At 64.7% G+C, this 43245-nt stretch carries 39 protein-coding genes and 1 pseudogene; 27 read left to right on the forward strand and 13 right to left on the reverse strand.

Annotated elements, in window-relative coordinates:
- Positions 1 to 290 precede the first annotated feature (290 nt).
- Positions 291 to 899, reverse strand: a complete 609-nt coding sequence (locus CA2_RS13345) for an isochorismatase family protein (RefSeq protein WP_042418156.1) — start codon at positions 897 to 899, stop codon at positions 291 to 293.
- Between the two features lie 196 nt (positions 900 to 1095).
- On the opposite strand from CA2_RS13345, the gene CA2_RS13350 reads away from it, so the two are divergent.
- The 5 genes from CA2_RS13350 to CA2_RS13375 all read left to right on the forward strand — a co-directional run bounded on the left by CA2_RS13350 (position 1096) and on the right by CA2_RS13375 (position 5967).
- Positions 1096 to 1671, forward strand: coding sequence for a C40 family peptidase (locus tag CA2_RS13350; protein ID WP_081889008.1), 576 nt, complete (start codon positions 1096 to 1098; stop codon positions 1669 to 1671).
- Between the two features lie 72 nt (positions 1672 to 1743).
- Positions 1744 to 2013: a hypothetical protein gene (locus tag CA2_RS13355; RefSeq protein WP_042418159.1), complete on the forward strand. Its 270-nt coding sequence runs from the start codon at positions 1744 to 1746 to the stop codon at positions 2011 to 2013.
- A 104-nt stretch (positions 2014 to 2117) separates the two neighbouring features.
- Complete coding sequence (dusA, locus tag CA2_RS13360; protein ID WP_081889009.1) at positions 2118 to 3131, forward strand: tRNA dihydrouridine(20/20a) synthase DusA; 1014 nt, start codon at positions 2118 to 2120, stop codon at positions 3129 to 3131.
- Between the two features lie 767 nt (positions 3132 to 3898).
- On the forward strand, positions 3899 to 5314 hold the full coding sequence (locus tag CA2_RS13370) for a polyhydroxyalkanoate depolymerase (protein WP_081889013.1): 1416 nt from the start codon (positions 3899 to 3901) through the stop codon (positions 5312 to 5314).
- A gap of 5 nt (positions 5315 to 5319) precedes the next feature.
- Entirely contained in the window at positions 5320 to 5967 is a 648-nt protein-coding gene (locus CA2_RS13375) for an RnfABCDGE type electron transport complex subunit B (RefSeq protein WP_042418166.1), read from the forward strand.
- Positions 5968 to 6180: 213 nt separating this feature from the next.
- On the opposite strand, the gene CA2_RS13380 is transcribed toward CA2_RS13375, so the two are convergent.
- Positions 6181 to 7677, reverse strand: a complete 1497-nt coding sequence (locus tag CA2_RS13380) for a methyl-accepting chemotaxis protein (RefSeq protein WP_052369942.1) — start codon at positions 7675 to 7677, stop codon at positions 6181 to 6183.
- A 201-nt stretch (positions 7678 to 7878) separates the two neighbouring features.
- Here CA2_RS13380 and dapC point away from each other — a divergent pair, with 201 nt between their 5' ends.
- The 6 genes from dapC to CA2_RS13410 all read left to right on the forward strand — a co-directional run bounded on the left by dapC (position 7879) and on the right by CA2_RS13410 (position 15507).
- Entirely contained in the window at positions 7879 to 9084 is a 1206-nt protein-coding gene (gene dapC / locus CA2_RS13385) for a succinyldiaminopimelate transaminase (RefSeq protein ID WP_042418169.1), read from the forward strand.
- Positions 9085 to 9093: 9 nt separating this feature from the next.
- Positions 9094 to 9927 carry a 2,3,4,5-tetrahydropyridine-2,6-dicarboxylate N-succinyltransferase gene (gene dapD, locus CA2_RS13390; RefSeq protein ID WP_042418172.1) on the forward strand — a complete coding sequence of 278 codons (834 nt, stop codon included), beginning with the start codon at positions 9094 to 9096 and terminating at the stop codon, positions 9925 to 9927.
- A gap of 104 nt (positions 9928 to 10031) precedes the next feature.
- Positions 10032 to 11207: a PilT/PilU family type 4a pilus ATPase gene (locus CA2_RS13395; RefSeq protein WP_042418175.1), complete on the forward strand. Its 1176-nt coding sequence runs from the start codon at positions 10032 to 10034 to the stop codon at positions 11205 to 11207.
- A gap of 61 nt (positions 11208 to 11268) precedes the next feature.
- Positions 11269 to 12456 carry a succinyl-diaminopimelate desuccinylase gene (gene dapE, locus CA2_RS13400; RefSeq protein ID WP_042418178.1) on the forward strand — a complete coding sequence of 396 codons (1188 nt, stop codon included), beginning with the start codon at positions 11269 to 11271 and terminating at the stop codon, positions 12454 to 12456.
- Positions 12453 to 13382, forward strand: a complete 930-nt coding sequence (gene prmB, locus CA2_RS13405; protein ID WP_042418181.1) for a 50S ribosomal protein L3 N(5)-glutamine methyltransferase — start codon at positions 12453 to 12455, stop codon at positions 13380 to 13382. The genes dapE and prmB overlap by 4 nt, the downstream gene beginning before the upstream one ends.
- Positions 13383 to 13518: 136 nt before the next feature.
- Positions 13519 to 15507, forward strand: coding sequence for an ABC-F family ATP-binding cassette domain-containing protein (locus CA2_RS13410; protein WP_042418183.1), 1989 nt, complete (start codon positions 13519 to 13521; stop codon positions 15505 to 15507).
- A 204-nt stretch (positions 15508 to 15711) separates the two neighbouring features.
- On the opposite strand, the gene CA2_RS13415 is transcribed toward CA2_RS13410, so the two are convergent.
- The 4 genes from CA2_RS13415 to CA2_RS13430 all read right to left on the reverse strand — a co-directional run bounded on the left by CA2_RS13415 (position 15712) and on the right by CA2_RS13430 (position 21037).
- Entirely contained in the window at positions 15712 to 16368 is a 657-nt protein-coding gene (locus CA2_RS13415) for a LysE family translocator (protein WP_042418187.1), read from the reverse strand.
- Positions 16369 to 17174: 806 nt separating this feature from the next.
- Positions 17175 to 17912: an acetoacetyl-CoA reductase gene (gene phbB / locus CA2_RS13420; RefSeq protein ID WP_042418188.1), complete on the reverse strand. Its 738-nt coding sequence runs from the start codon at positions 17910 to 17912 to the stop codon at positions 17175 to 17177.
- Positions 17913 to 18052: 140 nt separating this feature from the next.
- Positions 18053 to 19231 (reverse strand): acetyl-CoA C-acetyltransferase, encoded by a 1179-nt coding sequence (locus CA2_RS13425; RefSeq protein WP_042418192.1) that lies wholly within the window; start codon positions 19229 to 19231, stop codon positions 18053 to 18055.
- A 111-nt stretch (positions 19232 to 19342) separates the two neighbouring features.
- Positions 19343 to 21037 (reverse strand): PHA/PHB synthase family protein, encoded by a 1695-nt coding sequence (locus tag CA2_RS13430; protein WP_042418195.1) that lies wholly within the window; start codon positions 21035 to 21037, stop codon positions 19343 to 19345.
- Between the two features lie 178 nt (positions 21038 to 21215).
- Between CA2_RS13430 and CA2_RS13435 the strand changes: the two genes are divergently transcribed.
- Positions 21216 to 21533 carry a hypothetical protein gene (locus CA2_RS13435; protein ID WP_042418200.1) on the forward strand — a complete coding sequence of 106 codons (318 nt, stop codon included), beginning with the start codon at positions 21216 to 21218 and terminating at the stop codon, positions 21531 to 21533.
- Here CA2_RS13435 and pgeF read toward each other — a convergent pair.
- On the reverse strand, positions 21450 to 22289 hold the full coding sequence (gene pgeF, locus CA2_RS13440; RefSeq protein WP_042418265.1) for a peptidoglycan editing factor PgeF: 840 nt from the start codon (positions 22287 to 22289) through the stop codon (positions 21450 to 21452). The two genes, CA2_RS13435 and pgeF, sit on opposite strands and share 84 nt — an antisense overlap.
- A 77-nt stretch (positions 22290 to 22366) precedes the next feature.
- Between pgeF and CA2_RS13445 the strand changes: the two genes are divergently transcribed.
- The 3 genes from CA2_RS13445 (at position 22367) to CA2_RS13455 (ending at position 26503) form a co-directional block, all read left to right on the forward strand.
- A complete protein-coding gene (locus tag CA2_RS13445; RefSeq protein ID WP_042418203.1) occupies positions 22367 to 23065 on the forward strand; it encodes a fumarylacetoacetate hydrolase family protein in 699 nt (232 codons plus the stop codon).
- A gap of 8 nt (positions 23066 to 23073) precedes the next feature.
- Positions 23074 to 23625, forward strand: a complete 552-nt coding sequence (locus CA2_RS13450) for an NUDIX hydrolase (RefSeq protein WP_042418206.1) — start codon at positions 23074 to 23076, stop codon at positions 23623 to 23625.
- Between the two features lie 304 nt (positions 23626 to 23929).
- On the forward strand, positions 23930 to 26503 hold the full coding sequence (locus CA2_RS13455; protein WP_042418210.1) for a chemotaxis protein CheW: 2574 nt from the start codon (positions 23930 to 23932) through the stop codon (positions 26501 to 26503).
- A gap of 6 nt (positions 26504 to 26509) precedes the next feature.
- Here the strand turns inward: CA2_RS13455 and CA2_RS13460 are convergent, their stop codons facing one another.
- Complete coding sequence (locus tag CA2_RS13460) at positions 26510 to 27940, reverse strand: MFS transporter (RefSeq protein ID WP_245620962.1); 1431 nt, start codon at positions 27938 to 27940, stop codon at positions 26510 to 26512.
- Between the two features lie 102 nt (positions 27941 to 28042).
- Entirely contained in the window at positions 28043 to 29302 is a 1260-nt protein-coding gene (icd, locus tag CA2_RS13465) for an NADP-dependent isocitrate dehydrogenase (RefSeq protein ID WP_042418216.1), read from the reverse strand.
- A 111-nt stretch (positions 29303 to 29413) separates the two neighbouring features.
- Here icd and CA2_RS13470 point away from each other — a divergent pair, with 111 nt between their 5' ends.
- Positions 29414 to 29905, forward strand: a complete 492-nt coding sequence (locus CA2_RS13470; RefSeq protein ID WP_081889011.1) for a DUF192 domain-containing protein — start codon at positions 29414 to 29416, stop codon at positions 29903 to 29905.
- 154 nt (positions 29906 to 30059) lie between these two features.
- Here the strand turns inward: CA2_RS13470 and CA2_RS13475 are convergent, their stop codons facing one another.
- The 3 genes from CA2_RS13475 to xseA all read right to left on the reverse strand — a co-directional run bounded on the left by CA2_RS13475 (position 30060) and on the right by xseA (position 34802).
- Positions 30060 to 32294 carry an NADP-dependent isocitrate dehydrogenase gene (locus tag CA2_RS13475; protein WP_042418222.1) on the reverse strand — a complete coding sequence of 745 codons (2235 nt, stop codon included), beginning with the start codon at positions 32292 to 32294 and terminating at the stop codon, positions 30060 to 30062.
- A 343-nt stretch (positions 32295 to 32637) separates the two neighbouring features.
- Positions 32638 to 33222 carry a superoxide dismutase gene (locus CA2_RS13480; protein WP_042418225.1) on the reverse strand — a complete coding sequence of 195 codons (585 nt, stop codon included), beginning with the start codon at positions 33220 to 33222 and terminating at the stop codon, positions 32638 to 32640.
- Between the two features lie 260 nt (positions 33223 to 33482).
- The gene (gene xseA, locus CA2_RS13485; protein WP_042418268.1) at positions 33483 to 34802 is read right to left on the reverse strand and encodes an exodeoxyribonuclease VII large subunit; all 1320 of its coding nucleotides are present in this window, start codon (positions 34800 to 34802) and stop codon (positions 33483 to 33485) included.
- Between the two features lie 170 nt (positions 34803 to 34972).
- Here xseA and CA2_RS13490 point away from each other — a divergent pair, with 170 nt between their 5' ends.
- From CA2_RS13490 to adk, 6 genes are all read left to right on the forward strand, one after another.
- Positions 34973 to 35605, forward strand: a complete 633-nt coding sequence (locus tag CA2_RS13490) for a MotA/TolQ/ExbB proton channel family protein (protein WP_042418227.1) — start codon at positions 34973 to 34975, stop codon at positions 35603 to 35605.
- Positions 35606 to 35624: 19 nt separating this feature from the next.
- The gene (locus tag CA2_RS13495) at positions 35625 to 36047 is read left to right on the forward strand and encodes an ExbD/TolR family protein (protein ID WP_042418270.1); all 423 of its coding nucleotides are present in this window, start codon (positions 35625 to 35627) and stop codon (positions 36045 to 36047) included.
- A 14-nt stretch (positions 36048 to 36061) separates the two neighbouring features.
- On the forward strand, positions 36062 to 37099 hold the full coding sequence (gene lpxK, locus CA2_RS13500; RefSeq protein ID WP_042418230.1) for a tetraacyldisaccharide 4'-kinase: 1038 nt from the start codon (positions 36062 to 36064) through the stop codon (positions 37097 to 37099).
- A 7-nt stretch (positions 37100 to 37106) separates the two neighbouring features.
- Positions 37107 to 37289 carry a Trm112 family protein gene (locus CA2_RS13505; RefSeq protein WP_042418233.1) on the forward strand — a complete coding sequence of 61 codons (183 nt, stop codon included), beginning with the start codon at positions 37107 to 37109 and terminating at the stop codon, positions 37287 to 37289.
- Positions 37290 to 37294: 5 nt separating this feature from the next.
- Positions 37295 to 38056 (forward strand): 3-deoxy-manno-octulosonate cytidylyltransferase, encoded by a 762-nt coding sequence (gene kdsB / locus CA2_RS13510; protein ID WP_174435619.1) that lies wholly within the window; start codon positions 37295 to 37297, stop codon positions 38054 to 38056.
- A gap of 404 nt (positions 38057 to 38460) precedes the next feature.
- On the forward strand, positions 38461 to 39117 hold the full coding sequence (adk, locus tag CA2_RS13515; protein WP_042418237.1) for an adenylate kinase: 657 nt from the start codon (positions 38461 to 38463) through the stop codon (positions 39115 to 39117).
- 153 nt (positions 39118 to 39270) lie between these two features.
- Here adk and CA2_RS13520 read toward each other — a convergent pair whose 3' ends face one another.
- A complete protein-coding gene (locus CA2_RS13520; RefSeq protein WP_042418240.1) occupies positions 39271 to 40227 on the reverse strand; it encodes an asparaginase in 957 nt (318 codons plus the stop codon).
- Positions 40228 to 40299: 72 nt separating this feature from the next.
- Here CA2_RS13520 and lexA point away from each other — a divergent pair, with 72 nt between their 5' ends.
- From lexA to CA2_RS13545, 5 genes and pseudogenes are all read left to right on the forward strand, one after another.
- Positions 40300 to 40971, forward strand: a complete 672-nt coding sequence (gene lexA, locus CA2_RS13525) for a transcriptional repressor LexA (RefSeq protein ID WP_042418243.1) — start codon at positions 40300 to 40302, stop codon at positions 40969 to 40971.
- Between the two features lie 105 nt (positions 40972 to 41076).
- Positions 41077 to 41340 carry a hypothetical protein gene (locus CA2_RS13530; RefSeq protein WP_156106060.1) on the forward strand — a complete coding sequence of 88 codons (264 nt, stop codon included), beginning with the start codon at positions 41077 to 41079 and terminating at the stop codon, positions 41338 to 41340.
- A gap of 155 nt (positions 41341 to 41495) precedes the next feature.
- Positions 41496 to 41675, forward strand: a complete 180-nt coding sequence (locus CA2_RS13535; protein WP_042418249.1) for a hypothetical protein — start codon at positions 41496 to 41498, stop codon at positions 41673 to 41675.
- 364 nt (positions 41676 to 42039) lie between these two features.
- On the forward strand, positions 42040 to 42507 hold the full coding sequence (locus tag CA2_RS13540; RefSeq protein WP_042418252.1) for a universal stress protein: 468 nt from the start codon (positions 42040 to 42042) through the stop codon (positions 42505 to 42507).
- Positions 42508 to 42773: 266 nt separating this feature from the next.
- Positions 42774 to 43238, forward strand: a pseudogene (locus CA2_RS13545) (IS5 family transposase); the annotation flags it as partial.
- Positions 43239 to 43245 lie beyond the last annotated feature (7 nt).

Genomic DNA, 43245 nt, shown 5'->3' on the forward strand with positions numbered 1-43245 from the left:
TTCTTGAAACCCGGGGCGATTCACCAAGACCCTAGGCTTCATTGGAAAATTGAGCAGGCTGCCTTTGTTGAGCTAGGACTTCAACACCCCTTAGCACTGAAGCTATTGTTTTTGCTCCGATAGTAGCTCACTTTTTTAAGCTATTTTAGCGATGGTTGGAATGAGCGCAACACTTAACCAACGTCCCAAGTATGTGAATAGGTTGCCGGATATCTCAATGTAAGCTGTATTCAATAACTAAATAAAAAAGCGCTGACCTCCCGATCAGCGCGGGCTCGAATCTGCGTGGCTTACTTGACCAGTTCCAGCATCTGCTTGAAGGCAGGGTGCTCGCAGCTGCGGATCCATTCGAAAGCCACCATCTCGGTCGTGACCAGCTCGGCCCCAGCGCTAGCCAGACGGTCGAACGCCGCATCACGGTTGCGCTCACTGCGCGAACTGCAGGCATCCGTCACCACCCACACTTCCATCTCCTCTTCCAGCAGTTGCAAGGCGGTCTGCAGCAGACAGACATGGGCCTCACAGCCGGCAATGATGATGGAAGGACGCTCGGGCTCTGCCGGTGCGGCCGGCTTTTGCAGGTGCTTGGGCAGGCTGCGCGCATTACCGCCCTGCTGCTTGCGCACAGGCGGGCGCAGCAGATTGATCAGGCCATCCTCGGCCGCGCTGAAGCTCATCTTGGCCAATGTCTGGTCGCACAGTGCGCGCAACTCGGCCGCGTTCGGACCCAGGCGGGAAGGGTTTTGCTCCGTGCCCCACACCGGCACCTGCATCAGGTTCGCCAGCTTGGCCAGCTTGACCGCATTGGCCAGAACCTGCGGTCCTTCAAAAATCGCGGGCAACAGCTTTTCTTGGTAGTCGATCAACACCAGTTGCGAGTCATCGGCGTCCAGCAGCATGTAATTCTTCCTTCAGAGGTTCTTCAAAGCCACATTGTCGCAGTGAAGCCTGCAAGCGGGCACACAAAATGCATGTCCAGAAACTCTGTCATATATCAATTACGACATAACCAACCCGTACAAATCGGCAATTAGATGCACTTTGTGCGCCAATTTCCGCCCACAATGTCAGACAAGCGTGATAACCTCTGTGCCCATGACTTGCAAATGGCTATTGTTTATCGCCCTCGGCTGTGGAAGCGTGCAAGCCGCTCCCACCAACAGCGAACCGTTGACCCAGGAACGTCTGGCAGACATCGTGCATGAGCGCGGCCTCGGCGCGAACCTGCAGAGCATGGGCCATTCCGTGGCCAGCAACACGTCCAGCCTGATCAACACGGCCATGGGCATGATCGGCATCCCCTACCGTTTTGGCGGTACCAGCGCTGAAACCGGCTTTGATTGCAGCGGTTTCGTGCGTGCCATCTACCAGGATACCGTCGGCCATTTGCTGCCACGCCGTGCCGACGAGCAGGCCAAGGCCACCCAGAAGATTGACAAGAAAGAACTGCGTCCCGGTGACTTGGTGTTCTTCAACACCATGCGCCGCACCTTCAGCCATGTGGGCATCTACGTGGGCGAAGGCAAGTTCATCCACTCCCCCCGCAAGGGCAAGAGCGTGCGCGTGGAAAGCATGAACGACAGCTACTGGGCCAAGCGTTTCAACGGCGCTCGCCGCGTGGATGTGGCGGATGCACAGCCTGCGTTGCTGGAAGCCTCCACCGCTCCTTGACACTGATCAACTCCCACCAAGGCCTGCTTTCATGCAGGCCTTGTCTTTTGTCACTCACCCATTGGTTTTGCTATGCCCGACCAAGCCACTCCCAAACCCAAACTGGTTCGCTGGATCATCGGCCTGCCGGTGGCGATGTTTGCCATCCTCATGCTGATCAGCCAGCTGTTGTTCAACGCCTCGCCCGACAAGGAAACGCAATGGGTGGAGCGCGAAACCATCCGCCTGTGCTGGAAGGAACGCGAAAAGGGCCCGAAGGAAGGCACACCGGCGCAGTTCGCCGAAGGACAGTGCGAGAAGCTGGAATTCGACTTCAAGACCCGCTGGGGCATGAACCCCTGAGCCAGCGGCACAAAGCCTTGCGCCTGAAGCGATTGCACAGGCTGGGCACAATAGCGCCCCGGATTGGCCTGCACGCTGGCAGGCACCGTGCCTGCATTGTTTGAATGAATACTTCGCCCCCTACCTCGCCTGCCACGTTCAACCCCTGGCGCATGTCCGTGGCCCCGATGCTCGACTGGACGGACCGGCACTGCCGCTACCTGCACCGCCTGCTGAGCCGCCACACCCTGCTCTACACCGAGATGATCACCACCGGTGCCTTGCTGCACGGGGATGTGCCGCGCCACCTGCGCTTCAACGCCGAGGAACACCCCGTGGCCCTGCAGCTGGGCGGCAGCGAACCGGGTGATCTGGCCAAGGCCGCCAAGATTGGCCAGGACTGGGGCTATGACGAGATCAACCTCAATTGCGGCTGCCCCAGCGAACGGGTGCAGCGTGGCGCCTTTGGCGCCTGCCTGATGAACGAGGCCAGTCTGGTGGCCGAGGGCGTCAAGGCCATGCGCGATGTGGTGGACATTCCCGTCACCGTCAAGCACCGCATCGGCATCGACAAGATCGAGAGCTATGACTTTGTGCGCGACTTTGTCGGCACCGTGGCCGAGGCCGGCTGCGAGGTCTTCATCGTCCATGCCCGCAACGCCTGGCTGCAAGGCCTGTCGCCCAAGGAAAACCGCGACATTCCGCCGCTGCGCTACGAGATCGTGGCCCAGCTCAAGCGCGAATTCCCGCACCTGACGATTGCCATCAATGGCGGCATCAAGACCGACGCGGTGGTGCAGGAGCAGCTGCAGCTGGTCGATGGCGTGATGGTGGGCCGCGAGGCCTACCACAACCCCTGGTGGATGGCCCGCTGGGACGAGCTGTACTTCGGCGCGCCTGCGTCCACATTGACCCACCTGGACATCGAGCAGGCCATGGTCGCGTACATGGAACGCGAAGCGCGCGAGCACGACACCCACTGGTACGCGATTGCCCGCCACATGCTGGGTCTGCGCCACGGCCTGCCGGGCGCGCGCCGCTGGCGCCAGGTGTGGAGCGACCACCGCCTCAAGCACCTGCCGGCCCGCGAAGTCTCGGCGATTGCCAACACCCGACCGGACGGTTCCCAGCCCGAATAAACCCCGTATGGGCGACGGCGCCATGCAGGAGCGGGCGTGCGACGAGCATGTTTGCTCCTGCATGACAGATATCTGCCAGCGCCACCAGCGTGCAGGCCTCGCCATCCCCTACAGGCCCCGCACCGGTCGGTTGGAGGGAGTTCCGTTCTGCCGTCCCGCACCACAGCCCTGGGCCCAACCTCACCAGAGCTCTATCCGGGCCTGCCGCATGCCTGCACCGTGGCCACCGCCCTGGGGTCCCATCGCCACGAACTGCAGACCGCGCGATTCTGTAGGTGCCAGCGCATTTGATTGGTCTAGGCTACAGACCCGCAGCGCGCCTATGGCTATGGCTATGGCTATGGCTATGGCTATGGCTATGGCTATGGCTATGGCTATGGCTATGGCTATGGCTATGGCTATGGCTATGGCTATGGCTATGGCTATGGCTATGGCTATGGCTATGGCTATGGCTGTGGCTGTGGCTGTGGCTGGATGAAAATCAAAAAAACGTAGCTGCTGGCGCTTGCACAGCTTGATTTTTGAATGATTTATCCTTTAACCCCCCGCTCGCACGAGCGCTGAGCGCTATGCTTTCCTGCAAGGCCCTTTCGCCATCCAGGGCTTGTGCAAGGCCGCCGGGGAGGCCACCTATTTCAATTCTTGCAGCACGCGGACGGGCTGGCGCACGCTTGTCGCCTGCGCGACGCCCTCCCCTGGATAGTGCCATTCCGCGCCGACGTCGCATGCTGTTATATTGCACTGCAACATAACGAGGTATGCCCGCCATGCTCTACCAGCTCTACGAAACCCAACGCGCCCTGCTGGCACCCTTTGCCGACTTTGCGCAAGCCACCTCCAAGCTGTACACCAATCCGCTGCTGCCCATGGCACAGTGGCCCTTCGCCCAACGCATCTCGGCCGGTTTTGACCTGTTCTACCGCCTGGGCAAAGGCTATGAAAAGCCCGAATTCGGCATCCAGTCCGTGCCCGTGCATGGCGTCAAGGTCACCATCCTGGAGCGTGTCGAGATCGACAAGCCATTTTGCGAGCTGCGCCGCTTCAAGCGTTTCTCGGACGATCCCGAGACGCTGGACACCCTGCTCACCCAGCCCCCGGTGCTGGTCGTCGCCCCGCTGTCGGGCCACTACGCCACCTTGCTGCGTGACACGGTCAAAAGCCTGCTGAGCGACCACAAGGTCTTCATCACCGACTGGAAGAACGCCCGCCTGGTGCCCCTGGAAAACGGCGAGTTCCACCTGGACGACTACATCAACTACGTGCAGGAATTCATCCGCTACCTGCAACAGCAGTACGGCAACTGCCACGTCATCAGCGTCTGCCAGCCCACGGTGCCAGTGCTGGCCGCCGTGTCGCTGATGGCCAGTCGCGGCGAGACCACGCCGCTGACCATGACCATGATGGGTGGCCCGATTGATGCGCGCCGCACCCCCACGGCCGTCAACAACCTGGCCGTGCAGCGCAGCTTCGAGTGGTTCGAGAACAATGTCATCTACCGCGTGCCGGACAACTACCCGGGCGCCGGCCGCCGCGTCTACCCTGGCTTCTTGCAGTACTCCGGCTTTGTGGCCATGAACCCCGACCGCCACGCCAACAGCCATTACGACTACTTCAAGAACCTGGTCAAGGGCGATGACGCCAGCGTCGAGCAGCACCGCAAGTTCTACGACGAGTACAACGCCGTGCTGGACATGGACGCCGATTACTACCTGGAAACCATCCAGACCGTGTTCCAGGACTTCAAGCTGGTCAACGGCACCTGGGACGTGCGCGCGCCGGACGGCACGCTGGAGCGCGTGAAGCCCCAGGACATCACCAGCACCGCGCTGTTCACCATCGAAGGCGAGCTGGACGACATCTCCGGCTCCGGCCAGACCCGCGCCGCGCAGGAGCTGTGCGCCAACATTCCTGCCACCATGCGCCTGCACTACGACGTCATGGGGGCCGGCCACTACGGCATCTTCAGCGGCCGCCGCTGGCGCGACATGGTCTATCCCAAGGTGCGCGGCTTCATCTACGCCCACCAACCCGCCCCGGCCGCCGACAGCGCACCGGTCAATGACGGGGAATTGGTGCACGCCGAAGACGCCGCCCCCCAAGTTGCGCCACACTCTGCCCCCAGGACACCGACCACCGCCAAGCCGGCCCCCGCGTCCAGGGCGCGCCGGCGCGGCACCCGCTAGACTGCATGCCTGAAATTCAGCCCAAGCCAGTCCTCACCGGACTGGCTTTTTCCATTGATGCCGCCCTGCCGCAAACGCAATGCACCCGTTGCGGCTACCCCGACTGCGCCCGCTACGCCCAGGCGATTGCCGAGGAAGGCGCGCCGATCAACCAGTGCCCGCCCGGGGGCACGGAAGGCATTGCGCGGCTGGCGGCCCTGACCGGCCAACCCGTGCAGCCGCTGAACCCGCAGTTCGGCATCGAAGGACCGCTGACGCTGGCACGCATTGACGAAGACTGGTGCATCGGCTGCACCCTGTGCCTGAAAGCCTGCCCCACCGACGCCATCCTGGGCGCCAACAAGCAGATGCACACGGTGATCCCGGCACACTGCACCGGCTGCGAGCTGTGCATCCCCGTCTGCCCGGTGGACTGTATCGAGCTGGAGGTCGTCAGCGGCGCGCGCACCGGCTGGGAGGCGTGGACGCCCGCACAGGCGCAACACGCCAAGCAGCGCTACCACGCGCGCCAGCAGCGGCTGCAGGCCCAGGGGCTGACGGACAGCATCAACGCCAATGCCCAGGCCACGGCCCCCGTGCCCGAGGTGGTGCCCGACAAGAAAGCGGCGGTTGCCGCCGCCCTGGCCAAAGCCCGCGGCCTGCGCGGCCACTGAGTCCGTCCGATTGCCGAAGGTCCTGTATTGATAGCTGCAGGCGCACGATCCATCAGCGCTGCAGGCCATTTTGAGGCCCAGTGCGACATGCCTGTACACCCGATATTGGTGGCGTTACCCGCGTGTCACGGCATGCGCTGCCTGCATGCCTGCCTGCCGTAGCGGCCCCTTGCGCCCCTGCCACCAGGGCCACGCCAAGGGCATCAAGGGCACTCAGCCCGCAAAGCTCTTGTAGACGCCGCAGCCCAGGTACACGCCATCCTGCTTGCAGACATAGGACATCTTGGCCTGCACCTTGCCCGACACGGGGTTGGTGAAGTCGTACTCGACCCAACCCGGCCCCTGCTCGGCCTGGGCAATAATGGCGCGCAGCAGGGCATCGCCATCCACACCCTTGACATCCTGCACCCGGGTGCCGCGCTTGCCCGGGTTACCACCGAACGCCAGGTACTGCCCACCGGCATCCAGCACAAAGACATACATGTCGCGGTCGTGAAAGGGTTGCTGCGGGTCCGTCAGCGCTTGCCAGTACTGCTGCTGCGCCATGCCCATGCGGCGCAGCGCCACGGCCCGCTCCACCAGGGCAACGGCCTCGACCGCCGTGCCCTGCTGCAGCCGAAAACGCTCCACCGCCTCCGACAGCGTGGCCGCGCGCTGCTCCAGCGCCTGCGCTTCCTGCACCACATGGCGCACCATCAGCGCGTTCTCTTGGGTGACCTGGTCGATCTGGTGCACCGCCTGGTGGATCTGCTGCAGCCCGGTGCCCTGGCTGTTGCCGGACTCCGAAATCGCCTCCACATGCCCGGCCACGCTACGCACGCCCTGCGCCACCTGGTGCATGCCCTGGCCCGCCTGGCGGATCAGCTGCGTGCTGCTGGCCACCTGCCGCACGGAGTCCTCGATCAGCAGGCGGATCTCCTTGGAGGCCTCGGCGGAGCGCTGCGCCAGGCTGCGCACCTCGGAAGCCACCACAGCAAAGCCACGCCCCTGCTCGCCCGCGCGCGCCGCCTCGACGGCGGCATTCAGCGCCAGGATGTTGGTCTGAAAGGCAATCCCGTCGATCACGGCAATGATCTCGGACATGCGTCCAGCGCTGCGCTCGATCGCCTCGACCGACTGCACGGCCTGCTCCATCACGCCGCTGCCCTGCTCCACCGCCTGGCGCACCTGGGCCGTGCAGCGGTCGGCGGCCACGGCCGTTTCGGCATTGTTCTGCACCACGGCCGTGACCTGTTCCACGCTGACCACGGTTTGCGCCACGTTCGAGGCCTGCAGCTCGGTGCGCGCCGCCAGGGCCTGGTTGTCATGGGTGAGCGTATGCCCGGCCTGCGTGACCAGGGCTGCGTTGCTGCGGATTTCGGCCACCATGCTGGACAGGGCCACCACCATGCTGTCCAGCAGGCGGGCCATCTGCGCCAGTTCATCGGCCCCGTGCGCCGTGATGCGGTGGGCCAGATTGCCCTGGGCCGCGTGCTCCATGGCCGTCAGCAGGCGCGCCACCTCATGGGCCAGGCTGCTGTAGACGCTGTACAGCACATACAAGAACCACAGGCCTGCCGCCACCGGCAGGCCCACCTGCAGCCCAGGCGCCCAGCCCTGGCCCGCAGCCAGCCATGCGGCCAGCATGGCCAACCCGCCGCTGACGCCGATCAGCGCCAGCTTTCCGCCCAGCTTGCAGTGCCTGAGCACCCAACGCATTGGCTTGTGCATGCTCCCCCTCCCCGCGTTCGCACACGATGAAATTCGTTACAAAGGGTTGTAACTCCGGGAAGCGGTGCCAGCCTTGGGGGTTTTCCCAGCTAGCCTTGTTCGTTTTTCGCTGCACCACCCGCACGCCTGCGGCCTGCAGCCCCCCGGCATCACGCATCAAGCACAAAGCGGGCGACATTCTGACCCCATAATATTTGGACCATGAATCCCCTGCTCCAACACCTTCAGCCCTATCCCTTCGAGCGGCTGCGCCAACTTTTTGCGGGGGTGACACCACCCGCCGATCTGCGCCCCATCAGCCTGGGGATTGGCGAGCCACGGCACGACACGCCGGAATTCATCAAGACCAGCCTGTGCGGCAACCTGGCGGGTCTGGCCAACTACCCCGCCACCGCCGGCGACCTGCGCCTGCGCCAGGCCTGCAGCGACTGGATGCAGCGCCGCTATGGCATCGCAGTGGACGCGGCCACCCAGATCCTGCCCGTCAACGGCTCGCGCGAAGCCCTGTTTTCCTTCGCACAAACCATCATCGACCCCACGCAGCCCGGCGCCACGGTGCTGTGCCCCAATCCCTTCTACCAAATCTACGAAGGCGCCACGCTGCTGGCCGGCGCGCTGCCCTACTTCGTGCCCAGCGATCCCGCGCGCAACTTCGCCGTGGACTGGGACAGCGTGCCGGACGAGGTCTGGGCCCGGACCCAACTGATCTACGTCTGCTCGCCCGGCAACCCCACGGGCGCGGTCATGCCCTTGTCGGAATGGGAGAAGCTGTTCACGCTGTCGGACCGCCACGGCTTCGTGATTGCCTCGGACGAGTGCTACAGCGAAATCTATTTCCGCGAAGAAGCGCCCCTGGGCGGCCTGGAAGCCGCCGTGCAACTGGGCCGCAGCGACTACCGCAACCTGGTGGCCTTCACCAGCCTGTCCAAGCGCAGCAATGTGCCGGGTCTGCGCAGCGGTTTTGTGGCCGGCGACGCCAAGCTGCTCAAATCCTTCCTGCTGTACCGCACCTACCACGGTGGCGCCATGGGCCTGCCGATCCAGCACGCCAGCATCGCCGCCTGGTCGGACGAGGCCCATGTGGACCACAACCGCCAGCTCTACCGCGACAAGTTCGCCGCCGTCATGCCCATCCTGGAGCCCGTGATGGACGTGCGCCTGCCGGATGCCGGTTTTTACCTCTGGCCCCGCATTCCCGATGCTTTGGGCATGACGGACACCGAGTTTGCACAGGCCTTGTACGCGCAAAACCATGTTACTGTCCTGCCCGGCAGCTACCTGGCCCGCGATGCACGCGGCCACAACCCGGGGGCCCAGCGTGTGCGCCTGGCCCTGGTGGCAGAAACCTCCGAATGCGTGGAAGCCGCTCAGCGCATCGCCGATTTCATCCAAAAACATTTGAAGTAATTTGTTCCTATGACACAGCAACTCCAACAGATCATCGAAACCGCTTGGGACAACCGCGCCGAGCTGTCCGCAGCCTCTGCCCCCAAGGAAGTCGTAGAAGCCGTCGAATTCGCCCTGCAGCAGCTGGACAACGGCACGCTGCGCGTGGCCACCCGTGAAGGCGTCGGCCAATGGACCGTGCACCAGTGGCTCAAGAAGGCCGTGCTGCTGTCCTTCCGCCTGAACGACAACAAGCTGATGTCCGCCGGCGCCCTGAACTTCTTCGACAAGGTGCCCACCAAGTACGAAGGCATGAGTGAAGCCGACATCGCCGCCACCGGCGTGCGCGTGGTGCCGCCTGCCGTGGCGCGCCGCGGCTCCTTCATCGCCAAGGGCGCCATCCTGATGCCTTCCTACGTGAACATCGGCGCCTACGTGGACTCCGGCACCATGGTCGACACCTGGGCCACCGTCGGTTCCTGCGCCCAAGTGGGCAAGAACGTCCATCTGTCGGGCGGCGTGGGCCTGGGCGGCGTGCTGGAACCCCTGCAGGCCAACCCCACCATCATTGAAGACAACTGCTTCATCGGCGCACGCTCCGAGGTGGTCGAGGGCGTGATCGTGGAAGAGAACTCCGTGATCTCCATGGGCGTGTACATCGGCCAGTCCACCCCCATCTTCAACCGCGAAACCGGTGAAATCACCTACGGCCGCGTGCCTGCGGGCTCCGTGGTGGTCTCGGGCAACCTGCCCAAGAAGACCAAGGACGGCAAGGACTACTCCATGTATGCGGCCATCATCGTGAAGACCGTGGACGCCAAGACCCGCTCCACCACCAGCCTGAACGACCTGTTGCGCGATTGATGCGCATCAAGCATTTAGACAAGCTCTAAATCGCAAACTGGGGGTTTTGCTGCAGACTACAGGCCTGCAACAAAGCCCCCAGTTTTTTAATCAGAGGTTTCGGCATGAGCATGATGGAACGCATCCTGCGCCTGATGGCGGAAAAGCACGCCTCGGACGTTTACCTGTCCGCCAATTCCCCCGCGCTCATCAAGATCGACGGGGTCTGCGTGCCCATCAACAACCAGCTCCTGCCGCCGGACGCGCCGCGCGCCCTGCTGGCCGAAGTGGTGTCTCCGCACGACATGGAGGTGCTGCAGGACACGGGCGAACTCAACATGGCCGTCCCCCTCAAGGGCGTGGGCCGCTTTCGCGTCAGCGCCATGCGCCAGCGGGGTTCGGTGGCCGTCGTGGTGCGCTTCATCGCCCAGCAGATCCCCAAGCTGGAAGAACTCAAGCTGCCGCCCATCCTGAACCAGCTGATTCTGGAAAAGCGCGGCCTGCTGCTGGTGGTCGGTGCCACCGGCTCCGGCAAGAGCACCACCCTGGCGGCCATGATCGACAGCCGCAACGAGCAGCGCTCGGGCCACATCCTGACCATCGAGGACCCGATCGAATTCCAGTTCCGCAACAAGCGCTCCATCGTCAACCAGCGCGAAGTGGGTTCCGACACCCAGTCGCTGCAGGTGGCACTGAAAAACGCGCTGCGCCAGGCGCCGGATGTGATCCTGATCGGCGAGATCCGCGACCGCGAAACCATGTCCGCCGCAATCGCCTACGCGCAATCGGGCCACCTGGTGCTGGCCACGCTGCACGGTAACAACAGCTACCACGCCCTGAACCGCATCCTGAGCTTCTACCCCGTGGAGGTGCGCGCCACCATGCTGGGCGACCTGTCCTCGTCGCTCAAGGCCGTGGTCACCCAGCGCCTGCTGCGCACGCCGGCGGGCAAGCGCGTACCGGCCGTGGAAGTGCTGCTCAACACCAAGCTGGTGTCCGAGCTGATCGAAAAGGGCGACTTTTCCGGCGTGCGCGACAACATGGAGCAGTCCATGGCCGAAGGTTCGCAAACCTTCGAAGAAGACCTGGCGCGCCTCATCACCAGTGGCACAATTGACCGCAGTGAAGGCTTGGCCAATGCCGACTCGCCCACCAACTTGATGTGGCGCCTGCAAAATGCGCCCCAAAAAGCCGCTCCGGCCAGCAGTCCCCTGGAAGCGCTGGCCCCTGCGGTGGAGCAGAACGTCCCGGCCCTGCCCGAGTTTGGCGACTTGTTGCTGAACACCGGTCTTAAAACATAAGCCCCCGTGCAGACTGGGGGCCAGGTTGCCCGCAAGGTGCAGCCCATTTTGGATTTCTCGCATGTCCCGCACCCTGCAACTGGCTGAGCAACTGATCAGCCGCCCCTCCATCACCCCCGAAGATGCCGGCTGCCTGGAAATGCTGGCCGACCGCCTGGCCCCCCTGGGCTTTGCCTGCGAGCGCATGGACGGCGGCCCCGACAGCTTCCGCGTGCACAACCTCTGGGCCGTGCGCCGCAGCGGCCACCCCGCGGCCAAGACGCTGATCTTCGCTGGCCATACCGACGTGGTGCCCACCGGCCCGGTGGAGCAGTGGGGCAGCCCGCCGTTCACCCCCTCCTACCGAGATGGCAAGCTGTTCGGCCGCGGTGCCAGCGACATGAAGACCTCCATCGCCGCCTTTGTCGTGGCCGTCGAGGAATTCCTGGCCCAGCAGACCGACACACCCCTGGACATTGCCTTCCTGCTGACCAGCGACGAGGAAGGCCCCGGCCATGACGGCACCAAGATCGTCTGCCAGGCCCTGCACGCCCGCGGCGAGCCCATGGACTGGTGCATCGTGGGCGAGCCCACGGCCGTGCAGCAGACCGGCGACATGATCAAGAACGGCCGCCGTGGCTCGCTCAGCGGACGCCTGACCGTGGAAGGCATCCAGGGCCACATCGCCTACCCCCAGCTGGCGCGCAACCCCATCCACCAGGCCCTGCCGGCACTGGCCGAGCTGGCCAGCATCGAATGGGACCAGGGCAACGCCTTCTTCCCCGCCACCAGCTGGCAGATCAGCAACATGCATGGCGGCACGGGCGCGTCCAACGTGATCCCCGGTGAGGTCGTGATCGACTTCAACTTCCGCTACAGCACCGAGAACACGGCCGAAAGCCTGAAGCAGCGCGTCAAGTCCGTGCTGGACCGCCACGCGCTGGAGTACGACCTGACCTGGAGCCTGTCGGGCGAGCCCTTCCTGACCACGCCCGGCGACCTGGTCCACGCCACGCAGCAGGCCATCCGCGCCGAAACCGGGCTGGAGACCGAGCTGTCCACCAGTGGCGGCACCAGCGACGGTCGCTTCATCGCCAAGGTCTGCCCCCAGGTGATCGAGCTGGGCCCGCCCAACGCCACCATCCACAAGATCGATGAGCACATCGTCGTGGCCGATGTGGAGCCGCTGAAGAACATCTACCGCCGCGTGCTGGAAAACCTGCATGCGCAGCTGCAGTCCGCCGCCGCCGTGCAAGGGGCCGCCGCATGAGCCACACGTACACCCTGCCCCACGGCACCACCGTCGGCGCCCTGATAGCCTCCGGCGCGCAATGCCTGACCCAGGCTGGCGTGGGCTTTGGCCACGGCACGGCGAACGCCGAGGAAGAAGCCATCTGGCTGGTGCTGTGGCAACTGGGCCTGCCGATTGACGCCCCGCTGGGCGACGACGAAGATTCGGTGGAAAATCAGCCCGTCACGCCCGAGCAGCAAGCGCTGGTAGCTACTCTTTTCAAAGAACGCATCGCCAGCCGCAAACCCGCCGCCTACCTGACGCGCGAGGCCTGGCTGATGGGCGTGCCCTTCTACGTGGACGAGCGCGCCATCGTGCCGCGCAGCTTCATTGCCGAGCTGCTGGCCGACGGCAGCATCGACCATTTCCTCTCGGACAAGACCCGCCAGGTGCTGGACCTGTGCACCGGCAATGGCTCGCTGGCCTGCCTGGCCGCCATGGCCTGGCCCGAGGTGGCAGTGACCGGCGCCGACATCAGCACCGACGCCCTGGCCGTGGCCCGCATCAACGTCGACAAGCACGGCCTGCAGGAGCGCGTGACCCTGGTCGAGACCGATGGCCTGCGCCAGGTGCCCGGCCCCTGGGACCTGATCCTGTGCAACCCGCCCTACGTCAACGCCGACAGCATGGCCAAGCTACCCGCCGAATACCTGGCCGAGCCCGAGCTGGCCCTGGCCGGCGGCACGGATGGCATGGACTTCATCCGCCAGTTGTTGGCCGATGCGCCCGCCTGCATGACCGACGACGCCGTGCTGGTGCTGGAAATCGGCAACGAGCGCCCCTTCTTCGAGGCCGCCTTCCCCGAGCTGCTGGTCTACTGGCTGGACACCAGCGTGGGCGAAGACGCCGTGCTGCTGGTCACCCGCCAGGAACTCGTCGCCCAGGCCCAGCGCACGGCACAATAGGCGCCGTGCCACCGGGCTTGAAGTTTCAAGCCTTTTTGGCCTCTAGCGCTTATCCGGCTTGTGCCAAGCGCTATTTATTTTTTCAACACCCGCACGATGGACCCCGTCTGCGGGTGCGCTTTTTTTCTCGCTGCAGATGATCACCCTGAAAAACGTCACCCTGCGCCGCGGCACCAAAGTGGTGCTCGACAGCGTCAACGCCACCATCAACCCCGGTGAACACGTGGGTCTGGTCGGCCGCAACGGTGCCGGCAAATCCTCGCTGTTCGCCCTGCTGAGCGGCACGCTGCACGAAGACGGCGGCGACTTCTTCATCCCGACGCAGTGGCGCATGGGCCAGGTGGCCCAGCACATGCCCGAGACGGAGGACTCCGCCACCCAGTTCGTGCTGGACGGCGACACCCGCCTGATGGAAGTGCAGGCGCGCCTGCAGGCCGCCGAACGGGCGGGCGACGGCATGGCCATCGCCCAGGCCCATGCCGACCTGCAGGACGCTGGCGCCCACGACGCCACGGCACGCGCCCAGGCGCTGATCCAGGGCCTGGGTTTCAAGACCGGCGAGCTGAACCAGCCCGTCAACAGCTTCTCCGGCGGCTGGCGCATGCGCCTGCAACTGGCGCGCGCGCTGATGTGCCCGTCCGACCTGCTGCTGCTGGACGAACCCACCAACCACTTGGACCTGGACGCCCTGGTCTGGCTGGAAGCCTGGCTCAAGCGCTATCCCGGCACCATGATCGTCATCTCGCACGACCGGGAGTTCCTGGACGCGGTGACCACCGTCACCCTGGAGCTGGCCAGCGGCCAGATCACGCGCTACGGCGGCAACTACAGCAAGTACGAAGAGCTGCGTGCCCAGCAGCTGGAGCTGCAGCAGTCGGCGTTCGAGAAGCAGCAGGACAAGATCGCCCACCTGCAGAAGTTCATCGACCGCTTCAAGGCCCAGGCCACCAAGGCCAAGCAGGCCCAAAGCCGCGTGAAGATGATCGAGCGCATGGAAAAAGTGGCGCCGGTACTGGCCGATGCGGAATTCACCTTTGAATTCAAAGCCCCGGCCAGCCTGCCCAACCCCATGCTGGCGATCACCGATGCCAGCTTCGGCTACACCGATGAGGCCGGCCAGACCACCACCATCCTGCGCGGCGTGAACCGCTCCGTGCTGGCGGGCCAGCGCATCGGCATCCTGGGCGCCAACGGCCAGGGCAAGTCCACCCTGGTCAAGACGATTGCCCGCACCATGCAGGCCCTGGGCGGCAAGATCACCGAGGGCAAGGGGCTGAACATCGGCTACTTCGCCCAGCAGGAGCTGGACGTGCTGCGCCCGGACGAAGACCCGCTGCAGCACATGACGCGCCTGGCCAAGGACCTGGGCGCCGACGCCCCCGCCGCCAGCCGCGAGCAGGACCTGCGCAACTGGCTGGGCACCTTCAACTTCACCGGCGACATGGTCAAGCAGACCGTGGGCAGCATGAGCGGCGGCGAAAAGGCCCGCCTGGTGCTGGCCATGATCGTCTGGCAGCGCCCCAACCTGCTGCTGCTGGACGAACCCACCAACCACCTGGACCTGGCCACGCGCGAGGCCCTGGCCATGGCCATCAACGACTTCGATGGCACCGTCATGCTGGTCTCGCACGACCGCCACCTGCTGCGCGCCGTGTGCGAGGACTTCTGGATGGTGGGCCGCGGCGTGGTCGGCCCGTTCGACGGCGATCTGGACGACTACCAGCGCTACCTGCTGGACGAGTCCAAGCGCCTGCGCGAGGAAGCCAAGCTGGCCGAACAGGCCACCGCCATGCCCACCAGCAGCGCCAGCGACGCTGGCACAGCCCCCCCGGTCGACCAGCGCGAGGCCCGCCGCCTGGCCGCCGCCGCGCGCCAGCAACTGAGGGAAAAGACCAAGCCCCTGAAAAAGGAACTGGAGCAGGTCGACAAGCAGATGGCCACCCTGTCCGCCGAAAAGGCCGCGCTGGAGGACAAGCTGGCCACGCCACTTGCGCCGGCTGACATCGCCGAAGCCGGCAAGCGCCTGAAAACCGTGGGCGACGCCCTGGATACGCTGGAAGAGCGCTGGCTGGAGCTGAGCGAACAGATCGAGCAGCTGACGCAGGAAGCCGGCCTGGCCGGCTGAACCCAGCACCCCGTGCGCCTGCGGCTCCGGCCCTGGGTGCACGGTGCAGAATATAAAAAATAGCTGCTCGCGCTCACCCTGCTTTGTTTTCAGAAGCTTTTCACTTTGAAAGCAAGGCAGAACAAGCGCCAGCAGCTATATTTTTATCCAGGCTTCCACTCAGGCAGCCCACGCATGCTGCGCGGCGCCACCAGTGCGCAGGCCTTAACGGTTGGTGGCCGCCAGCAGCCCGCCCGCCGCGATGAAGGCACCGCCCGTCACGCGGTGGAACCAGCGCCCGGGGCCACTGCGGCCCAGGCGGGCCGCCACCTTGGCGCCGCCGACGGCATAGGCAGACATGATGCTGCCATCCAGCACCATCCAGGTCACGGCCAGAATGGCCAGTTGCCCGGCCACCGGCTCGGCCGGGTTCATGAATTGCGGAAACAGGGCGCTGAAGAACAGCAAGTCCTTGGGGTTACCAATCCCCACCATGAAGCCCTTGCGGTACAGCTGACCCCAGGTGGCCGAGGGCAAGGAGGTCGCGGGCACGGCCACCTCGGCGGACTGCGCCGCTGGCGATGCGGGGGCCGCCTGGGGCCGGCTGCGCCAGGTGCTGATGCCCAGATAGACCAGGTAGGCGGCGCCAGCCCACTTGATCGCGTGGAACAGCGTGTCGGAAGCCGCAATCACCGCCCCCAGGCCCAGGGCCGACAGCAGCATCAGCGTCATCGAGGCGGTAATCCCCCCCAGCACCGTGCCCAGGGTGCGGCGCACACCGTGGCTCACGCCGTGTGAGACGCACAGCAGGGCCGACGGCCCGGGCGACACGATCAGCGCCCCCGCCAAAGAGACATACAGCAACCAGAGATTCCACGACATCGCACCCACCCGCCTTCAGACAGCAAAGCCTTCGATTCTAGGCAATCCGCACGCGCTGCGGCCCCCTGAACGCACCGCAGACCCATCGCACAAACAGGCGGCCGAACACCCCACATTTTTTTACGTCAACGTGTCAACGCGGGCGATTCACCCCACGTTGTTGGTCATACATAAGGAGTACATCCCCCATGACCGCAACCACCATCCTGTCTGTCTGGCCCGAAGACGAACGCGACCGCAAGCGCAGCCCGGCTCGCCTCTGATGGCGTTGCGGCCACTCCTGCACCAGGTACCGGCCATCCCATTCAAAAAAATGATTGTTGCTGTCAACCGCAGAAATTTGACAGCGTTGAATCTCTAAAGGACACCACCATGAACATCATTGCCTCGATCTGGCCCGAAGACGAACGTGACCGCAAGCGCGCTCCCCTGCGCGGTTGAAGCCCCTTGCTGCAGGTGGTCCCACGCCGCCTGCTCCCACAGCCCGCTCTGCCAGCGGGCTTTGTTTTGGGCCCAGGCTTGTTACAAACAGGGACGCTTCATGCAAACGCTTGCGTCCCCATCGTCAACCCGAACGCCCCGCAACACGTTGAACAGGTACAAAGGAGTGAAACGATGACACAACCCCAAATTCTGTCTGCCTGGCCCGAAGACGAACGCGACCGCAAGCGCGCCCCTTCCCGCCTGTAAGGCTGCGGCCCGTGCCAACCGGCGCCGCCGGTGACTTGGCAGGCACTTCACAAGTTTCCTGTTCTCCATGAAAAAAGCCCGCATTGCGCGGGCTTTTTGCTGGGCGCCAGAAGCGCTCAGTGCATGTGCAGACCACCGTTGACCGAGAAATCGGCACCGGTCGAATAGCTGCCATCTTCCGAAGCCAGCCACGAGACGATGGACGCAATTTCCCGGGGCTCGCCCAGGCGCTTGACGGGGATGGTGCCCACGATCTTGTCCAGCACATCCTGGCGGATCGCCTTGACCATGTCGGTGCCAATGTAGCCAGGGCTGACGGTGTTCACCGTAACGCCCTTGCTGGCCAGCTCCTGCGCCAGGGCCATGGTGAAACCATGCATGCCCGCCTTGGCCGCCGAGTAGTTGGTCTGTCCGGCCTGGCCCTTGGCGCCGTTGACCGAGCTGATGTTGATCACCCGGCCCCAGCCCTTTTCCACCATGTCGCCCACGACCTGCTTGGTCACGTTGAACATGGAGTTCAGGTTGGTCTCGATCACAGCCTGCCAGTCGTCCGGGGTCATCTTCAGGAACATGCGGTCCCGCGTGATGCCGGCGTTGTTCACCAGCACATCGATGCTGCCATGCTCCTGCTTGGCCTGGCCGAAGGCCTCGACGGTGGAAGCCCAGTCTCCGACGTTGCCGACGGAGGCGTAGAAGGTGTAGCCCAGGGCCTTTTGCTCGTCCAGCCACTTCTGGAAGTCGCGAGTGGGGCCGCAGCCCGCAATCACTTTGAAACCATCGTCATGCAGACGCTGGCAAATGGCAGTGCCAATGCCGCCCATCCCTCCGGTGACATACGCGACTTTCTGACTCATTGCTGATCTCCTTGTACTTGCTGTACTTGCGTTGCTCAAATCCGTATCAATGACTGTAGCGGGCCCGCCCCTCCAGACGCGTTGCGGTTAACCCGCTGGCCACTGTCGTGCGGCGGCCACGCCACAGTCCTTGCACATGCTTAGCGCTCAACCGCCAGGGCCACGCCCATGCCGCCGCCGATGCACAGTGCCGCGACGCCCTTCTTGGCATCCCGGCGCTGCATTTCGTGCAGCAGGGTCACCAGCACGCGGCAGCCCGAGGCCCCGATGGGGTGGCCAATCGCGATGGCACCACCATTGACATTGACCTTGTCCGCATCAATGCCCAGCACCTTGTTCACGGCGCAGGCCTGGGCGGCGAAGGCTTCGTTCAACTCAAACAGGTCCACATCGCCGACCTGCCAACCCGCGCGCTGCAGCGCCTTGCGCGTGGCGGACACCGGCCCCATGCCCATGGTGGCGGGGTTCAGGCCGCTGGTGGCATAGGCCTTGATCGTAGCCAGGGGCTTCAGGCCGAGGGCGGCCGCCTTGCTGGCCGACATCACCACCACGGCGGCCGCGCCGTCGTTGATACCCGAGGCATTGCCTGCGGTCACCGTGCCGGCCTTGTCAAAGGCCGGTTTCAGGCTGGCCAGCGCCTCGGCGTTGGTCTTGCGGTTGATGTACTCGTCCGCTTCAAACACCAGTGGGTCGCCCTTGCGCTGGGGAATGAGCACGGGCACGATTTCATCCTTGAACTTGCCCGCGTCCTGCGCCGCGGCGGCCTTGTGCTGGCTGCCGATCGCCAGCTCATCCTGCTGGCCGCGCGAAATGTCGTTTTCCTTGGCCACGTTCTCGGCGGTGATGCCCATGTGGTACTGGTTGTACACGTCCCACAGGCCGTCTACGATCATCGTGTCCTGCATCTTCCAGTCACCCATGCGCTGACCTTCGCGCGAACCCTGCAGCACGTGGGGCGACAGGCTCATGTTTTCCTGGCCGCCCGCCACCACGATTTCGCTGTCACCGGTCGCCACGGCCTGGGCCGCCAGCATCACGGCCTTCAGGCCCGAGCCGCACACGGCGTTGATGGTCAGCGCCGGCGTTTCCTGGGCCACGCCGGCCTTCATCATGGCCTGGCGCGCAGGGTTCTGGCCAACACCGGCCGTGAGCACCTGGCCCATGATGACTTCCCCCACCTGGTCCAGCGGCACCTGGGCACGCTGCAAGGCGGCCTTGATCACGGTGGCGCCCAGGTCGACGGCCGGCACTTTGGCCAGGCCACCCCCAAACTTGCCCACGGCAGTGCGCACGGCGGAAACGATGACGATGTCTTCCATGTGATGGGTCCCTTGTCGTTGATTGATTCTGCGCCGCGGCCCGTGTTGCTCTGCGTACAGCACACCCCCTGGGCCGGCGGCAATTCACATTGTGCAGGGGTTCTGTGTCAGTCAGGCCTTTTGCAGCACATAACGGCCCGGTGCCGGCTCGATGGCCTTGTACTGGTTGCCCTTGCCATAGCGCTTGGGAGCGGCCACCAGCTTGCCGGCATGCCCCTTGAGCCACGCGGACCAGTCCGTCCACCAGCTGCCCGGATGCTCTTGCGCTCCCTGCAGCCATTCGGCATGCGTGGCGGGCAAGGCGCCATCGGCGCGAATCCAGTGGCTGCGCTTGTTCTTGGCGGGTGGGTTGATGACGCCGGCAATGTGCCCGGACGCCCCCATCACGAAACGCTTGTCGCCCGGGAACACCTGGGTGGATGCATAGGAACCGCCAATCGGCACGATGTGGTCCTCGCGCGAGCCGTAGATGTACAGGGGCACGTCCACACGGCCCAGATCCAGGGCTTGGCCGCACACCGTCAGATGCCCGGGCTTGACCAGGTTGTTCTCCAGGTACATGTTGCGCAGGTACCAGGCATACCAGGGCCCGGGCAGGTTGGTGGCGTCGCTGTTCCAGTACAGCAGGTCGAAGGGTGGCGGGGTCTCGCCCTTCAGGTAATTGCCGACCACGTAGTTCCAGACCAGATCGTTGGGGCGCAGAAAGCTGAAGGTGGAGGCCAGCTCCTGGCCTTGCAACAGCCCGCCCTTGCCCATTTGCAGCTCCCGCATCTGGACAAAAGCTTCGTCGATGAAGACATCCAGCACGCCGGTGTCGGTGAAGTCCACCAGGGTGGTCAGCAAGGTGGCACTGGCCACCGGCGCCTGCTGGCGCGCCGCCAGTACGGCCAGGGCCGCCGACAGCATGGTGCCGCCAACGCAAAAGCCCAGGGCGTTGATCTGGTCGGCCCCGCCGATCTCCTGCGTGACGGCAATCGCCTGGAGCACGGCATGCTCGATGTAGTCATCCCAGGTCAGGTGGCCCAGCGATTCGTCCGGGTTGCGCCAGCTGACGACAAAGGTGCGGTGGCCCTGGCTGACCGCATAGCGGATCAGCGAATTTTCTGGCTGCAGGTCCAGGATGTAGTACTTGTTGATGCACGGTGGCACCAGCAGGAAGGGTCGTTCATGCACCTTGGCCGTGAGTGGCTTGTACTCGATCAGCTGGAAGATGTCGTTCTCGTAGACCACCGCACCTTCGCTGGTGGCCACGTTTTTGCCCACCTCGAACACGCTCTCGTCGGTCATCGAGACATGGCCCTGCCCCATATCGTGCAGCAGGTTCTGGATGCCCTGGGCCAGGCTTTGGCCCTTTGTGGCAATCGCTTTTTGCTGGGCCTCGGGGTTCAAGGCCAGGAAGTTGCTGGGCGACATGGCCGCCACCCATTGCTCCACGGCAAAGCGGATGCGCTCGCGCGTCTTGGCGTCGGCCTGCACGGCCTCGGCCATGCCGGTCAGGGCCTGGGCGTTGAGCAGGTAGGCATTCGCCGTCCACGCGGACAAGGGGTTCTCGGCCCAGGCGGCCGCGCCGAAGCGCTTGTCCTTGAGGGCCGAAGGCTGGGCCACGCCCTGGCTCCAGAGAGCGGTGGCTTCGCGCACATACTGCTGTTGCAGTTCCTGCAGCTTGGCCGCATCCAGCTGCACTGCGGCAGGACCCGCAGCGCCTGCCGGCGCTGTCGGAAAGGCCGCCACGGCCTTGGCCCACTGGTCGGCAAAGAATTGCTGGAACTGTTGCGCGCTCTGATCCCAAGAAGCTTCCGAAGCCATGTTGTCTCCTGTGTGTGCAGGCCAGCACGGTGCGTGCTGTGCCGCTGGATTGATTGTTGCGCAGCAGCATGTGTCTGGCAATCCAGCGCCGCCCCTGCCCCAAGCAAAAACCGGGCTCATTGACGCGAATCAAGCCCACTATCTCCCAGGGACGTGCTGCATCAGGCACATTTCAGCCATGTACCTGATTGTCATTGCCTGGTTCTATGTGACGCTGATGATGGCGCTGGCCGAGGCGGCCAGCCCGCAAGGCAGTATCCTGGGAGCCGTCATCACTTTTGTGCTGTATGGGCTGCTGCCCATGTCCATCCTGGTTTACATCCTGGGCACGCCCGCACGCAAGCGCCGCCTCAAGGCCCGGCGGGAGGCCGAGCAACGCGCCTGGGATGCGGCCCAGGCGGCCGCCGCCCCGTCAGCCCGTCTTCCAGATGCAGGCGGCCATGCGCCCGGTACTGCCGAGGACGCCGGCATCGCGGCGGTGCGAAAAGAACCTTGAGGCGTCGCTGAACGTGCACCAGGCCGCCGTGCCATCGTTGCCATACAGCTGCGTCAGACCCAGTTGCGCCAACCGCCGCCGGGCCAGGCCCGACAGGTCGGCCATCCACTTGCCCGGAGCCCCGTCACGCGCCTGAAAGCATGGGCCGGCACCCGCGTCACGGCCGGTGAACGCAGCCCGCACATCCTCCCCCACCTCGAAGGCTTGCGGGCCGATGCACGGTCCCAGCCAGACCTGGGTCTGCGCAGCCAGTGTGGCATCGGCAGGCATGCCCAGCTGGCGGGCATAAGCCAGCCACAGGGCCTCCAGGACACCATGCCCGCCTTGGCCCGCCAGCCCGCGCCAGCCAGCATGCGCCGCTGCCACGACACGGCCCGAGCGATGGGCCATGAGCACGGGCAGGCAATCGGCCACCATGATGGTGCAGACCATGCCGACCTGGTCGGTCACACAGGCATCGAAGGTCTGCGCCTGCGGCACGCCCTCCTCCAGCACCTGCACGCCACAGCCGTGCACCTGCTGCATGAAGACCGGCTGCACCCACCGGTCTGCGGCGTCCTGGATCACGCGGCCCAGCAACTGGCGGTTGGCCGCCACCGCCTGTGGAGCGTCACCCACATGGTCGCCCAGGTTCATCGTGTTCCATGGCGGCGCGCTCACACCCCCCTGGCGTGTGGTGAACAAGGCCTGCACGCCGGGAATGGCAGGCCAGTCGGGCTGCAGCCATTGCTGCAAAAGATGCTTGGTATCAGTCACCCAGGCAGCATACCCTGCCCAACCGGCGCCATAACTCATGGCACACTTTCAGCCTCCATCCCTTTGTCTGTTTTGCCATGCAGTTTGCATTCCCCCCCGCCCCCCAGGCCTCGCTGCCGATTGTTGACAGCGCCGACCGTTTCCCCGTGCACCGCATCTACTGCGTGGGCCGCAACTACACCGAACATGCCAAGGAGATGGGCTTTACCGGCCGTGAAGCCCCGTTCTTTTTCATGAAGCCCGCCGACGCGATCGTGCCCCCCACAGGCCATGCCCCCGTGCAGATGCCCTACCCCAGCCTGACCAGCAACCTGCACCACGAAATCGAGCTGGTGGTGGCGATTGGCAAGGGCGGCAAGAACATCCCGGCCAGCGAGGCTTTCGCACACATCTGGGGCTACGCCGTGGGCCTGGACATGACCCGCCGCGACCTGCAAAACGAGATGAAGAAGCAAGGTCGCCCCTGGTGCATTGGCAAGGCCTTCGAGCACAGCGCGCCCATCGGCCCTGTCACCCCCGCCGCCCAGGTTGGCGACATCGAACAGGCCGACATCTGGCTGCAGGTCAACGGCCAAGACCGCCAGCGCAGCCAGATCGGCCAACTGATCTGGAACATTGCCGAAACCATCGAACACCTGTCCCAGGCCTGGGAACTGCAACCGGGCGACCTGATCATGACCGGCACCCCCGAAGGCGTGGGGGCCGTGCAGGTGGGCGACCTGCTGGAAGGCGGCATCACAGGGCTGCCCCCGCTGCGCGTATCCATCACGGCTTGACCCCCGACATGTACCAGCGCCCCGCCATCCAGTTCTGCAGCCTCTGCGGGCACGCTACACGCCACGCCATCCCCGACGATGGCGACACGCGCGTGCGCGCCATCTGCACCGGCTGTGGCACCGTGCACTACCAGAACCCGCTGAACGTGGTGGGGGCGATTCCCGTGGCCGACGATGGCCGCATCCTGCTGTGCAAGCGCAACATCGAGCCCCGCTGGGGCAAGTGGACCTTGCCCGCCGGCTTCATGGAACTGGGCGAAACCGCCAGCCAGGGCGCCGCGCGCGAGACGGACGAGGAAGCCGGCGCCGACATCGAGATGGGCCGGCTGTTTTCCGTCATCAGCGTGCCCCGCGTCGGCCAGGTGCACCTGTTCTACTGCGCGCGCCTGCGCAGCGACATCCTCGACCCCGGGCATGAAACGATTGAAGCGCGCCTGTTCCCTGCCGACGACATCCCCTGGGACGAACTGGCATTTCGCACCGTCAGCGTCACCCTGCAGCGCTACCTGGAAGACCGCCAGGCCGGCCTGACCCAGGTGCACAGCATCGACCTCGACTGAGCCCGCCTCTGGCGTTGCCCCCCTGAGGGTCGCACGCCAGGGCCTGGTGCCCCCGGCGTACTCCTCCCCCTACGTCCTGACCGTGGGCACTGCATCCCGGCAGGCAGCGCAATTGCACAAGCCCTGGCACGCCGGCAGCCAGGGTACGTTCAGCATCCCCTTTCAGCTTTGACCGCTGTCGGGCTGGTGACACCCAGCCCCTGTGCGCAGGGCTCGCGTGGCCCGATTTTTGCATCTGTTTCAAAAAGTAGAAGCGGGACTGACTTCATGAACGTTCCGCACATTGCACGCAAGGAGGACTGACATGGCACGAGACAACGACATCCATATCGACACTTTCATCCCCTACATGCGGGATGTCGCACGCTGCGAACGCTCCTTGCACGAGCTCAACCTGCTGTGGCGCCTGATCGAATCCTCCGCCAAGATGAACTGCGCCGAAGAAGCCCACAGCATGCTGCCCATGATGGCCGCCACCCGCGAAGGCTTCCAGCGGCTGGAGCTGGACCTGGTGCACTCTATGGTCTCCGAATCGGTCCACGAGGTCATGTCGGAGATCGCCACCTGCGCCCACCACGTCATCGACATCGTGGTGCGCAATCTGTATGAACGCACCGCCGATGTCGGCTTCTTGGCCACGGACCGCACGTTGTGCAACTACGTGGCCGGCATCACCGATGGCCGCGGCATCATGGAACGGCTGGGCGAATACCGCAGCAAGTACACGGTCTACGACGAGATCATGCTCGTCAACACCGAGGGCACGGTGCTGGCGCAGATCGACGAATCCTCGCCCGTGGAAGGCAGCCTGGACCCGCTGCTGGCGCAGACGCTGGCCAGCGACGGCTACCTGGAAACCTTCCGCGCCTGTGACCTGCGCCCGCACAAGCAGCAGGCCCTGCTGTACACCCAGCGCATGCTGCATCCCAGCACGGGCGAACCCTGCGGGGTGCTGTGCCTGTCCTTCGACTTCGAGGGCGAAATGGCCGGCATCTTTGCCGGCAGCAGTGCCGCCCAGGGGCGCAGCGTGGCCCTGCTGCTGAACGCCCAGAACCGGGTCATCGCCAGCAGCGACAGCGACTGGATCGCACTGGGGGTGAAGCTGCCCACCAACCAGGATGGTGCACCGCATCTGTATACACACTCCGGCCGCACCTACCTGGTGCAAACCGTCTTTGCCACAGATTACCAGGGCTACCCGGGGCCAGAGGGCTGGAAGGGCCAGGTCATGATCCCGATCGAACAGGCCTTCGGCACCAAAATCATGCACTGCATCGACAACCTGCCCCAAGATGTGGCACAAGGTCTACTGGGGCACGCCAAGAGCTTTTGCCCACCGCTGTACGACATCATCAAGGCGGCCGATGCCATCCGCCGCGTGGTCTGGAACGGCCAGGTCATGACGGCGGGGCAGCGCGGTGGCTCCAGCCGGCTCAAGTCGGTGCTGGAGCAGATCGGGGAAACCGGGGCGCGCACGAACGTGGTGTTCACCCAGTCCATCCGCGACTTGTATGACACCGTGCTCAGCGCCGGCCTGCGCGACAGCCAGTCGCTGACCCAACTGCTGGTCGACCTGCTGGACCGCAACCTGTACGAGCGCGCCAACGACTGCCGCTGGTGGGCTCTGTCACCGGTGCTGCGCCAGCTGCTCTCGCACACCGCGGCGCAAGGCGCCCCCAGTGCGGAGCTGCTGGAGCAGGCCACACGCGTGCTGGAGCACATCAACAGCCTCTACACCGTCTACACCCGGCTGATGGTCTATGACCGCCAGGGCCGTATCCTGTGCGCCAGCCACCCCGACATGGCGAATGGCCACAGCGTGCTCGAGCAGCACATCGACCCAGCGACGCTGGCGGCCGTGCTGCAGCTCAAGGACAGCCAGCAGTACCACGTCAGCCCCTGGAGCGATGCCCAGGCCGGCGCGGAAGGCGCCACCTACGTCTACCACGCCGCCATCCGCCAGGAGGGCGACAGCAGCGTGACCGTGGGCGGCATTGCGATTGTCTTCAACGCCATCCCGGAAATGCAGGCCATGCTGACCAATGCCCTGGTGGGCAAGCCCAAGCACCAGGCCCTGTACGTCAACCGCCAGGGCCTGGTGCTGGCCAGCACCGACCCCGCTTCGCCACCCGGCAGCACCGTGCAGCTGCCCTTCCCGCGGCTGCTGCAGGTGCAGGCCGGCCAGAGCGAAGCCGTGATCGCGGTCCACCAGCAGCAATACAGCATCGTGGGGGCCAGCGTGTCACGCGGCTACCGCGAGTTCAAGACCACGGACGGCTACGGCGACGATGTGCTGGCCCTGTCCATCGAGACCTTCGGCCAGGTCGAAACCGACACCCATGGCTTGGTGCAGGCCGCGCACGCGGTGGATGGCACGGGCAGCGGCATCGGCGGGGTGGAAATGGCCACCTTCTATGTGGGCGCCCAGCTGTTTGCCCTGCGCGCCGAGTCCGTGCTGGAAGCCCTGCCCGCCGCGGCCATCAGCCCGGTTTCCGCCGGCCGCCTGCCCTATTGCCTGGGCACGCTGGCGCGCCACGCCCAGGGCCAGGTCACGGGCTACGTCTGGGTGTTCGACCTGGGCGAGTTGCTCACGGGCCAGCGTACCCGGTTGACGGAGCAAAGCCAGGTCGTGGTGCTGGAGCACGGTGCGCGCAAGCTGGGCGTGCTGGTCAGCGCCCTGCATGGCGTGCACCACTTCGAGCACGCCAGCATCATCCCCGCCCCCAGCATGACCGGCGGGGGCGACATGCTGGTCAGCGAATTGATCAAGGCCAACCAGGGCGCGCTGCTGGTGCAGTGCATCAACCCGCACAGCCTGCTCAACACCCTGCAGCGCAAACCCGGTGAGGTGGCCATCGCCGCGCCGGCCGTGGAGTGACCGACCTCAGCGCGGCAGCGGCGGTGCCACCGGCGTGTGACGCAGTCCGCTGAAGCAGGCCGCCAGCACGGCAAAACCACCGGCCAGCCACATCGCGCGCTGCTCGGCCAGCCCCTCGGTCCCGGGCCACAGCACAAAACAGGCGGCCAGGCAGACCGCACCCAGGCCCTGGCCGGTGTGGCGGGCCGACCCCAGCATGCCGCTGGCCGCGCCGCTGCGGTGCACCGGGGCCGAGGTCACGATGGTGTGGTTGTTGGGTGACTGGAACATGGCAAAGCCGGCGCCACACAGGGCCATGCGCCAGGCCACATCCCAGACCACCGCGCCGATGGGCAGCAGCGCCAGCGCCCACAGCCCGCTGGCAAACAGCACCATGCCCATGGCCCCCAGGCGCCCGGCCGGAATGCGCCCAATGCGCCGCCCCACCAGCGGTGCCACCACCGCCAGCGCCACCGGCCAGGCGCTGATCAGCAGGCCCGCGCGCCCGGTGCTCAGCCCATGGGTTTCGATCAGCAGGAATGGCAGGGCCAGAAATGCCATGGTCTGCGCGCTGAAGGCGCTGATGGAGGCCCCCATCGACAAGGCAAACACGGGGATGCGCAGCAGGTCCAGCGGCAGCATGGGTTGCGTCTGCCGCTTTTGCCGGCGCACATACCAGCAGCCCGCGGCCAGGCCCAACGCCAGCCACAGCCCCGCCCACGCCAGGCTGGCGGCGCCGGGCTGGTAATGGCTGATGCGGTCCAGCGCCAGAAAGATGGCGCCGAACATCAGCACGTTCAAACCTACATCCAGCCAGGACAGCCCCGCCTGTGCGGCCCGGCCCGCGTGCGGCGGGGGCAAGGCCTTGCGGCCCAGCCAGCACACCCACAGCGACAGCAGCAGGTGCAGGCTGAACAGCCAGCGCCAGTCGAACTGGGTCAGCACTGCCGCGGCCAGCACCGGCCCGGTGACCGTGCTCAGCGCCACCACCATGGAATTCAGCGCCATGCCCTGGCCCAGCAGGCCGCGCGGGTAGATCTGCCGCACTAGAGCGCCGTTGACGCACAGCGCCCCGGCCATGCCCATGCCCTGCAGGGCGCGGGCCACGATCAGCCAGGGTAAGGAAGGCGCCAGCGCCGCCAGCACGCTGGCCAGCCCGAACACCAGCATGCCCCACAGGTACACGCGCTTGTAGCCCAGGCGGTCACCCAAGGCCGCCAGCGGCAGCAGCAGCACCAGGGATGCGATCTGGTTGGCATTCACCACCCACAGGGTGTAGGCCGGGTCGATCTGCCACTGGCGCGCCATCTGCGGCAGCGCCAGGTTCAGCATGGTGCTGTCCAGCACACAGAGCATCAGGCCGCACACGATCACCGCCATGGCCAGTTGGCGGGCACGCCCCTGCATGCCATCGGGCGCTTCAGGCGCGGGCGTTGCGGACACAGTAGAAAGACTCATATTGCATAGCTGTCAGCGCTGATGGAATCAGCGTTGACAGCCAATTTGGTAATAAAAAAACCCCGCACGGCTGGCGGGGTGGCAGCAGCCCCGAAAGCGGGCTCAGAGCTGCTGGATCACGACCTGGCCGAAGCCCGAGCACGAGACCTGCGTGGCGCCGTCCATCAGGCGCGCGAAGTCGTAGGTCACCTTCTTGCTCTGGATGGCCTTTTCCATGGCCTGGATGATCAGGTCCGCGGCCTCGGTCCAGCCCAGGTGGCGCAGCATCATCTCGGCGCACAGGATCATGGAGCCCGGGTTCACATAGTCCTTGCCGGCGTACTTGGGCGCCGTGCCGTGCGTGGCCTCGAACACCGCCACCGCACCCGACATGTTCGCGCCGGGTGCAATGCCGATGCCGCCCACCTGTGCGGCCACCGCGTCCGAGATGTAGTCGCCATTCAGGTTCAGCGTGGCGATTACGCTGTACTCGGCCGGGCGCAGCAGCACCTGCTGCAGGAAGGCGTCGGTGATGCTGTCCTTGATCAGGATGTGCTTACCGGTCTTGGGGTTGGGCACCTGCACCCAGGGGCCGCCGTCGATCAGCTCACCGCAGAACTCCTGCAGCGCCAGCTCGTAGCCCCAGTCCCGGAAGCTGCCTTCCGTGAACTTCATGATGTTGCCCTTGTGCACCAGCGTGACCGAGGGCTTGTCGTGGTCGATGGCGTACTGGATGGCCTGGCGCACCAGGCGCTGCGAGCCTTCCTTGGACACGGGCTTGATGCCCAGGCCCGAGGTCTCGGGGAAACGGATCTTGTCGATGCCCAGTTCGTCGCGCAGGAAGTCGATCAGCTTGCGCGCCTTGTCGGTGCCGGCGGCAAATTCGATGCCGGCATAGATGTCTTCCGAGTTCTCGCGGAAGATGACCATGTCGGTCTTCTCGGGCTCGCGCACGGGCGAAGGCACGCCCTTGAAGTAACGCACAGGGCGCAGGCAGACGTACAGGTCCAGCGCCTGGCGCAGCGCCACGTTGAGCGAACGGATGCCGCCGCCCACGGGCGTGTTCAGCGGGCCCTTGATGGACACCACATACTCGCGCACGGCGTCCAGCGTTTCTTCGGGCAGCCACTCATCGGGGCCATACACCTGGGTGGATTTCTGGCCAGCATAGACCTCCATCCACTGGATCTGGCGCGCGCCGCCATAGGCCTTGGCCACGGCCGCGTCCACCACCTTGCGCATCACCGGCGTGACATCCACCCCCACGCCATCGCCTTCGATGAATGGAATGATGGGCTGCAGCGGCACGTTCAGCGACATGTCCGCATTGACCGTGATCTTCTGGCCGTGCGCAGGGATCTGGATGTGGGTGGTGGTGCTCATAAAAAGGCGGTCTCCGGGCTCTGATTCCAAGGCCCATGCAGGGCTTGCATGGTGTGGCGGGTTTATTCTAGGGGAGCTTGCGCCGCGCTCCAGGCTTACGCAGGCGCCTGCATGACACTGCACAATAGCCGCATGAACGCATTGCCCCATCGACGCATCCTTGGCTGGGCCCTGATGGCCTGGCTGTCCGCCACGCTGAGCGCCCACGCCCAGTCCTCGAACGAACCCCAGATGCACCTGCCGCGCACCGAGCTGCGCGCCGGCATGTACCGCATCGATGCCCAGGTGGCCCAGCGCTTTGCCGACCGCCAGCACGGCCTGATGTTCCGCCAGAGCATGCCGGCGCACGAAGGCATGCTGTTCGTGTTCGAGCAGCCCGCCGTGCAGTGCTTCTGGATGAAGAACACGCTGATCCCGCTGACCGCGGCATTCGTTGCCGACGATGGCACGATTGTCAACTTGGCAGACATGCAGCCGCACGACGAGAACTCGCACTGCTCGGCCAAGCCCGTGCGCTTCGTGCTGGAGATGAACCAGGGCTGGTTCAAATCCAAGCATATCCAGGCCGGCGCCAAACTGACCGGCGCGCCTTTCAAGCCCTGAGGCACACCGCCCCGGCATCACACAAAAAAAGAGCTGCCAGCGCTTGATGGGCTTGGCTTTCAGATAGTTTCCTATCTCAAAGCCAGCCCACACAGGCGCTGGCAGCTCTTTTTTTCATGGCCCGCCGAACAGCTTCAGCGGGCCGGACTCACCCTCAGGCCAGCGAAGCGATCGCGGCGTTGAAGGTGGCGCTGGGGCGCATCACGGCGTCCAGCTTGGACAGGTCGGGCTGGTAGTAGCCGCCGATGTCGGCCGCCTTGCCTTGCACGGCGCCCAGTTCGGCCACGATCTTGGCTTCGTTCTCGGCCAGGGCCTTGGCCAGGGGCGCAAACTTGGCCGCCAGGCCTGCGTCTTCGGTCTGCGACGCCAGGGCCTGGGCCCAGTACAGCGACAGGTAGAACTGCGAGCCGCGGTTGTCGATCTGGCCGACCTTGCGCGATGGCGACTTGTTCTCGTCCAGCAGCTTGCCGGTGGCCTGGTCCAGGGTCTTGGCCAGCAGCTTGGCCTGGGCGTTGCCCGTCTTGATGCCCAAGTCTTCCAGCGACACGGCCAGCGCCAGGAATTCACCCAGCGAGTCCCAGCGCAGGAAGTTCTCTTCCACCAGCTGTTGCACGTGCTTGGGCGCGGAGCCGCCGGCACCGGTTTCGTACATGCCGCCACCGGCCATCAGCGGCACGATGGACAGCATCTTGGCCGAGGTGCCCAGCTCCATGATGGGGAACAGGTCGGTCAGGTAGTCGCGCAGGATGTTGCCGGTCACCGAGATGGTGTCCAGGCCACGGGCCACGCGCTCCAGGGTGTAACGCATGGCGCGCACCTGGCTCATGATCTGGATGTCCAGGCCGGTGGTGTCGTGGTCCTTCAGGTACTTCTGCACCTTCTTGATCAGCTCGGCTTCGTGCGGACGGTAGGCATCCAGCCAGAACACGGCGGGCATGCCGGAGTTGCGGGCGCGGGTCACGGCCAGCTTCACCCAGTCGCGGATCGGCGCGTCCTTGACCTGGCACATGCGCCAGATGTCGCCGGCTTCCACGTTCTGCGACAGCAGCACTTCACCGGTGGCCAGATCGACGATGTTGGCCACGCCGTCTTCCTGGATCTCGAAGGTCTTGTCGTGCGAGCCGTACTCTTCGGCCTTTTGCGCCATCAGACCCACGTTGGGCACGGTGCCCATGGTGCGGGGGTCGAAGTTGCCGTGCCACTTGCAGAAGTTGATCATCTCCTGGTAGATGCGGGCAAAGGTCGACTCGGGCATCACGGCCTTGCAGTCGTAAGGCTTGCCATCAGCACCCCACATCTTGCCGCCCTGGCGGATCATGGCGGGCATGGAGGCGTCCACGATGATGTCGTTGGGCGAGTGGAAGTTGGTGATGCCCTTGGCGGAATCCACCATGGCCAGTGCCGGACGGTGTTCCTGGCAGGCGTGCAGGTCACGGATGATCTCTTCGCGCTTGGAGGCAGGCAGCGTCTCGATCTTCTCGTACAGCGTGGACATGCCGTTGTTCACGTTGATGCCCAGCTCGTCGAACAGCTTGCCGTGCTTCTCGAAGGCTTCCTTGTAGTAGATCTTCACGCAGTGGCCGAACACGATGGGGTGCGAGACCTTCATCATCGTGGCCTTGACGTGCAGCGAGAACAGGATGCCGGCTTCCTTGCAGTCGTCCAGCTGCTTTTCATAGAAGTCGCACAGCGCCTTCTTGCTCATGAACATCGAGTCGATGATCTCGCCGTCCTTGAGCGCCACTTTTTCTTTCAGCACGATGGACTGGCCGGACTTGGTCTCCAGCACCATCTTCACGTCACGGGCCTTGTCCAGGGTCATGGACTTTTCGCCGTGGTAGAAGTCGCCTTCGTGCATGTGCGAGACATGGGTCTGCGACCACTGCTTCCACTCGGCCATCGAGTGGGGGTGCTTCTTGGCGTAGTTCTTCACGGCCGCAGGTGCGCGGCGGTCGGAGTTGCCTTCACGCAGCACGGGGTTCACGGCCGAACCCAGGCACTTGCCATAACGGGCCTTGATGGCCTTTTCTGCGTCGTTGGCAGGGTTCTCGGGGTAGTCGGGGATGGCGTAGCCCTTGCCTTGCAGCTCCTTGATGGCGGCTTGCAGCTGCGCCACGGAGGCCGAGATGTTGGGCAGCTTGATGATGTTGGCTTCTGGCGTCAGCGTCAGCTGGCCCAGTTCGGCCAGGGTGTTGGGCACACGCTGGCTCTCGGGCAGCAGGTCGCTGAACTCGCCCAGGATACGCGCCGCCACGGAAATGTCGCTGGTCTCGACTTTCACGCCAGCAGTGGAAGCGAAAGCTTGCACGACGGGCAGGAATGCGCTGGTGGCCAGACGGGGCGCTTCATCCGTCAGGGTGTAGATGATGGTGGATTGCTGTGTTGTCATCTCTTGCTTTTGGCTCAATGGATTGCTGGGATGTGGATAGGCCTTCGTCGCCTGCTCCCGACCGGGTTGCCCACTGCGCGCAGCGGTCTTGCCTGTGCCTGAAGCCACAGTTAATTTCGCATGACTGAAGCGGACTCCCACTATGCAAAATTCTAACCGTTGATCCACAGTTTTTCGCAAGTCTTGTAGAAGAGTTAGCGAAAAAGTCTTCTATAAGACCTGATGGACGCACACAGGGTTTTGTGCTTGCCCCTGTGCAATCTACCAGGGCGGTAAAAGAAAAGCCCGCGGGCTTTCACCAGCGGGCTTGACCGACCTCACGGTCTGCGATGACAGGCTAACGTCAGGCAGCGAAGTTGGCTTCGGCAAACTTCCAGTTCACCAGGTTGTTCAGGAAGGTTTCCACGAACTTGGGACGCAGGTTGCGGTAGTCGATGTAGTACGCGTGCTCCCACACGTCCACGGTCAGCAGGGCCTTGTCGGCGGTGGTCAGGGGGGTGCCTGCGGCGCCGGTGTTGACGATGTCCACGGAACCGTCGGCCTTCTTCACCAGCCAGGTCCAGCCCGAACCGAAGTTGCCCACGGCCGACTTCACGAAGGCTTCCTTGAAGGCATCAAAGCTGCCCCACTTGGCGTTGATGGCATCGGCCAGCGCGCCGGTGGGTGCACCGCCACCGTTGGGGGCCATGCAGTTCCAGAAGAAGGTGTGGTTCCAGATCTGGGCTGCGTTGTTGTAGATGCCGCCGGAAGACTTCTTGACGATTTCTTCCAGGGTCATGGATTCAAACTCTGTGCCCTTTTGCAGGTTGTTCAGGTTCACCACGTAGGCATTGTGGTGCTTGCCATGGTGGTACTCCAGAGTTTCCTGGCTGTAGTGGGGGGCCAGGGCATCGATCGCATAAGGCAATGGGGGCAGGGTGTGTTCCATGCTGAATCCTCGTCGTGGTTCAAATAGTTAGAAGAAAAGCTGCACTGCACATTGCGCGCAGCGTGGAGAAGGGGCGCGTGTATTTTGACGTGGCGCAAACTACCTGCGGTGTCAGCCATTGTAGGAAGAAGATCGGCGGCGTGCAGCTAAAACTTAAATCCCTTCGCTATCAAAGCCAAAGCAGTCCACAGCCTGACACCAAGCCCGGACAGCCCTGCCGCCCGGCACACCGGCGGCACGGATCGGGCCTGCGTTGGCGCTCACAGCAGCTTGGGCTGCGTGACCGTCACATCCAGGCTGCCATCGGCCAGCAAGGCCTTCAGGGCCGCCCCCACCGGGGCCTGGCCGACACGCGACACCACCTGCCCGCTGGGCGTGGTCAGCACGCTGTAGCCGCGCTCCAGCACGCGCTGCGGGTTCAGCAGCTCCAGCCGCAGGCCCAACTGTTCCAGGCGCTGGCGATGGCGCTGCAGCTGGCGCTGGGTTTTTTGAAAAAAATCAGCCTCTAGCGCTTGATAGGACTGCGCTTGCCGCTGCACTTTCATGAGCATCCCGTAGCGCATGCGCTGGCCCAGTTGCGACAGCCGCAGGCGTTGCTGGGCCATGTGTTGGCTGGGCCGCCCCAGGCGCTGGGTGGCCGCATCCAGCCGCTGCCCCTGCCGGTCGATGTGGCGCAGCACGGCATCCTGCAGGCGCTGCTGCACCTGGGCCAAGCCCTCCAGCCAGACCTGGCGCGGCTGCGCCACCAGCTCGGCCGCGGCGGTGGGTGTGGGCGCGCGCAGGTCCGCGCTGAAGTCGGCAATCGTGAAATCGGTTTCGTGCCCCACCCCGCTGATCACGGGCACCGGGCTCTGCACGATGGTGCGGGCCACGCGCTCGTCGTTGAAGGCCCACAGGTCTTCCATGGAGCCGCCACCGCGCACCAGCAGGATCACATCAATGGGCGGCACCCCAGCCTCACCCTGGCGCTGTGCCAGGCCGTACAGCTGCTGCAGGGCCCGGCTGATCGACGCGGGCGCCTCCGCGCCCTGCACCAGCGAGGGCACCAGCAGCACCGGAATGTGCGGCACCCGACGGCGCAGCGCCGTCACCACATCGTGCAGCGCGGCCGCGCCGGCCGAAGTCACCAGGCCAATGCCGCGCGGCATGACTGGCAGGCGCCGCTTGCGCGCGGCGTCGAACAGCCCCTCGGCCTCCAGCTGGGCCTTGACGCGCAGGAATTGCTCGAACAGCGCGCCCTGGCCGGCACGCTGCAGGCTGTCCACGATCAGTTGCAGCTCGCCGCGCTGCTCGTACACGCCCAGCTTGCCGCGCACCTCCACCAGCTCGCCATCGCGCGGCAGAAAGTCCAGCGCTGAGGCCGCACGGCGGAACATGGCACAGCGCAACTGCCCGGCCACGTCCTTGATGCTGAAGTAACAGTGCCCGCTGCCCGCGCGGGAAAAACCCGTGATCTCGCCGCGCACGCTCACGGGGTTGAAGCGCGCTTCCAGGCTGTCGGCAATCGCGCGGCACAGCGCCCCCACCTCCCAGACGCGGGACGTGGCGGTGGCAACGGAGGGACGGTCAAAGAGGGACATGGGCACAAACATCCGGCGGATGCAGAAAACAACAGCCCGCCGTGGCAATCCGGTGCAGACTGGGCGGCGCAGCGAATTGCACGGAATCCACCGCTGCGATCACTGCGCAGCGCAGGGGCTGCGCGATAATGCGCGGCTGCACGCACACCACATACGCACGGGAGAAAAAGTTGCTGTCGATCATACAGGCCGCTGGCTGGCCCATCTGGCCTCTTATTGCATGTTCCATCTTCGCCCTGGCCCTGGTTTTTGAGCGTTTCATATCCCTCAAGACCGCGCGCGTGGCACCACCCCAGTTGCTGGACGAAGCCATGGCCGTGTCCAAGGATCGCCTGCCGTCCAAGGACACCGTGCAGCAACTGGCCCAGAACAGCGCCCTGGGCGAGGTGCTGGCCAGCGGCCTGCAGCAACTGCACGCCCACCCCCAGAGCACCGAGGACGAGCTGCGCGCCCGCATGGAATCCAGCGGCCGCGCCGTGGCCCACCGCCTGGAAAAATACCTCAGCGCGCTGGCCACCATCGCCTCGGCCGCCCCGCTGCTGGGCCTGCTGGGCACGGTGATCGGCATGATCGAGATCTTCGGCTCCCAGTCCGGCGCGGGCGCCATGGGCACGGGCAACCCCGGCCAACTGGCACACGGCATTTCGATCGCGCTGTACAACACGGCCTTCGGCCTGATCGTGGCCATTCCCGCCCTGATCTTCTGGCGCTACTTCCGCAGCCGCGTCGATGGCTATGTGCTGCAGCTGGAGCTGTCCAGCGAGCAGTTCGTGCGCCACCTCAGCCGCCTGCGCAGCAAATAAGGCGGGGCTGGCCATGGCACTGAACTTTCGCCCCCGACGCACGGAAGAACCGGAGATCAACCTGATCCCCTTCATCGACGTGCTGCTGGTGGTGCTGATCTTCCTGATGCTGAGCACCACGTTCAGCAAGTTCACCGAAATGCAGCTGACCCTGCCCACGGCCGATGCCGAGCAGATGCGCAACCGCCCCAAGGAAGTGATCATCACCATCGCCGCCGATGGCCGCTACGCGGTCGACAAGACCGCGCTGGAGGACCGCTCGGTGGATGCCATCGCCAGTGCGCTGGCCGGTGCCTCTCCGGCGGGTGGCGAGAGCATCGTCATCATCAGCGCCGATGCGGCCGCCCCCCACCAGTCGGTGATTTCCGCCATGGAAGCCGCGCGCCGCGCGGGACTGACCCAGATCACCTTCGCCACCCAGTCCGCCGCAGCGGGCAAATAAGCCAGGCCCGCCACATGCCCGCCCCCGCCCACCAGGGCACCCGCTCGGACCGGCTGCGCGCCATCTGGCGCCACCGCGGGCTGGCCGCCTGGGCCCTGCGGCCACTGGCCAGCCTGTACGGTGCCCTGTCTGGCCTGCAGCGCGCGCTGTATGCCTGGGGCCTGCGCCAGGCCCAGCACCCCGGCGTGCCCGTGATCGTGATCGGCAATGTGATTGTCGGCGGCGCGGGCAAGACCCCGGTCACCCTGGCCACCGTGGCCCACCTGCAGGCCCGCGGGCGGCGCCCCGGCATCATTTCGCGTGGCTATGGCCGCAGCATCCAGGATGTGCGCCAGGCCACGCCCGACGCGCACCCGCAGGAAGTGGGCGATGAGCCCCTGCTGATGGCCCGCGCCAGCGGTGTGCCGGTGTTTGTGGCGCGCCAGCGCATCGATGCGGCCCGCGCCCTGCTGGCCGCCTACCCCGACACCGACATCCTGGTCTGCGACGACGGCCTGCAGCACCATGCCCTGGCGCGCGACCTGGAAGTGTGCGTGTTCAACAGCGATGGCGTGGGCAACGGCTGGCTGCTGCCGGCCGGCCCGCTGCGCGAGCCCTGGCCGCGCCCGGTCAGCGCCGTGCTGCACGCGGCGGCCACCCCCCCGGCCGGCACCCCGGCAGACACCCCCTGCTTTGGTTTGCAGCGCCAGCTGGCCCCGTTCGCCCTGACGCGCGACGGCCAGCGCGTGCCCCTGGTCGGCCTGCAGGGCCTGCGCCTGCACGCCCTGGCGGCGATTGCCCGCCCGGAAGACTTTTTTGCCATGCTGCGCGCACAGTCTCTGGAACTGGCGCACACCGAAGCCCTGCCCGATCACTACAATTTTGAAAGCTGGCAACGCTCGTCAAATTTAGGCTTGCAGGTGATTTGCACCGAAAAAGATGCCGTCAAGCTGTGGCCCCACGTGCCCCAGGCCCTGGCCGTGCCGCTGCACCTGCGCATCGCGCCCGGTTATTTCGACCTGCTGGACGCGCGGCTGTGCCTATCATCGACCCCATTGAACACCAACCGTTAATACGCCCATGGACCCCAAACTGCTTGAACTCCTGGTTTGCCCCGTCACCAAAGGCCCGCTGCGCTTTGACAAGGAGCGCCAGGAACTGATCTCGCACAGCGCCCGCCTGGCCTACCCCGTGCGCGACGGCATCCCGATCCTGCTGGAGAACGAGGCGCGCCCCCTGGAAGACAGCGAGCTGGAGGCCTGAGCGCCGTGAGCTTCACCGTCCTGATCCCGGCCCGCCTGGCCTCCAGCCGCCTGCCCAACAAACCCCTGGCCGACATCGCCGGCCTGCCCATGGTAGTGCGCGTGGCCCTGCAGGCCCGCCAAAGCGCCGCCCAGCGCGTGGTGGTGGCCGCCGACAGCCCGCTGATTGCCGAGGCCTGCGCAGCACATGGCATCGACGCCGTACTCACCCGTGCCGACCACCCCAGCGGCAGCGACCGCCTGGCCGAGGCCTGCACCCTGCTGGGCCTGGATGGCAACGACCTGGTGGTCAACGTCCAGGGGGACGAACCCCTGATTGACCCGGCCCTGATCGACGCTGTGGCCCAGGTGCTGGCCCGTTCGCCCAATGCCAGCATGGGCACGGCGGCCCACCCAATTGCCAGCCGGGACGACTACCTGAACCCCAACGTGGTCAAGGTGGTGTGCAACGCCCAGGGCCTAGCCAGCTATTTCAGCCGTGCGCCCATCCCCTTCCACCGCGACCAGGCCGGCACCCAGTGGTGGGATGCGCACAGCAGCTTCGCGCCGCTGCGCCACGTGGGTATATACGCATACAAGGCAGGGTTTTTGCGCAGCTTTCCGCAGCTCACGCCCGCGCCCACCGAAGGCGTGGAAGCACTGGAGCAGCTGCGGGCGCTGTGGCATGGCCACCAGATCGCTGTGCACCTGACCTTGCAGGCCCCAGGCGCCGGCGTCGACACGCCGGAAGACCTGGCGCGCGTGCGCGCCCTGCTACAGCCGTCTTGAGCCATCAATTTTCAGAAATTTCTGAAAATTGAACGAAAAATAAGAGCAGTTAGCGCACGGTTGCCAAGGCTTTGCAGATCACTCGACCTGCAAACCGCCATCAACCCAGCGCTGACCGCTCCTGTTTTGCAGATCAGCCACATCCTGTCTTGTACAAGACATGCACGGCTTTCATGACCACCCCAGGCTTTGCACATAATCCGCAAGCATTGTCTGCCGCCGCTGTCAAGCCGCACGGCAGCCGCCACCCCGGGTCTGCACCGAGGACCGTCGTGCCCGATTTGTAAGTCATCAACAAGGGCGCGCGTGCTATCCTTGAACGGATATCAGCGGTTGCCGCCAGCCTTTTCCGGTTGCAGAAAAGCCGTTGCACCGCCAAGAATTTCTACATATCGAGGATCTCCATGAAACTGATTTTGTTGGGCGCACCCGGCGCCGGCAAAGGCACACAAGCCGCCTTCATCTGCCAGAAGTTCGGCATCCCCCAAATCTCCACCGGTGACATGCTGCGCGCCGCCGTCAAGGCCGGCACCCCCCTGGGTCTGCAAGCCAAGGCCGTGATGGACGCCGGCCAGCTTGTCAGCGACGATCTGATCATCAACCTGGTCAAGGAACGCATCGCCCAGCCCGACTGCGCCAACGGCTTCCTGTTTGACGGATTCCCCCGCACCATCCCCCAGGCCGACGCCATGAAGGCCGCCGGCGTGAAGCTGGACTACGTGCTGGAAATCGACGTGCCCTTCGATGCGATCATCGAGCGCATGAGCGGCCGCCGCAGCCACCCCGCCTCAGGCCGCACCTACCACGTCAAGTTCAACCCACCCAAGGTGGAAGGCAAGGACGACGTGACCGGTGAAGACCTGGTGCAGCGCGAAGACGACAAAGAAGAAACCGTCAAGAAGCGCCTGGATGTGTACAGCAGCCAGACCCGCCCCCTGGTGGACTACTACAGCAACTGGGCCAAGGCCGATGCCGCCGCTGCCCCCAAGTACCGTGCCATCAGTGGCATGGGCAGCGTGGAAGACATCACCGCCCGCGCACTGCAAGCCCTGTCTTCCTGATCAGGCTACTGCTGCGGAGTACGCTCCACACGCGCAAAAAATAAAAGGCTGGTGGCAACACCAGCCTTTTTTGTGCCCGAAAGCCCTGGCGGCCAATCATCCCGATAGATAGCAGTCAACGCGCGCCCGCATGGCCGCACAAGCCTCCAACACCTAGGCTTGGTGCGCCTGCTGGAGCAATTCCAGCATAAGGCTGATGCGGGCCTTGAGCGGACTCAGTGGGCTGACCAACGAATCCTCCTCGCCCTGCGCCAGCACGATCCGTCCCTGCTCACAGCGCGTGCTGCGCCAGACCCGCACCCCACGGTCCTGCGCGCGCTTCAAGGCCTGCTGCAGCGCCTGGTGCACCGAGCCATTGCCCGTACAGGCCACCACCAGCCCCTGCACCCCGGCCGCCACCAGTGCATCCACCGCCGCCGGGCGCGCTCCCGCCGTGCTGGTCACAATTTCCACCCAGGGCCAGGCGTCGGCCACCGGCCATGCCTTCCATGCAGCGGCATACGGCAAGGTGGCCTCGCTACCGCCCACCCAGCGCACACTACCTTCCTCCACCCACCCCGCAGGCCCTGCCTCGCCAGAGGTGAAAGCATGCACACGGTAGGGATGGGCCTTGTGCACCTGCTGCGCACTGTGCACCTCCCCGACCGCCACCGCCCACACCCCGGCCCGGCCCTGCGCCGTGCAAGCCAGGGCATCGCGCAGATTGGCGGGCCCGTCGGCGGACAAGGCCGTGGCCGGGCGCATGGCGCAGGTCAGCACCACCGGCTTGGCCGGTTGCAGGACGCACTGCAGAAACCAAGCCGTCTCCTCCAAGGTGTCCGTGCCATGCGTGATCACAACACCAGCCACCTCAGGCTGCAGCAGCCAACGCTGGCAGGCCCGGGCCAGCTGCAGCCACACGGTGACATCCATGTCCTTGCTGTCCAGTTGCGCCACCTGCTCCAGCTCCAGAGACCACCCCTGGGGCACTGCCTGGTCCGCAATCGGCTGTAGCAGCTGCGCAACGCCCAGCTGCCCCGCCTGGTAGCCCACGCCACCGCCCTGCGCATCCCCCAGGCCAGCAATGGTGCCCCCCGTTCCCAAGATAGCGATTTTTCTGCCTTCAGACACTTGCGGCCCTCACAAAACTGGTTAAAAATACAGGTACTGGATAAAACATCAGTTATCCATACAAGGACTGGCATGGAGCACACCCCCCTCACCCCACGGCAACAGCAGATTCTGGATCTTATCCAGGACGCGATTGCCCGCACCGGCGCACCGCCCACCCGGGCTGAAATTGCGCGCACCCTGGGCTTTCGCTCCGCCAACGCGGCCGAGGAACACCTCAAGGCCCTGGCGCGCAAGGGCGTGTTGGAACTGGTCAGTGGCACCTCGCGCGGCATCCGCCTCGTCAGCGATGCTGTGCGCCACATCAATGCCGCCCGGGGCACGCACTTCGATCTGCCCATGACTGCCATGCAACCCCTGCTGCTGCCCCTCGTCGGGCGTGTGGCCGCCGGTTCTCCCATTCTGGCGCAAGAGCACATCGACCAAAGCTTTGCCGTGGAAAGCAGCATGTTCCCCACCAAGCCGGACTACCTGCTGCGGGTGCGCGGCATGTCCATGCGCGACGCGGGCATCCTGGACGGCGACTTGCTGGCCGTGCAATCCACACGCGATGCACGCAACGGCCAGATCGTGGTGGCGCGCCTGGGCGACGAAGTGACCGTCAAGCGCCTGCGCAAATCGGCCCACGGTATTGAGTTGCTGCCGGAAAACCCGGAATACCCCGTCATCCAGGTTGGCGAAGAAGACAACTTCGCCATCGAAGGGTTGGCGGTCGGACTGATCCGCAACAGCCTTCTGCTCTAAAACCACCCACCGCCCAGTGCTTCTTCGGATGCTTATGCTGCCTTTCGAGAGCGGCAGTGACAGCCATCGCCTGTAATTGACTGCAACCACCCCAAGGAATCGACCATGACCACGCTGCACTGTGAACTGCCTTTGCCCAGATCCACCTGCCGCCCCCGGGTGGCCAGCAACCAGGACCAGTTTCATGCGCTCACCACGCCGCTGCCAGCCAGCGGCGCCTGCCACGGCAACGTCCGCCTGATGCGCCGCCCCAAGGATACCGACAGGGCACGCTTTGCCCTGTCTGGCAAGCTGGCCGACGTCTGTGCGGCGCTGGAAGCATTGGCAGCCCAGGAGGCCCGCCACCGCTTGCGCTGCGCAGCCAACTGATGGCCATCGCCCTTGGCTGGCAATGCACGATGGAAAACGCCTGACAAGAAACATCGCCAGACCGGCCAACACAAGCCCCCACGCCCACACGAACATGTGTCATGCCTGCGCAAGCTGATGAAACTGCTGCATGACTTGCCCGGACAGGAGGACTTATGAGCCACACACCTTCTTCCACACCACGCCAACCCACGCTGCCCAGCAGCGGTGGCCTGATGGGACGCAGCTTCATTTACCGCACCGCGGAGAAAACCGACGTGCGCCTGACCTGGGCGCGCGCCAAGGCCAACCTGCCATTGCTCAACGCACAGGTCGCCAAACTCTCCAATCCATAGCATTCGGTGCTCACCAGCTTTGGGAGATTGGCCTGTTTGCACGTCTAAGTTGGAATACAGCAAGCTGGATGCGCTGCATGCCTGCTGAAGTGCTGCGCAGTCTTGCAACAATGTGTTTGCAGCACAGATGCACCTACATAGCCACATAACATCGCAATACTGCTGCCACGTACAGTTGGCAAGCACCTTTAGGGTCGCCCCCTACACACTGGTGGAGCGCTCCACCCCATTGCCCATACCCAACCACTGCCGCCGCACTGGCACAGCATCAGTGTCCCGTCCTACTGCGCCATGGATTGCTGGAACACCCGCCTTGGCATAGATTGTCTGGAACGCAGCATTCGCGCCACCCAGGAGGCTGGACATGTTCAAACACCTGCTGATCCCCACCGATGGTTCCGAACTCTCGAAGGAGGCAGTGCGCTCGGGCATCCGCCTGGCGCATGAACTGGGCGCCAAGGTCACTGCCCTGTATGTGATGCCGGATTACAACGCGCTGATTTATGGTGCTGAAGCCTTACTGACCATCAACGCAGCAGAATTTGATGCACATGTGCAGAAGTACGCAGACAAAGCCTTGCACTTCGTGGAACACTTAGCGCGCGAGCAAAACGTCCCCTGCGCCACGGTCCGCACGGCTAGCGCCTCCATATACCGTGCCATTGTCAAGCAGGCCCAGGACCTGGATTGCGACCTGATCTGCATGGCCTCCCATGGACGCAAGGGAATCAGCGAACTGTTGCTGGGCAGCGAAACCCAGAAGGTGCTGACACATTCCAGCATTCACGTGCTGGTCCACCGCGCAGTTCCCAAAGAGCGTAAAAAAACCTAGCACCGGGCACGATCCCCGTACCGCCGATTGCACGACCTTGATGGTGTCGGCAGTGGGCCTCACCATCCTGCAAGGCGTCCGCCCAAGCCCGCTTCACGACGACCTGGCCACGCTCGCTCAGTACATGCCGTACTGTTAGAGAAAATACAGCGCTGCCAGTACGCCGATCACGGACAGCACAGTCATTGCACGGTACATACCCATTCTTTCGTTGCGACACGGCGTTGTTGCATAAATGCCGGTCGCAGGTGAGGTAGGCTCGGGAGATGAGTGAGATGAGCTGGGGTCGGGTTAAGTACCGCACAACGAACTGGAAGGCGTACAACGCAGCGTTGAAAGCGCGAGGAGACCTGACCATCTGGCTGGATAAGGACATGCAGTGGCTGGCCCAGCCCAGGGGCAAGCGTGGTCGTTGCCAGAAGTTCTCAGATGCGGCCATCCAGTTTTGCCTGACCATCAAGGGCTTGTTTGGGCAGCCCTTGCGCCAGACACTGGGCCTGGTGCAATCGCTATTGCGTATGGCAGGCCTGCCTTGGTCAGTGCCCGACTACAGCACGGTGTGTCGCAGACAAAAGAGCTTGAATGTGCAGGTGCACTACCGAGCAAGCGAGAAAGGCTTGCACCTGCTGGTCGACTCCACGGGCATCAAGTTCTTGAGCGAAGGTGAGTGGAAAACCAAAAAGCACGGTGCCGAGCGCCGCCGCCAGTGGCGCAAGGTGCATCTGGGTATTTGAATCG

This window comes from Comamonas aquatica NBRC 14918 (genome assembly GCF_000739875.1).
Lineage (GTDB): Bacteria > Pseudomonadota > Gammaproteobacteria > Burkholderiales > Burkholderiaceae_C > Comamonas > Comamonas aquatica.

Excerpts from the sequence above, each read along its gene's own strand:
- CA2_RS13345 (WP_042418156.1), bottom strand. The coding sequence starts at position 899 with ATGCTGCTGGACGCCGATGACTCGCAACTGGTGTTGATCGACTACCAA.
- CA2_RS13350 (WP_081889008.1), top strand. The coding sequence starts at position 1,096 with ATGACTTGCAAATGGCTATTGTTTATCGCCCTCGGCTGTGGAAGCGTG.
- CA2_RS13355 (WP_042418159.1), top strand. The coding sequence starts at position 1,744 with ATGCCCGACCAAGCCACTCCCAAACCCAAACTGGTTCGCTGGATCATC.
- dusA (WP_081889009.1), top strand. The coding sequence starts at position 2,118 with ATGAATACTTCGCCCCCTACCTCGCCTGCCACGTTCAACCCCTGGCGC.
- CA2_RS13370 (WP_081889013.1), top strand. The coding sequence starts at position 3,899 with ATGCTCTACCAGCTCTACGAAACCCAACGCGCCCTGCTGGCACCCTTT.
- CA2_RS13375 (WP_042418166.1), top strand. The coding sequence starts at position 5,320 with ATGCCTGAAATTCAGCCCAAGCCAGTCCTCACCGGACTGGCTTTTTCC.
- CA2_RS13380 (WP_052369942.1), bottom strand. The coding sequence starts at position 7,677 with ATGCACAAGCCAATGCGTTGGGTGCTCAGGCACTGCAAGCTGGGCGGA.
- dapC (WP_042418169.1), top strand. The coding sequence starts at position 7,879 with ATGAATCCCCTGCTCCAACACCTTCAGCCCTATCCCTTCGAGCGGCTG.
- dapD (WP_042418172.1), top strand. The coding sequence starts at position 9,094 with ATGACACAGCAACTCCAACAGATCATCGAAACCGCTTGGGACAACCGC.
- CA2_RS13395 (WP_042418175.1), top strand. The coding sequence starts at position 10,032 with ATGAGCATGATGGAACGCATCCTGCGCCTGATGGCGGAAAAGCACGCC.
- dapE (WP_042418178.1), top strand. The coding sequence starts at position 11,269 with ATGTCCCGCACCCTGCAACTGGCTGAGCAACTGATCAGCCGCCCCTCC.
- prmB (WP_042418181.1), top strand. The coding sequence starts at position 12,453 with ATGAGCCACACGTACACCCTGCCCCACGGCACCACCGTCGGCGCCCTG.
- CA2_RS13410 (WP_042418183.1), top strand. The coding sequence starts at position 13,519 with ATGATCACCCTGAAAAACGTCACCCTGCGCCGCGGCACCAAAGTGGTG.
- CA2_RS13415 (WP_042418187.1), bottom strand. The coding sequence starts at position 16,368 with ATGTCGTGGAATCTCTGGTTGCTGTATGTCTCTTTGGCGGGGGCGCTG.
- phbB (WP_042418188.1), bottom strand. The coding sequence starts at position 17,912 with ATGAGTCAGAAAGTCGCGTATGTCACCGGAGGGATGGGCGGCATTGGC.
- CA2_RS13425 (WP_042418192.1), bottom strand. The coding sequence starts at position 19,231 with ATGGAAGACATCGTCATCGTTTCCGCCGTGCGCACTGCCGTGGGCAAG.
- CA2_RS13430 (WP_042418195.1), bottom strand. The coding sequence starts at position 21,037 with ATGGCTTCGGAAGCTTCTTGGGATCAGAGCGCGCAACAGTTCCAGCAA.
- CA2_RS13435 (WP_042418200.1), top strand. The coding sequence starts at position 21,216 with ATGTACCTGATTGTCATTGCCTGGTTCTATGTGACGCTGATGATGGCG.
- CA2_RS13445 (WP_042418203.1), top strand. The coding sequence starts at position 22,367 with ATGCAGTTTGCATTCCCCCCCGCCCCCCAGGCCTCGCTGCCGATTGTT.
- CA2_RS13450 (WP_042418206.1), top strand. The coding sequence starts at position 23,074 with ATGTACCAGCGCCCCGCCATCCAGTTCTGCAGCCTCTGCGGGCACGCT.
- CA2_RS13455 (WP_042418210.1), top strand. The coding sequence starts at position 23,930 with ATGGCACGAGACAACGACATCCATATCGACACTTTCATCCCCTACATG.
- CA2_RS13460 (WP_245620962.1), bottom strand. The coding sequence starts at position 27,940 with ATGAGTCTTTCTACTGTGTCCGCAACGCCCGCGCCTGAAGCGCCCGAT.
- icd (WP_042418216.1), bottom strand. The coding sequence starts at position 29,302 with ATGAGCACCACCACCCACATCCAGATCCCTGCGCACGGCCAGAAGATC.
- CA2_RS13470 (WP_081889011.1), top strand. The coding sequence starts at position 29,414 with ATGACACTGCACAATAGCCGCATGAACGCATTGCCCCATCGACGCATC.
- CA2_RS13475 (WP_042418222.1), bottom strand. The coding sequence starts at position 32,294 with ATGACAACACAGCAATCCACCATCATCTACACCCTGACGGATGAAGCG.
- CA2_RS13480 (WP_042418225.1), bottom strand. The coding sequence starts at position 33,222 with ATGGAACACACCCTGCCCCCATTGCCTTATGCGATCGATGCCCTGGCC.
- xseA (WP_042418268.1), bottom strand. The coding sequence starts at position 34,802 with ATGTCCCTCTTTGACCGTCCCTCCGTTGCCACCGCCACGTCCCGCGTC.
- lpxK (WP_042418230.1), top strand. The coding sequence starts at position 36,062 with ATGCCCGCCCCCGCCCACCAGGGCACCCGCTCGGACCGGCTGCGCGCC.
- CA2_RS13505 (WP_042418233.1), top strand. The coding sequence starts at position 37,107 with ATGGACCCCAAACTGCTTGAACTCCTGGTTTGCCCCGTCACCAAAGGC.
- adk (WP_042418237.1), top strand. The coding sequence starts at position 38,461 with ATGAAACTGATTTTGTTGGGCGCACCCGGCGCCGGCAAAGGCACACAA.
- lexA (WP_042418243.1), top strand. The coding sequence starts at position 40,300 with ATGGAGCACACCCCCCTCACCCCACGGCAACAGCAGATTCTGGATCTT.
- CA2_RS13530 (WP_156106060.1), top strand. The coding sequence starts at position 41,077 with ATGACCACGCTGCACTGTGAACTGCCTTTGCCCAGATCCACCTGCCGC.
- CA2_RS13535 (WP_042418249.1), top strand. The coding sequence starts at position 41,496 with ATGAGCCACACACCTTCTTCCACACCACGCCAACCCACGCTGCCCAGC.
- CA2_RS13540 (WP_042418252.1), top strand. The coding sequence starts at position 42,040 with ATGTTCAAACACCTGCTGATCCCCACCGATGGTTCCGAACTCTCGAAG.